This is a genomic window from Acinetobacter sp. YH12070, from assembly GCF_013419625.1.
In the GTDB taxonomy this organism is placed as follows: domain Bacteria; phylum Pseudomonadota; class Gammaproteobacteria; order Pseudomonadales; family Moraxellaceae; genus Acinetobacter; species Acinetobacter amyesii.
The window spans coordinates 1-55,918 of sequence record NZ_VOZT01000016.1; the positions used below are offsets into that span (position 1 = coordinate 1).

General features: G+C 42.3%; 63 protein-coding genes (1 of these 63 cut by a window edge). 28 read left to right on the top strand and 35 right to left on the bottom strand.

Annotated features, from left to right (window positions below; translation table 11 throughout):
• Positions 1-512: 512 nt before the first annotated feature.
• From leuC to leuB, 4 genes are all read left to right on the top strand, one after another.
• Complete coding sequence (gene leuC, locus FTU17_RS06460) at positions 513-1,961, top strand: 3-isopropylmalate dehydratase large subunit (RefSeq protein WP_180010169.1); 1,449 nt, start codon at positions 513-515, stop codon at positions 1,959-1,961.
• A gap of 24 nt (positions 1,962-1,985) precedes the next feature.
• Positions 1,986-2,636 (top strand): 3-isopropylmalate dehydratase small subunit, encoded by a 651-nt coding sequence (gene leuD / locus FTU17_RS06465; protein WP_078189721.1) that lies wholly within the window; start codon positions 1,986-1,988, stop codon positions 2,634-2,636.
• Positions 2,637-2,745: 109 nt separating this feature from the next.
• The gene (locus tag FTU17_RS06470; RefSeq protein WP_168377913.1) at positions 2,746-3,309 is read left to right on the top strand and encodes a hypothetical protein; all 564 of its coding nucleotides are present in this window, start codon (positions 2,746-2,748) and stop codon (positions 3,307-3,309) included.
• 41 nt (positions 3,310-3,350) lie between these two features.
• Complete coding sequence (gene leuB / locus FTU17_RS06475) at positions 3,351-4,430, top strand: 3-isopropylmalate dehydrogenase (RefSeq protein WP_078192754.1); 1,080 nt, start codon at positions 3,351-3,353, stop codon at positions 4,428-4,430.
• A gap of 74 nt (positions 4,431-4,504) precedes the next feature.
• Here the strand turns inward: leuB and FTU17_RS06480 are convergent, their stop codons facing one another.
• The 3 genes from FTU17_RS06480 to infA form a co-directional block, all read right to left on the bottom strand.
• On the bottom strand, positions 4,505-4,951 hold the full coding sequence (locus FTU17_RS06480; protein ID WP_257222549.1) for a hypothetical protein: 447 nt from the start codon (positions 4,949-4,951) through the stop codon (positions 4,505-4,507).
• 114 nt (positions 4,952-5,065) lie between these two features.
• Positions 5,066-5,287 (bottom strand): hypothetical protein, encoded by a 222-nt coding sequence (locus FTU17_RS17475; RefSeq protein ID WP_257227368.1) that lies wholly within the window; start codon positions 5,285-5,287, stop codon positions 5,066-5,068.
• A 307-nt stretch (positions 5,288-5,594) separates the two neighbouring features.
• The gene (gene infA, locus FTU17_RS06490; protein ID WP_001284370.1) at positions 5,595-5,816 is read right to left on the bottom strand and encodes a translation initiation factor IF-1; all 222 of its coding nucleotides are present in this window, start codon (positions 5,814-5,816) and stop codon (positions 5,595-5,597) included.
• 231 nt (positions 5,817-6,047) lie between these two features.
• Here infA and FTU17_RS06495 point away from each other — a divergent pair, with 231 nt between their 5' ends.
• The gene (locus FTU17_RS06495; RefSeq protein WP_078189717.1) at positions 6,048-7,055 is read left to right on the top strand and encodes an AraC family transcriptional regulator; all 1,008 of its coding nucleotides are present in this window, start codon (positions 6,048-6,050) and stop codon (positions 7,053-7,055) included.
• A gap of 129 nt (positions 7,056-7,184) precedes the next feature.
• Here the strand turns inward: FTU17_RS06495 and truA are convergent, their stop codons facing one another.
• From truA to asd, 5 genes are all read right to left on the bottom strand, one after another.
• A complete protein-coding gene (truA, locus tag FTU17_RS06500) occupies positions 7,185-7,982 on the bottom strand; it encodes a tRNA pseudouridine(38-40) synthase TruA (protein ID WP_078189716.1) in 798 nt (265 codons plus the stop codon).
• Positions 7,983-7,998: 16 nt separating this feature from the next.
• Positions 7,999-8,961, bottom strand: coding sequence for an asparaginase domain-containing protein (locus FTU17_RS06505; RefSeq protein WP_180134972.1), 963 nt, complete (start codon positions 8,959-8,961; stop codon positions 7,999-8,001).
• Positions 8,962-9,010: 49 nt separating this feature from the next.
• Positions 9,011-10,306 (bottom strand): fimbrial protein FimV, encoded by a 1,296-nt coding sequence (locus tag FTU17_RS06510; RefSeq protein ID WP_180134950.1) that lies wholly within the window; start codon positions 10,304-10,306, stop codon positions 9,011-9,013.
• A gap of 75 nt (positions 10,307-10,381) precedes the next feature.
• Positions 10,382-11,806 (bottom strand): hypothetical protein, encoded by a 1,425-nt coding sequence (locus FTU17_RS06515; RefSeq protein WP_180134951.1) that lies wholly within the window; start codon positions 11,804-11,806, stop codon positions 10,382-10,384.
• A gap of 143 nt (positions 11,807-11,949) precedes the next feature.
• Positions 11,950-13,068, bottom strand: a complete 1,119-nt coding sequence (gene asd / locus FTU17_RS06520) for an aspartate-semialdehyde dehydrogenase (protein ID WP_180005293.1) — start codon at positions 13,066-13,068, stop codon at positions 11,950-11,952.
• Positions 13,069-13,253: 185 nt separating this feature from the next.
• On the opposite strand from asd, the gene FTU17_RS06525 reads away from it, so the two are divergent.
• Together FTU17_RS06525 and FTU17_RS06530 are read left to right on the top strand one after the other, a co-directional pair.
• Positions 13,254-14,381, top strand: coding sequence for an endonuclease/exonuclease/phosphatase family protein (locus FTU17_RS06525; RefSeq protein WP_180134952.1), 1,128 nt, complete (start codon positions 13,254-13,256; stop codon positions 14,379-14,381).
• Positions 14,382-14,752: 371 nt separating this feature from the next.
• Positions 14,753-15,058 carry a hypothetical protein gene (locus tag FTU17_RS06530; RefSeq protein WP_252725792.1) on the top strand — a complete coding sequence of 102 codons (306 nt, stop codon included), beginning with the start codon at positions 14,753-14,755 and terminating at the stop codon, positions 15,056-15,058.
• 177 nt (positions 15,059-15,235) lie between these two features.
• Here FTU17_RS06530 and FTU17_RS06535 read toward each other — a convergent pair whose 3' ends face one another.
• From FTU17_RS06535 to FTU17_RS06550, 4 genes are all read right to left on the bottom strand, one after another.
• Complete coding sequence (locus tag FTU17_RS06535) at positions 15,236-16,348, bottom strand: glycosyltransferase family 4 protein (protein WP_180134953.1); 1,113 nt, start codon at positions 16,346-16,348, stop codon at positions 15,236-15,238.
• 33 nt (positions 16,349-16,381) lie between these two features.
• On the bottom strand, positions 16,382-17,317 hold the full coding sequence (gene lpxL / locus FTU17_RS06540) for an LpxL/LpxP family Kdo(2)-lipid IV(A) lauroyl/palmitoleoyl acyltransferase (RefSeq protein ID WP_180065333.1): 936 nt from the start codon (positions 17,315-17,317) through the stop codon (positions 16,382-16,384).
• An 87-nt stretch (positions 17,318-17,404) separates the two neighbouring features.
• On the bottom strand, positions 17,405-18,166 hold the full coding sequence (locus FTU17_RS06545; RefSeq protein WP_111884077.1) for a 3-oxoacyl-ACP reductase: 762 nt from the start codon (positions 18,164-18,166) through the stop codon (positions 17,405-17,407).
• A gap of 185 nt (positions 18,167-18,351) precedes the next feature.
• Positions 18,352-20,256, bottom strand: coding sequence for an ATP-binding cassette domain-containing protein (locus tag FTU17_RS06550; RefSeq protein WP_180134954.1), 1,905 nt, complete (start codon positions 20,254-20,256; stop codon positions 18,352-18,354).
• Positions 20,257-20,290: 34 nt separating this feature from the next.
• On the opposite strand from FTU17_RS06550, the gene FTU17_RS06555 reads away from it, so the two are divergent.
• The 7 genes from FTU17_RS06555 to FTU17_RS06585 all read left to right on the top strand — a co-directional run bounded on the left by FTU17_RS06555 (position 20,291) and on the right by FTU17_RS06585 (position 27,225).
• Positions 20,291-20,536, top strand: coding sequence for a SlyX family protein (locus FTU17_RS06555; protein ID WP_078189840.1), 246 nt, complete (start codon positions 20,291-20,293; stop codon positions 20,534-20,536).
• Between the two features lie 132 nt (positions 20,537-20,668).
• On the top strand, positions 20,669-21,670 hold the full coding sequence (locus tag FTU17_RS06560; protein ID WP_180062920.1) for a hypothetical protein: 1,002 nt from the start codon (positions 20,669-20,671) through the stop codon (positions 21,668-21,670).
• 70 nt (positions 21,671-21,740) lie between these two features.
• Positions 21,741-22,190 carry an ammonium transporter gene (locus FTU17_RS06565; RefSeq protein ID WP_180005286.1) on the top strand — a complete coding sequence of 150 codons (450 nt, stop codon included), beginning with the start codon at positions 21,741-21,743 and terminating at the stop codon, positions 22,188-22,190.
• A gap of 38 nt (positions 22,191-22,228) precedes the next feature.
• Positions 22,229-24,871, top strand: a complete 2,643-nt coding sequence (gene topA / locus FTU17_RS06570) for a type I DNA topoisomerase (protein WP_180005285.1) — start codon at positions 22,229-22,231, stop codon at positions 24,869-24,871.
• 91 nt (positions 24,872-24,962) lie between these two features.
• Positions 24,963-25,766: an NYN domain-containing protein gene (locus tag FTU17_RS06575; RefSeq protein ID WP_180021114.1), complete on the top strand. Its 804-nt coding sequence runs from the start codon at positions 24,963-24,965 to the stop codon at positions 25,764-25,766.
• 1 nt (position 25,767) lies between these two features.
• On the top strand, positions 25,768-26,526 hold the full coding sequence (locus FTU17_RS06580; protein WP_180007163.1) for a hypothetical protein: 759 nt from the start codon (positions 25,768-25,770) through the stop codon (positions 26,524-26,526).
• Positions 26,527-26,652: 126 nt separating this feature from the next.
• Positions 26,653-27,225, top strand: coding sequence for an HdeD family acid-resistance protein (locus FTU17_RS06585; RefSeq protein WP_180005283.1), 573 nt, complete (start codon positions 26,653-26,655; stop codon positions 27,223-27,225).
• Positions 27,226-27,302: 77 nt separating this feature from the next.
• Here FTU17_RS06585 and FTU17_RS06590 read toward each other — a convergent pair whose 3' ends face one another.
• Positions 27,303-27,752: a carboxymuconolactone decarboxylase family protein gene (locus FTU17_RS06590; RefSeq protein ID WP_180134955.1), complete on the bottom strand. Its 450-nt coding sequence runs from the start codon at positions 27,750-27,752 to the stop codon at positions 27,303-27,305.
• An 83-nt stretch (positions 27,753-27,835) separates the two neighbouring features.
• Between FTU17_RS06590 and FTU17_RS06595 the strand changes: the two genes are divergently transcribed.
• Positions 27,836-28,966: a glycerate kinase gene (locus FTU17_RS06595; protein WP_180134956.1), complete on the top strand. Its 1,131-nt coding sequence runs from the start codon at positions 27,836-27,838 to the stop codon at positions 28,964-28,966.
• Positions 28,967-29,031: 65 nt separating this feature from the next.
• On the opposite strand, the gene FTU17_RS06600 is transcribed toward FTU17_RS06595, so the two are convergent.
• Positions 29,032-29,415 carry a hypothetical protein gene (locus FTU17_RS06600; protein ID WP_180134957.1) on the bottom strand — a complete coding sequence of 128 codons (384 nt, stop codon included), beginning with the start codon at positions 29,413-29,415 and terminating at the stop codon, positions 29,032-29,034.
• 97 nt (positions 29,416-29,512) lie between these two features.
• On the opposite strand from FTU17_RS06600, the gene FTU17_RS06605 reads away from it, so the two are divergent.
• From FTU17_RS06605 to FTU17_RS06625, 5 genes are all read left to right on the top strand, one after another.
• Positions 29,513-31,501 (top strand): ATP-dependent helicase, encoded by a 1,989-nt coding sequence (locus FTU17_RS06605; protein WP_168377891.1) that lies wholly within the window; start codon positions 29,513-29,515, stop codon positions 31,499-31,501.
• A gap of 86 nt (positions 31,502-31,587) precedes the next feature.
• Entirely contained in the window at positions 31,588-31,839 is a 252-nt protein-coding gene (locus FTU17_RS06610) for an RNA-binding protein (RefSeq protein ID WP_078189697.1), read from the top strand.
• Between the two features lie 42 nt (positions 31,840-31,881).
• Complete coding sequence (locus FTU17_RS06615; RefSeq protein WP_180048843.1) at positions 31,882-32,244, top strand: ASCH domain-containing protein; 363 nt, start codon at positions 31,882-31,884, stop codon at positions 32,242-32,244.
• A gap of 75 nt (positions 32,245-32,319) precedes the next feature.
• Entirely contained in the window at positions 32,320-32,823 is a 504-nt protein-coding gene (locus FTU17_RS06620; RefSeq protein WP_180134958.1) for a DUF6586 family protein, read from the top strand.
• A gap of 105 nt (positions 32,824-32,928) precedes the next feature.
• A complete protein-coding gene (locus FTU17_RS06625; protein ID WP_078192732.1) occupies positions 32,929-33,207 on the top strand; it encodes a hypothetical protein in 279 nt (92 codons plus the stop codon).
• 119 nt (positions 33,208-33,326) lie between these two features.
• Here FTU17_RS06625 and FTU17_RS06630 read toward each other — a convergent pair whose 3' ends face one another.
• The 5 genes from FTU17_RS06630 to FTU17_RS06650 all read right to left on the bottom strand — a co-directional run bounded on the left by FTU17_RS06630 (position 33,327) and on the right by FTU17_RS06650 (position 37,591).
• Positions 33,327-33,527, bottom strand: coding sequence for a hypothetical protein (locus tag FTU17_RS06630; RefSeq protein WP_257227369.1), 201 nt, complete (start codon positions 33,525-33,527; stop codon positions 33,327-33,329).
• Between the two features lie 187 nt (positions 33,528-33,714).
• A complete protein-coding gene (locus FTU17_RS06635; RefSeq protein ID WP_180134959.1) occupies positions 33,715-35,433 on the bottom strand; it encodes a cation:proton antiporter in 1,719 nt (572 codons plus the stop codon).
• Positions 35,434-35,574: 141 nt separating this feature from the next.
• Positions 35,575-35,730, bottom strand: a complete 156-nt coding sequence (rpmG, locus tag FTU17_RS06640; RefSeq protein ID WP_001205031.1) for a 50S ribosomal protein L33 — start codon at positions 35,728-35,730, stop codon at positions 35,575-35,577.
• A gap of 12 nt (positions 35,731-35,742) precedes the next feature.
• Positions 35,743-35,979 carry a 50S ribosomal protein L28 gene (rpmB, locus tag FTU17_RS06645; RefSeq protein WP_000048256.1) on the bottom strand — a complete coding sequence of 79 codons (237 nt, stop codon included), beginning with the start codon at positions 35,977-35,979 and terminating at the stop codon, positions 35,743-35,745.
• A gap of 163 nt (positions 35,980-36,142) precedes the next feature.
• Positions 36,143-37,591: a coniferyl aldehyde dehydrogenase gene (locus FTU17_RS06650; RefSeq protein WP_180134960.1), complete on the bottom strand. Its 1,449-nt coding sequence runs from the start codon at positions 37,589-37,591 to the stop codon at positions 36,143-36,145.
• A 116-nt stretch (positions 37,592-37,707) separates the two neighbouring features.
• Between FTU17_RS06650 and FTU17_RS06655 the strand changes: the two genes are divergently transcribed.
• The 5 genes from FTU17_RS06655 to FTU17_RS06675 all read left to right on the top strand — a co-directional run bounded on the left by FTU17_RS06655 (position 37,708) and on the right by FTU17_RS06675 (position 41,388).
• Positions 37,708-38,409 carry a TetR/AcrR family transcriptional regulator gene (locus FTU17_RS06655; RefSeq protein WP_180055631.1) on the top strand — a complete coding sequence of 234 codons (702 nt, stop codon included), beginning with the start codon at positions 37,708-37,710 and terminating at the stop codon, positions 38,407-38,409.
• Positions 38,410-38,488: 79 nt separating this feature from the next.
• On the top strand, positions 38,489-39,355 hold the full coding sequence (gene purU, locus FTU17_RS06660) for a formyltetrahydrofolate deformylase (protein WP_078192727.1): 867 nt from the start codon (positions 38,489-38,491) through the stop codon (positions 39,353-39,355).
• 210 nt (positions 39,356-39,565) lie between these two features.
• Complete coding sequence (locus FTU17_RS06665) at positions 39,566-40,330, top strand: TonB family protein (protein ID WP_111884065.1); 765 nt, start codon at positions 39,566-39,568, stop codon at positions 40,328-40,330.
• Positions 40,331-40,360: 30 nt separating this feature from the next.
• On the top strand, positions 40,361-40,984 hold the full coding sequence (locus FTU17_RS06670) for a MotA/TolQ/ExbB proton channel family protein (protein ID WP_180134961.1): 624 nt from the start codon (positions 40,361-40,363) through the stop codon (positions 40,982-40,984).
• Positions 40,984-41,388 (top strand): biopolymer transporter ExbD, encoded by a 405-nt coding sequence (locus tag FTU17_RS06675; protein ID WP_078189686.1) that lies wholly within the window; start codon positions 40,984-40,986, stop codon positions 41,386-41,388. Before FTU17_RS06670 ends, FTU17_RS06675 begins: the two co-directional genes overlap by 1 nt.
• 86 nt (positions 41,389-41,474) lie before the next feature.
• Here the strand turns inward: FTU17_RS06675 and msrA are convergent, their stop codons facing one another.
• The 5 genes from msrA to thyA form a co-directional block, all read right to left on the bottom strand.
• Positions 41,475-41,999, bottom strand: a complete 525-nt coding sequence (gene msrA, locus FTU17_RS06680; protein WP_180055634.1) for a peptide-methionine (S)-S-oxide reductase MsrA — start codon at positions 41,997-41,999, stop codon at positions 41,475-41,477.
• Between the two features lie 159 nt (positions 42,000-42,158).
• Positions 42,159-42,617 carry an META domain-containing protein gene (locus tag FTU17_RS06685; protein WP_168377884.1) on the bottom strand — a complete coding sequence of 153 codons (459 nt, stop codon included), beginning with the start codon at positions 42,615-42,617 and terminating at the stop codon, positions 42,159-42,161.
• A gap of 84 nt (positions 42,618-42,701) precedes the next feature.
• Positions 42,702-43,772, bottom strand: a complete 1,071-nt coding sequence (locus FTU17_RS06690) for a DUF4105 domain-containing protein (RefSeq protein WP_180134962.1) — start codon at positions 43,770-43,772, stop codon at positions 42,702-42,704.
• Positions 43,773-43,799: 27 nt separating this feature from the next.
• Complete coding sequence (locus tag FTU17_RS06695) at positions 43,800-44,312, bottom strand: dihydrofolate reductase (RefSeq protein WP_168377882.1); 513 nt, start codon at positions 44,310-44,312, stop codon at positions 43,800-43,802.
• Positions 44,313-44,412: 100 nt separating this feature from the next.
• Complete coding sequence (gene thyA / locus FTU17_RS06700) at positions 44,413-45,255, bottom strand: thymidylate synthase (protein WP_180134963.1); 843 nt, start codon at positions 45,253-45,255, stop codon at positions 44,413-44,415.
• 559 nt (positions 45,256-45,814) lie between these two features.
• Here thyA and FTU17_RS06705 point away from each other — a divergent pair.
• Positions 45,815-46,327 (top strand): peptidoglycan amidohydrolase family protein, encoded by a 513-nt coding sequence (locus tag FTU17_RS06705; RefSeq protein WP_168377881.1) that lies wholly within the window; start codon positions 45,815-45,817, stop codon positions 46,325-46,327.
• A gap of 21 nt (positions 46,328-46,348) precedes the next feature.
• Here FTU17_RS06705 and FTU17_RS06710 read toward each other — a convergent pair whose 3' ends face one another.
• The 3 genes from FTU17_RS06710 to lgt all read right to left on the bottom strand — a co-directional run bounded on the left by FTU17_RS06710 (position 46,349) and on the right by lgt (position 48,079).
• Complete coding sequence (locus FTU17_RS06710) at positions 46,349-46,717, bottom strand: hypothetical protein (protein WP_180134964.1); 369 nt, start codon at positions 46,715-46,717, stop codon at positions 46,349-46,351.
• Complete coding sequence (locus tag FTU17_RS06715; RefSeq protein WP_180134965.1) at positions 46,718-47,110, bottom strand: hypothetical protein; 393 nt, start codon at positions 47,108-47,110, stop codon at positions 46,718-46,720.
• A 156-nt stretch (positions 47,111-47,266) separates the two neighbouring features.
• Positions 47,267-48,079 carry a prolipoprotein diacylglyceryl transferase gene (lgt, locus tag FTU17_RS06720; protein WP_180010199.1) on the bottom strand — a complete coding sequence of 271 codons (813 nt, stop codon included), beginning with the start codon at positions 48,077-48,079 and terminating at the stop codon, positions 47,267-47,269.
• A gap of 93 nt (positions 48,080-48,172) precedes the next feature.
• Between lgt and FTU17_RS06725 the strand changes: the two genes are divergently transcribed.
• Positions 48,173-48,952, top strand: coding sequence for an NRDE family protein (locus FTU17_RS06725; protein WP_180134966.1), 780 nt, complete (start codon positions 48,173-48,175; stop codon positions 48,950-48,952).
• A gap of 40 nt (positions 48,953-48,992) precedes the next feature.
• Here the strand turns inward: FTU17_RS06725 and FTU17_RS06730 are convergent, their stop codons facing one another.
• The 4 genes from FTU17_RS06730 to tatA form a co-directional block, all read right to left on the bottom strand.
• Positions 48,993-51,209 (bottom strand): PhoX family phosphatase, encoded by a 2,217-nt coding sequence (locus tag FTU17_RS06730; protein ID WP_180134967.1) that lies wholly within the window; start codon positions 51,207-51,209, stop codon positions 48,993-48,995.
• Between the two features lie 220 nt (positions 51,210-51,429).
• Positions 51,430-52,200 carry a twin-arginine translocase subunit TatC gene (gene tatC, locus FTU17_RS06735; protein ID WP_180113544.1) on the bottom strand — a complete coding sequence of 257 codons (771 nt, stop codon included), beginning with the start codon at positions 52,198-52,200 and terminating at the stop codon, positions 51,430-51,432.
• Positions 52,197-52,673 (bottom strand): Sec-independent protein translocase protein TatB, encoded by a 477-nt coding sequence (tatB, locus tag FTU17_RS06740; protein WP_180021083.1) that lies wholly within the window; start codon positions 52,671-52,673, stop codon positions 52,197-52,199. The genes tatC and tatB overlap by 4 nt, the downstream gene beginning before the upstream one ends.
• Positions 52,674-52,685: 12 nt before the next feature.
• Complete coding sequence (gene tatA / locus FTU17_RS06745) at positions 52,686-52,907, bottom strand: Sec-independent protein translocase subunit TatA (RefSeq protein WP_078189673.1); 222 nt, start codon at positions 52,905-52,907, stop codon at positions 52,686-52,688.
• A 141-nt stretch (positions 52,908-53,048) separates the two neighbouring features.
• Here tatA and FTU17_RS06750 point away from each other — a divergent pair, with 141 nt between their 5' ends.
• A complete protein-coding gene (locus tag FTU17_RS06750) occupies positions 53,049-53,930 on the top strand; it encodes a permease (protein WP_168377993.1) in 882 nt (293 codons plus the stop codon).
• A 36-nt stretch (positions 53,931-53,966) separates the two neighbouring features.
• On the opposite strand, the gene FTU17_RS06755 is transcribed toward FTU17_RS06750, so the two are convergent.
• The 4 genes from FTU17_RS06755 to metW all read right to left on the bottom strand — a co-directional run.
• Entirely contained in the window at positions 53,967-54,260 is a 294-nt protein-coding gene (locus FTU17_RS06755) for a hypothetical protein (protein ID WP_180010204.1), read from the bottom strand.
• Between the two features lie 65 nt (positions 54,261-54,325).
• On the bottom strand, positions 54,326-54,949 hold the full coding sequence (gene rdgB / locus FTU17_RS06760) for an RdgB/HAM1 family non-canonical purine NTP pyrophosphatase (protein WP_078192870.1): 624 nt from the start codon (positions 54,947-54,949) through the stop codon (positions 54,326-54,328).
• 103 nt (positions 54,950-55,052) lie between these two features.
• A complete protein-coding gene (locus tag FTU17_RS06765; RefSeq protein ID WP_078189669.1) occupies positions 55,053-55,643 on the bottom strand; it encodes a tetratricopeptide repeat protein in 591 nt (196 codons plus the stop codon).
• Positions 55,640-55,918, bottom strand: the end of a protein-coding gene (gene metW / locus FTU17_RS06770) for a methionine biosynthesis protein MetW (protein ID WP_180134968.1). It continues 315 nt past the right edge of the window; only the last 279 of its 594 coding nucleotides appear in the window; its start codon lies off the right edge, out of view; the stop codon is at positions 55,640-55,642. The genes FTU17_RS06765 and metW overlap by 4 nt, the downstream gene beginning before the upstream one ends.

The window sequence follows — 55,918 nt, forward strand, 5'->3', positions numbered from 1 at the left end:
TACCCCGCACCTTGCGGTGCCTCGTTACATTGTCGAAGGCGCTCTTTATTCAGCCTTCTAGATTCACCCGGTGACACGGGTGGTTCCCGCAGGGGGAACAACTTCATTAAGCGACTTCGTGTCGCACTTCGACGAACTTGTTAATGTGTGCCATGAAAAAGCTCCTTGTTAAATTGATAAATCTTGGCAATGATTTAATAATAATGATTCTTATTTGCAATGTAAAAGAGAAAATTCGATTTATGATCATTGAATTTTTAAATTACTGTTTAAATAATGGCAGACAGTGAACAAAAAAGTCGGAGAAAATTCTAAAGTTTCATCTGCTGAAAGTATTGAAGTGAGCGTGTTTTAAACGCATTAATGGTCTTTAAAATGTAGCGGAAATCAGCAGTTAAATATCATTCCTATAAGTTTTTAAACTAATAAAAATGATAAATTAGATTTATGTGAATACGTGGTTATAATCGATTTAACGAAAGAATTTACCCAGTCCAGTGGAGCAAATCGACATGGCAGGCGAAACCCAAAAAGCGGAAACCCAAATAAAAAAAACCTTGTATGACAAATTGTGGGATGACCATCTAGTAAAACAGCGAGATGATGGCTCTTCATTATTGTATATCGACCGTCATTTATTGCATGAAGTGACTTCTCCACAAGCCTTTGAAGGGCTACAACTTGCAGGTCGTAAACCGTGGCGTTTAAGCGCTAATGTTGCAACGCCAGACCATAACGTACCTACGTCTACTAAGGAGCGTGCTGAAGGTATTGCAGGTATTGAAGATGATACCTCACGTATCCAAGTGCAAACTTTAGATGACAACTGTAAAACTTTTGATGTTGCCCAGTTTGACATCAACGATGTACGTCAAGGTATTGCGCACGTGGTGGGGCCTGAACAAGGTTTAACCTTGCCCGGTATGACCGTGGTATGTGGTGACTCACATACTGCAACGCATGGTGCATTTGGTTGCTTGGCTCATGGTATCGGCACATCGGAAGTTGAACACGTATTGGCGACTCAATGCTTAGTTCAAAAGAAAATGAAGAATATGTTGGTGCGTGTTGATGGTCAATTGGGTCAAGGCGTAACTCCTAAAGACGTGGTTTTAGCGATTATCGGAAAAATCGGTACGGCGGGTGGTACAGGTCACGCGATTGAATTTGGTGGTCAAGTGTTCCGTGATATGTCGATCGAAGGTCGTATGACGGTATGTAACATGGCGATCGAAGGTGGCGCGCGCGTGGGTATGGTGGCTGTCGATGACAAAACCATTGCCTATGTGAAAGACCGTCCGTATGCACCGAAGGGCGAACAGTGGGACGCTGCAGTAGAGTATTGGAATACTTTAGTGTCTGATGAAGGTGCGCATTTTGATACTGTTGTGGTATTGCAAGGTGAAGATATTGAGCCACAAGTGTCTTGGGGGACTTCTCCTGAGATGGTGATTCCTGTATCTCAAGCAGTGCCAACTTTAGAACAAGCCAAAGATGACGTACAGCGTAATGACTGGACACGTGCATACAACTATATGGGCTTAGAAGCGGGTCAAGCTTTGGCAGATATCCAATTAGACCGTGTATTCATTGGTTCATGTACCAACTCACGCATCGAAGATATTCGTGCAGCGGCTGAAGTGGCCAAAGGCAAAAAAGTGGCGGCATCGATTAAACAAGCCATGGTGGTTCCGGGTTCAGGTTTAGTTAAAGCACAAGCAGAAGCAGAAGGCTTAGATAAAATCTTAATTGAAGCAGGCTTTGAATGGCGTGAGCCGGGTTGCTCAATGTGTTTGGCAATGAATGCTGACAAGTTGCAACCGGGTGAGCACTGTGCATCAACGTCTAACCGTAACTTCGAAGGTCGTCAAGGTAATGGTGGTCGTACGCATTTGGTGAGTCCAGCAATGGCAGCAGCTGCGGCAATTGCAGGTCACTTCGTTGACGTTCGTACCTTCTAATCAGGGCTAATAGGAGCAAATCGCATGAAAAAATATACCGTTGAACAAGGTATCGTTGCACCATTAGACCGTGCCAATGTTGATACAGATTTAATTATTCCAAAACAGTTTTTGAAATCTATTAAGCGTACAGGCTTCGGAGCCAACTTATTTGATGAGTTGCGCTATTTGGATGAAGGCTATTTAGGTCAGGACATTTCAAAACGTCCGATTAACCCCGATTTCGAATTGAACAAACCGCGTTATCAAGGTGCGTCGATTTTGATCTCTCGTGCAAACTTTGGTTGTGGTTCGAGCCGTGAGCATGCGCCTTGGGCATTAGAAGAATATGGTTTCCGTACTGTCATTGCACCAAGCTATGCGGATATTTTCTTTAATAACAGCTTTAAAAATGGCATGTTGCCAGTGATCTTGTCTGAAGAGATCGTAGATCAGTTATTTAAAGAATGTGCTGCATCTGAAGGCTATCAATTAACCATTGATTTGGCTGCGCAAGAAGTACGTACACCGAGTGGTGAAGCATTTACATTTGAAGTCGATCCATTCCGTAAACACTGCCTATTGAATGGCTTGGATGATATCGGTTTAACCTTACAAGCAGCCGATGATATTCGCGCTTATGAAGAAAAAACCAAAGCATCTCGCCCTTGGGTATTTGCAGAAATTAAAGCTTAAGTCAGTGTCACTGTAGAACTTCTTAGTAGTCAGTCGGCTTAAGTCTTGCTAATATCAGGCGAAACAAAATTTATACGTTAGCCAGAATTTATCAGGTTGGGTTCGAAAAATGAAAAAGTTCTTCGGTCAGCTGGTTGTAACGGGAGCGCTGTTCGCAACGCTCTCTGCCTGTCAAAGCTTTGACACGGCACGCATTAAAAATGTGAAAGAAACTGAAAGTACAAAAAATAATGCTCTGATTTACTGTGCAGGTACAGCGCATTGTGAATTTGAGCGTTTTGATCAAATACAGGTGGTTGATCCAAATAATCAACATGTACAACGTGCTGCGATTAAAGCAGGCATTGTACGGTTGAATGGTCGTTCATTGTCTGAGCCTAATCCTTTGTATTTGTCTGTACCTTCAGGTCAGCATGAAGTCGTGATTCGCTATTATCCAATTTCTCAGGAAAAAGCAGAGCGCTTGCATGTCATTCACAACTTTAGGTCCAAACACGAGTACACCTTTAAAATGTACCGTGAGCGTTCAAAAAACACAGGCAGTTTACTAGATAAATCTGCGCCTGATCCGCTCTGTGTAGACTTAAAGCAAGGTGCAAAAACGATTCGACGTTTCTGCCGACCCTACAATGTCCTCACAGGACTTGGTGAGTTTGTAGAAAAGAAACTTTAAATCCGACTGGTAATCAAGCCAGCGTATAAATGGAAAGACTCATGTCAAAACATATTTTGATTTTACCAGGTGATGGTATTGGTCCTGAAATCGTGAAAGCGGCTGAACAAGTGCTGACACGTGTAAACGAAAAATTCAACTTAGGTTTGACTTGGGAACAAGGTCTTTTAGGTGGTGCAGCGATCGACGCGCACGGTTCACCTTATCCAGAAGTAACAGCAGCACAAGCGAAGACTGCTGATGCGATTTTATTGGGTGCAGTGGGTGGTCCTAAGTGGGATACCATTGAGCGTTCAATTCGTCCAGAACGTGGCCTATTAAAAATTCGTTCAGAATTAAATTTATTTGCCAATTTACGTCCAGCAATTCTTTATCCGCAGCTTGCAGATGCGTCGAGCTTAAAACCTGAAATCGTAGCAGGTTTGGATATCTTGATCGTACGTGAGTTAACTGGCGGGATCTATTTCGGTCAACCACGTGGTATTCGTGAACTCGAAAACGGTGAAAAACAAGGTTTCAATACTGACGTATATGCAGAATCTGAAATCAAGCGTATTGCCAAAGTTGCTTTTGAAATGGCGAACTTACGTGGTGGTAAAGTGTGTTCAGTGGATAAAGCCAACGTGCTAGAAGTGACTGAGCTTTGGAAACAAACCGTAACTGCGTTAAAAGAAGAGCAGTATCCTGAAATTAACTTGTCTCATATGTACGTTGACAATGCTGCCATGCAATTGGTCCGTGCGCCAAAACAGTTTGATGTAATCGTGACAGGTAACTTGTTCGGCGATATCTTGTCTGATGAAGCGGCGATGTTAACCGGTTCTATCGGCATGCTGCCATCGGCTTCTTTAGATGAAAATGGTAAAGGTATGTATGAACCTTGCCACGGTTCAGCACCAGACATCGCAGGTCAAAACATTGCGAACCCATTAGCAACAATTCTGTCTGTTGCTATGATGCTACGTTATACCTTCCGTGAAGAAGCGGCGGCAAAAGCAATTGAAGATGCTGTAGGTAATGTCTTAGATCAAGGCTTACGTACAGGTGACATCATGTCAGAAGGCAGTACTCAAGTCGGTACTGTTGAAATGGGTCAAGCTGTAGTTTCTGCATTGAACTAATGGCGAATCAAAAAACGCAGCGTTTATGCTGCGTTTTTTTGTGCCTACAAATTATCAATCCTAGAATTGATGCACTAACAGGTGCGACCAGTTAATCGGACATCAGTTGCAATATTATGCTTTATGCGAAATTGAATAAGGCAGTTTAACTCAACCTCATAGCGTGTATTTCCACTGGGAATCGGCACAGCAGCGCCGCTGCCCATGCCCATCGCAGGATTTTCCGCCATCGGTAAAGGAATACTAATCGGGCGTGCGACACGATAAAGGAGGTAGTCCGAACTGACCTCCACGGGAGAAGTCCTTTGATAGCCCAGTTTGCTGAGGTCGAGTTCTGCTTGAATCGTTTGGCTCGATTGACCAATAAATGAGGCTAAATAGCGTTCACGTTCAACGGATGAGAGAGTTGAAGTCGTGGTACAGCCAGCCAATAACACAATGCTTAGAACGCAACCCATGCTCAATGTGGAGTGAATAAAATGGTGATCTTCGTAAACCTGATGTTCCAAAATAAATTTCATGGATCAGCTCCTCACGAAATAAATTCAGTTTAGTCAGATTGGTCTGTATAACACTGTAGTCATTTGATACACGGTCATCCGAGCAGGATTAGCCTCTAGTATTCAAATACAGGATCAACAAGCTTTACTGACATAGTCAATGGATTCAACGATTTGGTTGCGTAATTTGAACTCGATTTTACATTCCATATCGACAGTGATTCCACCTTTAGAAGGCGTTGGGATCGGTGCGCCCATGGCTATACTGGTGCCGATATTTGGTGTACCTATTGGGATTGGCATCGAGCGTACAATCGTATAGCTAAGTTTTTCATTGCTTTGTACTAGTGCTCCCATCACTTTGTAGCCCAATTGACTTAAGTTGAGCTCTTTACGAACTTGATCAGCTGGCTGTCCAATATCGTGTTGTAGGGATTGATTGAGTTGCTTTTGGCCTGTCGTGGCACAAGCAACTCAAAAGACAGCACCGACTAATCCTAGATGTTTCATATGATTTTATATCCTTATATTTTAAATTTTTTAATCGAATTTTTATGTTTTTAGACTGTAAAGGAAAGCAAATTTGCAGTCAATTTTTATCATTGCATTGAAATAGATACAAAAAAAAGCCACTTATAAAGTGGCTTTTTCGCTTCGCTAAAACTTAGCGCGCACGGTAAGTGATACGACCCTTAGTCAAATCATAAGGTGTCATTTCTACTTTAACACTGTCGCCAGTCAAAATACGGATATAGTGTTTACGCATTTTGCCAGAGATGTGAGCAATCACTTCATGACCGTTTTCTAAACGTACACGGAACATAGTATTAGGAAGCGTCTCGGTGACAACGCCTTCGAACTCGATGAGTTCCTCTTTATTGGCCATAGCCTACCTGAATGAATAAATTAGCAAGGCGCAAATTATAGTCAATTTTTTTTCAGAATACAAGCCGTAAAAGGCTTTGAACTGATCGACTGTCAGTAAAATAAGCGAACAATTCAGTTAAATATTTTCAACAAAAAATGTGCAGTAACTGTTGTCAGTTTGGTCAATCGCAGTTAATCTAAAATCAATCTTTTTAGGTATAAATGAAGTACATACAAGGAAGGTTCTGGAGTGGGTCAGCTAACTGATGCATCTGTTGTGTTGCGTTTAGGGTATCAAGCGATTCGTCGTGCCGGATTGCCAACAGAAGAAATTTTAACAAAAGCGGGTGTGGCATTAAATCAGGTTGAAACCAATGACCGTACCCCATTGAATGCGCAATTTGCATTCTGGGTGGCTGCAGAAGAAGTCAGTAAGGATCCTGACATTGGTTTGCATCTGGGAGAGCATTTGCCTTTATATCGAGGGCAGGTGATTGAACACTTATTTATATCATCTGAGAATTTTGGTGAAGGTTTAAAGCGGGCTTTGGCGTATCAACGCTTAATCAGCGATGCCTTTCATGCGCAATTGGTGATAGAAGATGACCGCTGCTATTTGACCAATGGTCATCAGCCTTGGGCAGAAAATATCGTGAATCGTCATTTTTCTGAATGCGCGATGTCCGGTGTTTTGCGTTTCTTTAAGTTTATTACTGAAGGGCGTTTTCAGCCGATTTATATCGACTTTAACTTTAGTCAGGGCGCGCCAGATGATGAGTATTTCCGTGTTTATGAATGCCCTGTGAGCTTAGGGCAAAAAGAAACCCGATTGTATTTTGATCCGGCTATTTTAGAGTATCAATTGTGGCAGGCAGAACCTGAGTTATTACAATTGCATGAGCAGTTAGCGATTGAAAAACTTCAGGAGTTGGCGCGTTATGATTTGGTTGGTGAAGTTCGCCGTGCTATTGGTTCAACGCTTGAAAGTGGTGAAACCACACTCGAAACGGTCGCTGCACAGCTCAACATTACCCCACGTCGTTTACGGACTCAGTTGTCAGAAGCCAATACCAGTTTTCAGCAAATTTTGTCAGACTATCGCTGTCGTTTGGCTAAAAAATTATTGGCCAATACCAATGAAAGTGTGGAGCGCATTGTTTACTTAACGGGTTTTTCTGAGCCAAGTACGTTCTATCGCGCATTTAAACGCTGGACCAATGAAACGCCTGTGGAATACCGTAAGCGGAAGCAGCGTTAAGGTTGATCTTCGATAAAATCCTTCCCTAAACAGAATCCCTCCTTTGAAAGGGGTACTTTCATTTTTAGAACCTAGCAATGGCGAAAATGACACTCATCCCTCTGTGAAAGGGAGGTTGGGAGGAATTTTTTATTCAGGCATATTTAACCAATGAGGTCCCAGCGGAACTTGAGGAAGTTCAAACTGTGCTGGATAGTCTGCATGGATAAAATACAGCCCATCGGGCGGTGCGGTGACACCAGCTGCTTTTCGGTCTTCAGCCGCAAAAATGTCGTCAATATGGTCAACGTCATACATACCTTGCCCAATTTCCAATAAACAGCCCATGATGTTACGCACCATGTGATGTAAAAAACCATCGGCCTGAATATCTAGGACCAAGTAACATCCGTGTTGGATCAAGCGACAATGACTGACATGACGAACGGGCTGATTGGACTGACACGCTGCGGCACGGAAGCTTTCGAAATTATGAGTGCCTTCAAATTTGGCCGCGGCACGTTGCATTTTCAGCACATCTAGCTTGGCATAAACATGAGTCACTTGTTTGTGCAGTAAAGCTGGGCGCTGTGGATTGTTATAGACCACATAGCGATATCGACGCGCTTGCGCCTTAAAGCGGGCATGGAAGTCCTGATCCATTTCCTTAATCCATTGGATGGAAATATCACGGGGTAATTGGCTATTGCTGCCCATTAACCATCCACGAATGGGACGAATCGCCTGAGTATCGAAATGTGCCACCATATTGGTTGCATGGACGCCGGCATCTGTTCGGCCAGCGCCGTGCAACATGATTGGCTCATTGGCCACTTTGCTGAGGACGGTTTCAATGGTTTCTTGCACGCTTGGTACGCCCGGTTGCTGAGTTTGCCAGCCCTTGTATTGCATGCCACAAAACTCAATCCCAATCGCAAAACGTTGCATAGTTACCTCAAATGACTTAATCGTTCCAATGCGCAGTCCAGTCTGCGGCACTGCCGTATTGTAAATACATTTTCAAACATTTGGCATAAAGATCTGCATGACCCAAACAATTGCTCAGTAATATTCCACTATCTTTGACCCAGTCACTGACAGCATAGCGCTGATCTATACCGCCATGAACAACCTGTGTACTTAAAATAATTTTGCAATTTTTTTGTTGTATAGCCTTTAATACATTGAGTAACTCAGCATCAACGGCAATATTGCCTGTGCCAAAACCTTGCAGAATTAAAACATCTGGCGTGTGTGTAAGCAGGGCGGCTAAATTTTGACTGTGTAGATCAGTTGTTATCGGTTGCCACATCCAATTCAGGCAATTGAAATGAGCCGCTTTGTCTAAATCATTGACTTGAACAATATAAGGCGATGTCAGCATTGAAAGTGGCTGTGTGGCTGGCAGCCCATCAAAGGCTTTCAGATCGGTTGTATGTACTTTTAGTGCGGATTGAGCATGCATCAGTTGATGATGAAAGGCCAAATAAACCCCAACACTCGATTGATGTACCGATTCCAATGCAAAATTTAAATTGTCGATGGCATCGGTAAATTCACGGGTGTTGTCACCAGCCACATTAAACAGCGGATATTGGCTGCCTGTAAGCACGATATGAGCAGACTGTGCCATAAAGTGTGCAAGTACTGCGCTGGCATAGCTAAGCGTGTCTGTGCCATGAATAATTACGAAATGCTGAAATTGTTGTAATTGCAAGCTTTGGATTTGCTGAATCAGCGCCAACCAGTCGGGTGCAGTACAAGCACTACTGTCACGAATGACAGGTGCGACAAAACATTCAATGTTTAGGTGTAGTGGCAGCACATGCTGTAATTTAGGTAAAAACACATTCGCTGGCATGGGGCTTAAAGGTTCACCGATACAACCGAAAGTACCACCCATATAAATAAGAGCAATTTTTTTCATCATAAAAAAAGCAGCCTTGAAAGACTGCTTTAGTTTAAATCGCTTTAGTTTAAGATGCGATTTGATTCAGTAACTGATCTGCTTGTTGACGCTGAGCTGAAGAAAACTCAGCCTCTTTTTCAGTCAAAATTTCACGTGCAGCGTCATAAGCACCTAGTTTGATGTATTGCGCTGCCAATTCAAGATTCAATTCAATTTCATTGACTTCAACCAGTTCAGGGAAAGATTGAACCAATGGATCGTTTTGGTCTGTAGCAGATGGGGTTGACGGTGTGCCTAAACCGCTAATGTCAAAACTCACACCACTTGATGCAGGTACGGCAGGTTTCTCTTCAGGCGTAGACTCTAAGTTAAACTCAGTTGCAGGAGCGACAACCGCTTCTTCTGTTTTTGCTGTTTCAAAAGCACCTAAGTCAAAGTTTAAGGTTGGAGCTTCAACTTTGTTTTCTTCTACAGCTGGTGTTTCTGTTGTAAATGAAAAATCTAAAGGCTCGATTTTTTCTTCTACAGTTTCTGTTTTAGTTTCAGCCGCAGCTTCAGTGCTTGGGGCAAAGTCCATTGCAAAATCAATTGGTTTGATTTCTTCAACGGCAGGAGATGGCTGAGCAATCTCTTCGGTTTTCGGTATCGCTTCAAGTGCAGGTTCTGGTGAAATTGAAAGCGTGTCAAATTCAAGCGGCTGTATTTTTTCAGCAGGCGCACTTTCAACTGGGGTAGAAATGTCTGCTTTTGCAGGCGTTTCAGTGGTGAAATTAAAATCTAGAGGCTTTTGTTCTTCAGAGATTGGTTTAGTTGGCGCTGAATTCATGAGCGCATCAAAATCTGAGGTATTGTTTGCAATTTTAGGAGTTGATGATGTAGAAGAATGATGAATCGCAATATCTTCATCAACATGTGAATTGTCAAACTCTACTTTTTTTGCTTCAGCTTGTTCTAAAATTTCATCGAGTTCAAGTGAACGAATATGGCTCAGCAATTGGCTGATGGCAAATTCGTCTTTTTGTAAAATGTGAATATCTAATAGATATAGATACAACTCATGTTGTGAGTTGTCACGTTTTAATGATTGATTAATTTGCGCTTCAGCAGAAAAGAAATTACGTTCCGCAATTAATTTTTCAATTTTACCACGAGCATCGGTCGTTAACGGCGTCATTGATTTTTTTTCAATGACACTGCTTTCAACCACTTGAGTTTTCTTCGGAGTCGCTTTGGCCGAAACACCCGTTTTCTTGGTTTTAGTGGATGTTGGTTTGGCTTTATCTGATTCTTGACCTTTTTGGCGTTTGTTTAAAAAAACCAATACGATCACTAAGATCACTAATGGAATCACATAAATCAGCATGTTTTAACCCCTTGGAGATAGAGCGATATACAGTTGCACTCATCCCTATAAAATCTTGATTGGTAACGTTTTAGTTTATTGGCTTCTTTTATCTGCTTGTTGAGCTTTCAACTGTTGTTGCAATTGGGCAAGACGAGCATTTAATAATTGAATTCTGTGATCCTTTTGATTTAGCGCCAATTCTAATTGAGTTACGTTTCTCTGTAATTTAACGGTTTTTTCACGAGATGTCATAACTTTTAATGACAACTCTTTCGAAGTTTTATTCTTTTCTGCTGCACTGTTGGCAGAAGATTGTGCTGAATCTTGCGCTTTCTCTGCAACCAGACTCATTTCAGCTTGATTTAAGCGGTATTTGGTTTTGCCTGACTGCTTCGAAGGCACTTTGGTAAGTTCTGTAGCAGAGACTTTGACAGGCTGTTTTGCTTGCTGCATACCATGCAGATTTAAGGCAGCACCACGGCGCAGACGGTTGACATCGCCTTGAATGAATGCATGTTCGTTACTGTTTTTAATCTGTTGCATGACTTCAGAAACAGGGCGGTTTTGTTCTGTCGCAATACGTGAGGCAATCCCCCAAAGGCTTTCATTCGAGCGAACCACATATTTTGCCGCTGGTGTTGCTGTCGATGCAGCTGCAGTACTTGTTGGTTTTGGTGTAGATGTTGTTTGAGCTGTCGTTGTTGGATTTTCACGTTTCTGTGCTGCCTGTTCCGCAGCAAATTTTTGTGCCAATGGGTCTTGAGATCTTGCAGTTGATGCTGTTGCAGCTTGCATTTCTGAACTGACAGAACCGGTCGAATTGGTTTTTGTAACTTGCGAAATTGATGTTTCAGAACCAGATGATGTACTTGCGCTATTTTGCTCCGCAGGTGCAACGCTATAATTTTGCACATGCGTGACAGGTTCAATCGCAACAGGCGTTGACGTTGCTAATTGTGCTAACTTCGGCGGTGTTTTGGTGCTGAGTAATAAGGGTTGTTCTGCAGCTACAGGTGCTTTTGCGGTGTAGAGGGTGCTGACAGGTAAATTTAAGGCAATTTCTTTTTCATTTACGATCACAACAGGTGCTAAAGCACGCTCATTGGCACGGGTTTGAGTCGCATTCGACGGCGCTGGATTGCGTTTTAATGGGGTACGAATTTGTTGCAGGCGTGAAGCATTACCTTCTTTAATATTGACAATAAAATTAAGCTCAGCCTCGGTCACTGGACGCGAAGAGGTAATGGTAATTACCCCATTGCCCGCACCATCACGACGCGTGAAGAAGTTTAAATGCCCCGGTGGTTGATGCCCTGTACCCATACTCAATAAATCCTCTGCCGTGGCTAAACTTGCATTGAGCGGCACAGATGTATTTGAGTGGCGAAAATGAATCTCAGCGTACAGCAATTCCCCGGGTGCTGACTGGACTTGTACAGGATCAATGCTGATCGCTTGAATGTTTTGAGATGCAATAACGGCTAAAATGGCGATCTTTAATTTGTTATATACGGTCATCTTAATCTTTAGCTCGAATATATGTCGCATGGCGAAAATTATAGATTAGCGAGTTGTCGAAGAATTGTAAAATATTTACACGACAGTTACATAAAAAAGCCGATCAATTGTGATCGGCTTCTTATTCAGAGACTTAAAAATGCTTAAGCATTTTTATAATCAATGAGAATTCTTAGCATACGACGTAAAGGTTCAGCAGCACCCCAAAGCAATTGGTCACCCACAGTGAATGCACCTAGGTATTCTTTACCCATATTGAGCTTACGTAGACGACCAACTGGAACAGACAAGGTGCCAGTTACAGCAACAGGAGTCAGATCAGTCATTGAAGCTTCACGCGTATTCGGAACCACTTTAGACCAATCGTTGGCACTAGCGATGATATCTTCGATTTCATCTAGTGGAACATCTTTACGAAGTTTTAAAGTCAATGCTTGTGAGTGACAACGCATCGCACCAATACGTACACAGTGTCCATCGATTGGAACGATTTGCTGGTTGCCTAAGATCTTGTTGGTTTCAACTTGACCTTTCCATTCTTCTTTCGACTGACCGCTTTCAAGCTGTTTGTCGATATAAGGAATGAGCGAACCTGCTAGAGGCACACCGAAGTTTGCAGATGGGAAACCTTCGCCACGTTGTAATTGTGCAATTTTAGAATCGATATCTAAAATTGGTGAACGTGGGTCATCCAGCAAATCTTTAGTATTGTTGTACAAGTAGCCCATACCTGAAATCAGTTCACGCATGTTTTGCGCGCCTGCACCAGAAGCCGCTTGATACGTCATAGACGTTGCCCATTCCACTAAATTATTTTGGAATAGACCGCCTAAACCCATCAGCATAAGTGAAACGGTACAGTTACCGCCCACGAATGTTTTTGTACCTTTCACTAAGCCGTCTTTGATTACGTTCATGTTTACTGGGTCAAGTACGATGATCGCTTCATCATCCATACGTAAAGTCGATGCAGCATCGATCCAGTAGCCATTCCAGTTTTCTGCTTTCAGCTTAGGGAAAACTTCAGTCGTATAATCGCCACCTTGGCAGGTGATAATGACATCCATTTGCTTCAGACTATCAATGTCCGTTGCATCCATAAGTGCTGGGGCAGTCTTACCACCAAACGCAGGGGCTTCACCACCTGCATTACTGGTAGAAAAGTAAAACGGTTCGAAATGAGCGAAATCGTTTTCTTCAACCATACGTTGCATAAGGACGGAACCAACCATCCCGCGCCAACCGACCAGACCTACTTTCATGTCACTTTGCCTCGGTGCGTTAAAAAAATAAAAAGGGGGTTCGAGTGTACCAAAAGGGCGCATAACTGCAAGCGCTACATAATGAAAACACCAATAATATTGTGCAATATATCTTGTTTATGTTACATGCAAAACTGATATAAATTTATGAATCAATAAAAAATAAAGAATATAAGGGAGGCGTAATGATTTGGATTGAAATACTGGCTGGCTTCGTCATTTGGTTGACATTTTGGTCACTCATACCACGAGATGAATGGTGGTTTCGTGGTGCAGATTTTCCGCGTCTGCAAATCTTGGCTTTGGGCATATTTGCCTTCATAGGCTTAATTTTATGGAATGCTGAATGGGACTTGGCGCGTGAAATCATTTTAATTGGGTTGATTGCTGCCTTGGCATATCAATTAAAAATGGTTTTGCCTTATACCTTTATTTGGAAAAAACAAGTCAAAAAAGTTCGATCAGACCAGTTAGATAAACAGAAACAAATTTCAATCATTGTCTCAAATGTACTTACGCCGAATACTCAATATCACTTATTATTGGCACAAATACAAAAGCATCAACCTGACTTAGTACTCACGCTAGAAACCGATCAAACTTGGCAAAATGAATTGGCAGTGATTGAGGCTGATTATCCTTACCGCGTACCCGTACCTTTGGATAATTTGTATGGGATGCATTTGTATAGCAAGTTAGAACTTAGTGAAACTAAAGTCAAATTTATTCTCAGTGATGAAATTCCTTCGATCCATACCCGAGTCACCTTAGCATCAGGAAATCAGGTTCAACTGTATTGTTTACATCCCAAACCGCCAAGTCCAACAGAAGCCAAAGATTCAACTTTACGCGATGCAGAATTGCTGATTGTGGGCGATCAGATTAAAGATTTAGATGAAAGTTGCATCGTTATGGGGGACCTGAATGATGTGGCATGGTCACGTACTACACGACTCTTTCAACGAATCAGTGGGCTTTTAGACCCGCGTGTTGGACGTCATTTCGTAAATACCTTTCATGCCAATTATCCACTGCTGCGTTGGTCGCTCGACCATATTTTTCATAGTACAGATTTTGCATTGGTACATATGGAACGCTTGCCCAATATCGGTTCAGACCATTTTCCAGTCTATGTGGTGCTGCAAACAGGCAGGGTATTTGAGCAAATCCAAGAAGAATTAGAGCAAACAGATGAAGATGAACAAGAAGCGCAAGAGGCAATTCAGGAGGGTATAGAAAAAGCTGAGGAAGAGGAGAAGATTGTGACTGATGAAATCGCCCGTGATTATAAGGATGGTACGAAGGCACCTTGATTTTGTTTGATTTAAGAGAAAAGTGTAAGAAATAGCTTACACAGCTTTCGGCTTCTGACGAATGGTCAGGTCAAGTGTATTGACTTATTCTTTGTTCATCGGCACATGGAACTGGGAACGGAACATCCCACTAAGGAAGACGAAGCCGATGGAAGCATCACGGAACGGATGCAGGAAAGGAAAGCCAATAAAAAATAAAAAGAATACTTGTGAAAGCACAACCTCATAGACCCGAGTTTTGCAGGATGCAGAACTCGGGTTTTGCTTTTGTGATATAGAATTTTTTGCTTTTCTTTTGATCAATTTCTTTATACAGTGTGCCAAGAAAAAAACGATGAATTTCCAATAAAAATATAGGTATGAGACGTTCTATGCTGTCCGAATGGCACCAAAAAATATTGCAGATTACACACTTATCCACCGATGCACTTTCCATTTACCTTGGCTTAATACTGTTCTTTTTTGTGGCCTTTTGCCATCACCGCCAATTGAAATCACCTTATGCGATTTGGACGGTTGTGGTCGTCGCAGTGGGATTGGAATTGTTTAATGCACGCCATGATATTTTAGATAGAGGTTATTGGCGTATAGGGCAAAGTTTGCAACATATTTTGAATGTCTTGTTACTGCCGCTAATCCTCTGGTTAATGGCTCGATACCGTGTGTGGAAGGGCTAAGTGGAAGCGCGAAATTGAAGGGCTAAATAGTAGGGTTGAATCACCATTGAGTCATTCATAATAAAAAAGGATATTGTGCATTTCACAATATCCTTTCTAGATGCAGATCTAGTTGCTGAATTAAAAATATTTCCAGAGCGTTATCCTGCACAGCAAAGATCTATGGAGTGTAGTCAATCAAGCTGAATGCTGAGAGACCACCTGCGTATACAACTCCAAAGTCTGGTCACACATCTCTTTTAAACTAAACATACTGATAGGCTGCACGTGTTGTGGTTGGTCTAAATGCAACTTTAAAGTGTCGAGTAATTGTGTTTCATCATCGACAGTGACTAAACCTTGCGAATAGACATTCGATAAAATTTCAGCTACGCCACCACGGTTCCAACCAATCACAGGTGTACCGACAGACAGTGCTTCGAGTACAGTCCGTCCAAAGGTTTCCGCTTGGCTCGACAAAGATAAAACCAAATCGCTAAAAGCTAACCATTCACGGATATCTGAACGGTGACCGACAAAAGTAATCCGATCACTCAGTCCTTTCGCCGCAATGCTGTCTTGCATTTCTTGTAAATAAGCTGCTTTTTTCGGATCTGCACCACCGACCACCACCGCATGTACGTCGGGATACTGTGTTCGTAGCTGTTCCATTAAATGGATTAGGGTTTCATGACCTTTCAAACGGGTGATACGGCCTGGTAAGCATATCAGACGCTTATTTTCTAGTTCAGGGAAGTCTTTTAGGGTTTGATTGAGCCACTGTGCTGAGGGTTGATAGCCATGTGGAAAAGCAGCAGGGTCGATGCCACGATAAATACGCACAATGTCCTTGGTAGGACAGTTTTTGTAGTTGTCCGTGATGTATTTGACAACACTATCCGAGACCGCAATGACTTTTTCAGCTTGCGTCATGATTTGGCTGTAGCGATTAATCGAATAAAAACCATGTACAGTTGAAATCAGGTGAGGTCGCTTGTTAGCTGGAATCCCTTTGAGGGCAAAATGCGTGAGCCACGCGGGGACACGTGAGCGCACATGCACGATATCTGGTTGATGTTGCTCAATCAGTTTACGTAGAGGACGAATTTGCCATAAGCTCGATAAGGCTTTTTTATGGATTGCGAGTGTGAGATGAGTTGAGCCTTCGGCTTCCAATTGAGTCACCATACGGCCACCATTTGAAACCACTAAGGACTCATGACCGGCGGTCACTAAAGCACGAGCTATTTCTAAGGTTCCTCGCTCGACACCGCCACTGTTCAATTCAGGTAAAAGCTGCATCACTTTCATAGCATTTCTCTTTTTTTATGTGCTGAGTTGAACTCAATAGATTTTGTCATAGCCTTGTGGGCGGGTTTTAAAGCGGCGATGGAACCACATGTATTGCGTCGGTGCGATTCGCAGCTGATTTTCAATAATTTTATTGGTTCGAATAGCATCCGAAACTTCATCGTCACTTGGAAAATTGTCCAAAGCAGGTTCAATCAGCACATGATATTGAGGGTTGCTGATTTCGCCATCTCGATAAAAATACAACGGGATCGCTACCGCTTTAGCAATTTTTAATAAGCGACGATGTGCAGTAACGGTGGCTGCGGGAGTACCAAAAAACGGTGCCATGACCCCTTGTTTTAAACCAAAGTCCTGATCAGGACTGTACCAAATGGCATGGCCATTTTTCAGATTACGAATCAAGCCACGCATATCATCATGGTCGATTTGGTTGGCATAGATGGTGGCACGGCAACGCACAATCAACATATCCAACAGCGGATTATTTTGCGGACGATAAACCACATCCGGCTCAAAGAACTGTGCGCATAAATAGCCACCAGCATCGAGCAGGGTAGAATGTGTGCCGAGGAGTAAAATACCTTTGCCTTCAGTTTGTGCATTTTGAATATGTTCTAAGCCTTCGATTTGCACCCGATTTTTGAACCATTGCGGGCTGTACCATGCATTTAAGGTTTCAAAAATACCAATCATTTGGTCGATAAAAACCTGTCTTGCATTGGCTTCAACTTGTTCTGCCGTCCATTCAGGAAAGCAAACTTCCATGTTGCGAATCGTGGTTTTACGACGTGACTTAAGATTGTTAAATGCAACAGAACCGAGGAATTGCCCAAGTCGATACTGAACTGCCCATGGAAGAATCGCCAAAATCATAAGAAATACAATCCCTATCCAAATTCCCCAATACTGAGGAAGTAAGAAAGACCATTGGAATTTTCCGGGTTGATATGTTGGCTTTTGACTCATAGGGCTAAATCAAAGATTAAAAAATAGGGTTCAGTTTAGCATGAAGCTGAATTGAAAGAGAAAGTTCAACCTCATGCTGCGCTAGACTTAACCTTTGACTAAACCGCCATCGACAATCAAATTCTGCCCTGTGACCGCACGTGAGTAAGGGGACAAGAACATCATGATGGCTGCAGCAAATTCTTCAGGCGTGGTCACTGTGCGTAAAGGTGTCGATGCTGCGATTAAATCAAACACGGCATCGGGCGTCGCTTTACTGGCATCGGTTCTTTGTAATAAGCCACCTGAAAGCATATTCACATTAATCCCAAACTCACCCAGCTCATGCGCCGCTGTGCGGGTGAAGGCCAACAGAGCTGCCTTTGCTGCAGTGTAGTCGTGGTAAGGCACGACAGGGTTTTGTACCAGGTTGGTACCAATATTGACAATGCGACCAAAACCCTGTGCTTTCATCTTGGGAAGCGCCGCTTGCGTGGTGTTGAGTGCAGCGACGACTGCGCCATCAAACTGTTGCTGTAAGTGCTGTGCAGTCAGTTCTTCAATTTTAGGACGGGCATCGCCATTAAATTGAAAATGGATGAGGGCATTATTTACGACAGAGGTGATCGCGGTACCAAAATGTGCTTCTGCTGCGGCAAAAAGCTGTTCTACTTGAGCTTTATCTGTGACATCTGCTTGATAGGCAAACACTTGCTGAGGAAATGCGGTCGCCAACTGTTCTGCCGCAGTTTGACTGGATAGATAGTTCACGACCACGCGTGCGCCTTCAGCAATTAAAGTTTGGCTAATCGCCAAACCGAGGCCACGTGCGCCTCCTGTAACCAAGACAATTTGATCTGAAATTTGCATGCTCGTGACTCAATCTAATGTTGAGCGTCACCATAGCAAGCTTTTCACATTAGCGGAATCGTCTTTACAGACGCTGTATGCTCCAATTTGAAACTGAGTCATCCGATCTAATAATTCAGTCGAGTCATATGACATAAAAAAAGCCGTATCGAAATACGGCTTGATTTATCAGTAAATGCTTAGCTTTAAGCTTTGGCCATATTCTCTAATTCTTCCAGACGTTCCATTTTTTCCAACATTTCATCATCAATCGCAGCGAGGCGTTGTGATGCTTGGGTTGCAGCATCTGCATCAGTCAGGAACCAAGAACCATCCGCCAGTTTTTCTGAAAGAGTGGCTTGTTCTTTTTCCAAAGCTTCAATTTCAGTCGGCAGTTGTTCTAGGGCACGTTGGTCTTTATAGCTGAGCTTGACTTTTTTAGGCACGGCAGCGGCAGCCGCTGCTTCGGCTTTAGCCATGGCTTTTTTCACATCGCTTTTTTGATCCACGACAGTTTGGTCAGGACGCTGTTCCAAATAGTCTTGGTAACCGCCGATGTATTCATCGATTTGACCTTTACCATCAAAGACCCAAGTCGACGTCACCACGTTGTCCATAAAGGCACGGTCATGCGAAATCAGTAACAGTGTGCCTTTGTACGCGCTGAGCATTTCTTCCAACAGTTCAAGCGTCACCATATCCAAGTCGTTGGTCGGTTCGTCCATCACGATAAGGTTCGATGGTTTCAGTAGAAGCTTAGCCAACAGAATACGGTTACGCTCACCCCCAGACAGTGCTTTGACTGGTGTACGTGCGCGTTCTGGAGAGAATAAGAAGTCTTGTAAATAACTGTAGATGTGACGACGGCTACCATTGACATCGACATGATCTGAGCCTTCGGAGACGTTATCTTTCACTGATTTTTCAAGATCAAGTGCATTTCGAAGCTGATCAAAGTAAGCAACTTCAAGCTGTGTACCTGTTTTCACTGTACCAGTATGTTCTTGCTCACCCAAAATAGCTTTGATGAGGGTTGTTTTACCCACGCCGTTGTCACCGACCAAACCGATCCGGTCACCACGTAACACCAGTGCCGAAAAATCTTTAATGATTGGCGCGCTGTTGCCAAATTGCACAGCTAAGTTTTCAATTTCAAAGACCACTTTACCTGAGCGCTGCGCATCTTGCGTTGCCATGCTCACTTTACCTTGTTGGGAACGGCGCGCTTTAGACTCTTCACGCAAGGCTTTTAAGGCACGAACACGACCTTCGTTACGGGTACGACGCGCTTTAATGCCCTGACGAATCCACACTTCTTCTTCAGCAAGTTTTTTATCGAATAGCGCATTTTGCTTTTCTTCCGCTTCCATTTGCTGAGCTTTGAGTTCGAGGTAACGTGAATAGTTACCTTCATAGCTACGCAAAATGCCGCGGTCAAGTTCCACAATACGAGTCGCAATATTGTCGACAAATGAACGGTCATGCGAAATAAACAACAGGGTTAAATTGTTTTGATCGAGTAAGAATTTTTCGAGCCATTCAATACTTTCAACGTCCAAATGGTTGGTTGGTTCGTCGAGTAGCAATACATCGGGCTGCGTTAAGAGAGCACGTGCCAATAGAACACGACGCTTACGACCACCAGACAAATCTGCAAGGTCAGCTTCTGGGTCTAGGCCCATTTTGCTGAGGATGGCATTCACTTTGGTTTCAAGTGACCAACCATCCATTTGATCCATCTGATGTTGTAAGTTACCCATGCGCTCACAGGCATCCATATCACCGAGTACGCAGGCTTCGCTGGCTTCATGATAAGCACGTAATACAGTTGCAGCTTCACCTGCACCATCGGCAACAATATCAGCAACTTTGCCCGAATCCATGGGTACATCTTGAGCAAGCATTGAAATCGTAATGCCATTTTGTAATGAAACTTCACCGCCGTCTGGCAATAAAGTTCCCTCAATCAGTTTAAGTAAAGTAGACTTACCTTCACCATTACGACCGATTAGACACACTCGCTCGCCACGTTCTAAACTGAAGTTCGCGCCGTCGAGTAGGGAAGGTCCGCCAAATGCAAGCTGGACGTCCCTTAAAGTAATATAGGCCATAATGTTTCCTGAAATCTTATATGAGGAGTGTAAATTGACTACACAACAAAATCTTGATGAACAGGCGTCATTTTCCGCACCCATTGAAGATTTGCAAGTCCGAATTGCATTTTTAGATGATTTAGTTGACCAACTGAATGATCAAGTTGCGCGTCAAAACGCCGAAATCGCTGATTTAAAGAAACAAATGCAGATGTTGTATCGTCGTATTGAATCGGCAGATTTATCTGAAGGTATTGCGGCATTTGACCCAATGACCAACCGCCCACCGCATTATTAATGTCACTATTGAATGACAGGTAGATGACGAATCAGCGCCAAAGCTGTGGATTGGTGTAAATTTATTTGACCTTTTGCAGCGTGACAGGTCTAATGCACCGCATCTGCTGATCGAAACCCATTATTTCATCTCATGAGTCAAAAAGTTGTCCTGCTAGATTTGGAAAATAACCAGCCCACAGCAAATCTATTGCGCAATATCATTGAGCATTACAGTACTTTGTATGTGTTTAGCTGCAGCGGAAAATTTGAATATGCACTTGAAGATTTGACTGAAATTGCAGGGTGGATTGCGAGTGGTCAATTGGTGGTTTTGGATATTCCAGAAACGCCGCAAAAAGAATTTGAATATGCGGTGATTGTGGGGCAACTGATGGCCTTGATGGATCTAGATTCGCATATTGAAGTCATTTCAGCAATGTCTGATATTGAATTACTGATGGAACAATTGGATGGCTCTGGACTCAGTGCACATCTCATTCAAATTCAGTCAGAACAAGAAGTTTCACATAAAGTGAAGTATAAGATTCCTGACCTAGAAACCATTCGGAATAAACCTGATTTATTACTGATTAAACACTATTGTGATGGTCTGGAAAAACTCAGTGGCAAGCCAAACAGTTTGGATAAACTGAAAAACTCGCTGATGAATATTTTGCAAGTCTCTAGCGAAAAAGCTCAGCATTTGGTCGGTATGTTGATCAATCTAAAAATCGTCAAACGCTTTGATGAGCAGATTTCGATTCGAAAAAAAGTACTCAAACAATGGGTGCAGCTAGATTTAAATGCGACTGCTGAAACAGCATTGCCCATCAAAACAGACCTGAATGCATTTTCTGCTTCACTCGAAGATCAAACCTCAAATACTGATGATACGGCATCGATGATTCAGGCTGCACAGCAAGGCTTATTTAAAAATTTCAATAAGATTGATCCTGTGCAAATGGAAGTGATCCGAAAATTGCATGAATTAAAGTCAGATAAACCAAAAGATATCTACGCCTTACGTGATTTATTGGAGCAAATGTTCCCACAATCTGATGTTCGACTATTACTTAAAGAGTTGATCGAAAAAGGATATATCTATTGGAATGGTCACGAAGTGCTGTATAGCCACGAGATGTTCCTGAATTAATTTTATCGAGTGAACTTGCGTTTTATATTGCGCTTATGCAACTCTAATAAAGGAATATAAAGGTTGTGCTATGGAAAATACTGGAATCTGGGTTACTGTTTTTATTGTGGTCTTTGTACTTGGGTCGATTTTTGGACTTCGAGTAAATCCTAGAGAAAAAGCCTTAGGCATTATGCGCGAGAAGGCGCGTAAGATGGGGCTGCACCCACGTTTAGTGGCTGCACCTGCTTGGACCAAGATTCCAATGGCTTCTGAAAAACGTGCCAGTATGGTGGCGTATTACAGTGTGCTGATTCCAGATGCGCGTTTGCCTTTAATGCGTGCTTTAGTGGTCGATGACAAACTTGAACTGGTACATGGTGATGACAAGTTCAAGGATTTAGCCATTACATTAAAGGGCATTTATGCTATTGATATGCAGGCAAACTGTGTAGGACTCTATTGGAACGAAGAATCTGACTTAAGAGCCACACAGCTTGAAGATATGAAAGCATTTTTACATTCATTGGCTGAACTTTAAATTTTAAAAAACCTATTAAACAGGAATGATGGTTAACTATGGCGAACGCTCCTCGGTCCACATCTAAAAGTACCACAGCAAAATCTGCCGATGCTGGGAAAAAGCGTGCGTTAGTGATTGTGGAATCGCCTGCAAAAGCGAAAACAATCAATAAATATTTGGGCTCTGATTACATCGTAAAATCATCGGTGGGTCATGTCCGTGATTTACCTACAGGCGGCTCGAGTAAAACAGCAGAGAAAAAGCCAGTAACTCGTGCGAAATTAACTGAAGCTGAAAAAGCCAAAAAAGCACAAAAAGCTTTGGTTAATCGTATGGGTGTAGACCCTGAAAATGACTGGAAGGCACAGTACGAAGTCCTACCGGGTAAAGAACATGTTGTTGCGGAACTGAAAAAGCTTGCATCGCAAGTTGACGAGGTCTATCTCGCAACGGATATGGATAGGGAAGGAGAAGCAATTGCTTGGCATTTAAAAGAAGTAATTGGCGGTGACGACTCACGTTATCAACGTGTGGTGTTCAACGAAATTACCAAAAATGCCATCCAAGAAGCGTTTAAACATCCTTCTCGCCTGGATACAGATAAAGTCAATGCTCAGCAAGCCCGTCGTTTCCTCGACCGTATTGTGGGCTTTATGATCTCGCCACTCTTATGGGAAAAAATCGCCCGTGGTTTATCGGCAGGTCGTGTGCAATCTGTGGCTGTTAAACTTGTGGTTGAGCGTGAACGTGAAATTCGTGCCTTCGTTCCAGAAGAATTTTGGCAAGTTTTTGCAGATACCAAGTCGAAGAAAGACGATATCCGCTTAGAAGCGGTGAAGCAAAATGGCAAGACTTTAAAACTGCACAATAAAGCTGAAACGGATGCTTTACTGAACCTGATTAAAGATGCCGACTACACAGTTTCAGCACGTGAAGACAAACCAACCAAGGTTAATCCAAGCGCGCCTTACATCACGTCTACATTGCAACAAGCAGCAAGTACACGTTTAGGTTTTTCTGTGAAGAAAACCATGATGCTGGCACAACGCTTATATGAAGCCGGCTTTATTACTTATATGCGTACAGACTCAACATTCTTGAGTGATGACGCTGTAAATATGGTTCGTGGTCATATTGAAACTGAGTTTGGTCAAAAATATTTACCGGCTAAACCAAATCGCTACGGCAATAAAGCTGGTGCGCAAGAAGCCCATGAAGCGATTCGTCCATCAAATGTCGCGCTAAAAGGCGATAGTTTGGTGGGTGTAGAGCGTGATGCACAGCGTCTTTATGACTTGATCTGGCGTCAGTTCGTTGCATGTCAAATGACCCCTGCAGAATATTTATCATCAACGATTTTAGTCAATGCCAATGGCGTCGAACTCAAAGCCAAAGGTCGTACATTGGTCTTTGATGGTTTCACTAAAGTGCGTGGTCAAAATAAATCGGATGATGATGTACTGCTTCCTGCTGTAAAAGTCGGTGAATTACTGAAACTTGAAAAATTAGACCCATCGCAACACTTTACTAAACCACCTGCGCGCTTCACTGAAGCATCATTGGTCAAAGAGCTTGAGAAAAAAGGTATTGGTCGTCCATCGACGTATGCTGCGATTATCTCAACCATTCAAGACCGTGGTTATGTGAAGCTCGATAACCGTCGTTTGTTCGCCGAGAAAATGGGTGAAATCGTGACAGACCGTCTCGATGAAAACTTCAATAACTTGATGAACTATGCATTTACGGCAGATCTTGAAGGTCAGCTAGATAAAGTCGCCGATGGTGATCGTAACTGGAAAGAGTTACTCAATAGCTTCTACGGTGATTTTAAAACACGTTTAACCACAGCTCAGGGTGAAAATGGCATGCGCCGTAATTTACCTGTAGAAGTGGATGCTGTGCACTGTAAAGAATGTGATCGTCCGATGCAGATTCGTACAGGGACTACAGGCGTGTTCTTGGGTTGTTCCGGTTATAACTTACCTCCAAAAGAGCGTTGTAAGGGGACTTTGAACCTAACACCTGTAGAATCATTGGCTGCACTGTCTGACGATGACTCGGCAGAAACAGCAGATTTAATGTCGAAAAAACGTTGTCCAATCTGTGAAACAGCCATGGATAGCTATGTGATTGATGGCGGCCGTAAGTTACATATCTGTGGTAATAACCCAGACTGCGCTGGTTTTGAGCTTGAAGAAGGTGAGTTCAAAATCAAAGGGTATGATGGTCCAACCATTCCTTGCGACAAATGTGATGGTGAAATGCAATTGAAGACAGGCCGTTTCGGTCCTTACTTTGCATGTAATAGCTGTGACAATACACGTAAAGTGTTGAAGAGCGGTCAGCCTGCACCTCCACGTGTAGATCCAATTAAAATGGAACACTTACGCTCAACCAAACATGATGACTTCTTTGTCCTTCGTGATGGCGCAGCAGGTTTATTCTTAGCTGCAAGTAAGTTCCCGAAAGTACGTGAAACTCGTGCGCCTAAAGTCGCGGAACTACGTTCTGTCGCAGATCAGTTGGATGCGAAATATCAGTTCATCTTACAAGCACCAGATGTCGATCCTGAAGGAAACCCAACATTAGTAAAATTCAGCCGTAAAAACCAAGCGCAATATATTGGTTCTGAAAATGCTGAAGGCAAACAAACCAAATGGTCTTTGGTGTACCAAGACGGTAAGTGGGTTGAGGCTTAAGCTTTAAAACCAATAAAGTGCTGACTTCGGTCGGCATTTTTTATGTCAGAATTAATCAAAATTTAAATGATAAAAATGATTGGGGGGAATAGTGGAAATTCAAACGAAAAAGTTTGCTGTACTCATAGATGCGGATAACTCATCGATCAATGCTATTCCATCTGTGTTGGAAGAAGTTGCAAAATATGGAATCGCAAGTGTTAAACGAGTTTATGGAGATTGGAGCAGCGAAACCTTAAAAAATTGGCGTGAAGTCTTACTTCCACATGCCATCACACCTGTTCAGCAGTTTGCTTACACAAAGGGCAAAGATGCAACGGATATGATTTTGATCATTGATGCGATGGATTTGCTGTATGCAGGTGCATTGGATGGCTTTTGTATTGTTTCAAGCGACAGTGATTTTACCCCTTTAGCATCTAGAATTCGTGAAAATGGGCTAAGTGTTTACGGTTTTGGAAAAAAGTCGACGCCAGAGGCATTTAAAAAAGCATGTGATAAATTTATTTATGTTGAAAACTTACTGCAAGATAATGAGCTAAAAAATACTGAAGAAGATCTTATTAATTCACCAATTAAAGAAGTCATTGAAAATACAAAAGTAAGTGAACCAAAGCCATCTGTGCAGATTAAAGAGAATACAATCACTGAAATCATTGATAAACCCACTTTAAATTTGATTTATAAAGCTGTGAAAGATAATGCGGATGAAAATGGATGGGCCAATTTAAGTATGGTTGGGCAATATATCAGCGCAGTCAAACCTGACTTTGATTCTAGAAACTACGGTCGAGCAAAATTATCTGGACTAATTAAAACGCTAAATTTATTTGAAACAAAAATAGAAATGAGTCAAATGTATTTAAGAAAGATAAAAAAGCAGAGTACGATTTAAAATGTGGAAAAAAATTCGGGTACTGTGTTTATTGCTGATTTTACTAGTGGTCGCAGTCAATGCCTATAAAGACAAAAACCAAGACTGGAGTAAACCGATCTTTGTATTGTTACATCCAATTAATGCAGATGGTCGAGAGAGCACTCAAGCTTATATACAGCAGCTCTCTGTCAATGATTTAAATGATGTTCAACAATATTTACAAGCGACAGCACAGAAATACCGAGGGCAACCGACTTATGTGTATTTTAAGTTAGGTCGTGAGCTGAAAGTTTTACCTCCCAAAGTACCCAATGACGCCGGTATGTTGGACGTTATCTTATGGAGTTTGAAATTCCGCTACTATGCTTGGCAGCAGCATGAAAATGTAGATGGTGTTTCGAGTGTGACGCTATTTTTAAATTATTACGATCCGACTCAAACCAAAGAACTTAAACATTCCACAGCTTTGGAAAATGGTCGAATTGGATCGGTGAATTTATTTGCATCGAATAAACAGACTGCGCAGAATAAAATCGTTTTAGCCCATGAGTTATTACACGCTTTTGGTGCAACGGATAAGTATGATTTGGCCACAGGTCAGCCAATCTTCCCTGTCGGTTATGCAGAGCCCCAGCGGCAGCCTTTGTTTCCACAAAGCAAAGCTGAATTAATGGCAGGGCATATTCCTACCTCACAGACGCAAAGTAAAATGCCTGAAGATTTAGCTGATACTGTGGTGAATGACGTCACAGCGATTGAAGTGGGATGGAAAAAATAATGTGGATAAAGCGTATTTTATCCACAGTTTCAATTGGCAGTGTGGATAAGATTTGGACTTTTCTTTCATTTTTCTTCATCATAAAGTTGCATAATCCATTGAATAACGAATAACTTGAGAAAAAGCATGAGAACAGTAGGCAACGATTTAATTCGCAGTCAGCTCCATGAAAACCGTAAGTGGTATCTCGGTTTAGGTGCTTTATTGGTGGTCTTCGGATTGGTCCTTTTGGTAGCCTTGCCATTTGCGACACTTACGGTGATTTATATTTTTGGTGTGCTGATGATGTTAGGTGGCGTAATCCATTTCATTGCAGCATTTAAAATTTTTGAAGGCGGTTACCGCTGGTTCTGGGCATTATTTGGTGTGCTGTATTTGGTCGCAGGCTATTATGCATTTACAACGCCTGTCAAAACGGCCATTGTCCTAACCAATTTATTGGCGATTATTTTGATCATTGCAGGGGTCATTCGTATCTTTAATGCTGTGCTATTTCGAGCATTTCAAGGTTGGGGATGGACACTATTTTCAGGTCTATTGACCTTGATTACGGGTGTGATCATTTTGATGTCACCTGATGCACCATTTTGGGTATTAGGATTATTCTTGGCGGTTGATATTTTATTCCAAGGGGTCAACTACCTTACTTTGGCTTCTTATATTCGACGTGAAGTACCGAAAAGCTCGGCAGAGCAGTAAACTGCTTGCGGATCTGATAAATAAAAAAAGAGTGCTGAGGCACTCTTTTTTTATTCAGTTTTAATGTGTACAACCCGTTAAGGTTTCACGCTATAGCGGCTACTAATGGCGATACGATTCCATGTGTTAATGACAATTGCGAGCCATTCAATTGCACTGATTTGATCATCAGTTAAAAATGGTAGAGCATCTTCATAAACTGCATCGGGAACTTGGCCTTCGGCAATCAATGTAATTGCTTCGATCAAGCTTAAAGCCGCACGTTCTTTTTCATCGTAGTACGCAGTTTCACACCATGCATTGAGTAGGCTAATGCGTTCAATACTTTCACCTGTTTTAAGTGCATCTTGCGCATGCATGCGAATACAGAATGCACATTCGTTGATTTGGGATGCACGTAATTTCAGTAAATGGGCTAAACCTTCACTTAGGCCAGACTCATTTATTTTTTGCATAGCCAGTGCATCAAGTTCTGCAACTTTTTTATACAGTTCAGGTGCAGACTGACCTAGGTTGATTCGTGACATTTCGAACCTTTCTGATGTTTTTAGATATACCTGCTATTTTAAAACCGTTATGGTTGAGGACAAGTTTTATTTTGAGCATTTAGATGACCACTTTTGTTCTTGCGCCCGATTCATTTAAAGAAAGTATGAGTGCTCAACAAGCCTGTGACGCGATGCAGCGTGCAATTTTAAAGCTCATACCAGATGCAAATGTCATCGCTGTGCCAATGGCAGATGGTGGTGAGGGAACTGTAGATGCGTTACTCAGTGCTTGCGACGGCCAAAAAGTGACGATAGCGCTTACAGGTCCTTTGCCCAATCAAGGTGTGACGACATATTTCGGTTTGATCGACGGTGGGAAAACCGCAGTGATTGAAATGGCAAAAGCTAATGGTATTCATCTTGTCGATATGGCTCAGCGAAATCCATTACTGACGTCAACTTATGGTACGGGCGAAATGATCAAGGCTGCTCTAGACTTTGGAGTAAGTAAAATTATCATTGGCTTGGGCGGGAGTGTGACCAATGATGGCGGTGCAGCTATGGCGCAGGCCTTGGGGGCACAATTTTTAGATGAAAATGGCTTGGAAATAGCAGTTTGTGGTGGTTGTCTTGATCAAATTAACAGTATTGATTTGACGCAGCTCGACTCACGTTTAGCGCATACAGAAATTATCATTGCCAGCGACGTCATTAATCCACTATGTGGTGAAAATGGTGCATCCCATATCTTTGGCCCGCAAAAAGGCGCAACGCAGGAGATGGTGCGTCAGTTAGATCAGAACATCAGTCATTATGCCGATGTCGTTGAAGCGACTCTGGGTTGTGCTTTACGTGATGTAGCAGGTGCAGGTGCTGCAGGTGGATTAGGTTTTGGGTTGATGGCTTTTGCAGGTGCATCGATGCAATCAGGTGTGGAATTGGTCATTGAACAATGTCAGTTGAATGAAAAAATAGCACAGGCAGATTATGTGCTGACAGGTGAAGGGAAAATTGATCATCAAACTAAGTTCGGTAAAACGCCATTTGGTGTGGCGCAAGTTGCAAAAAAGTTTAATAAACCTGTGATCGCCTTTACTGGTCTAGTAGGTGAGGGGATAGCAGAACTCTATGATTTAGGTTTCACACAGATTGTTGGGATTAACCCACCAGATTGTAAGTTGGAAGATGCATTAAAATATGCGGAACTAAATTTGGAACATTGCTGTAGAAATGTGATGAGATGTTTGAAATAAAAATCAAGGTAAAATTTATACATGCATCTAGTGAGTTTTAAGATAATCATAGTTAGAAAATATGATTAATTTTGTTGAAAATCTTTGCAATATTTTTCCATTGGTTTTTGATTTTTTGGAATTATATTTTCAATGTTTTTTATATTTTCTATTGCATTTTCTTTTGCCCGTTTCGCTTTTAATAATTCAGAATTCTCTGAAGCAATTTCATATTGTGCTTTACTCATTTTATAAGTTGCACATAAATTATCGGATATAAGCTTATGATTGCCAGAAATTAGAGCTACAGCTAGATCATCATGGAGTTGAATTCCTTTCTGATTATTTTTACTTATCAAGTGATCAAATTCAGTTTGAGTCAATTTTTTTGCGTAAGATGGATGATTTGTAAATATTAAAAGTAATAAAACTGGCTGAAGGAAATGGTTAATTAGCTTAAAATTTTTCATAAACTTATCGTTTTCTAGTTTTAATTTTGATCCTACATTAGCATGTATTTTTTTTCAATCTGCTAAACTATACCTATCCATGAAATGATGAGTACATATGAGTTTAGCCAACCTGATTGATGAATTAAATCCTCAACAAAAACAAGCCGCAACAACAGAAGCACAGCATAGCTTGGTTTTGGCAGGAGCAGGTTGTGGTAAAACCAAAACCATCGTGGCGCGTGCAGCTTATTTAATTGATCAAGGCGTGCCTGCTAATCAAATTCAAATTTTGACTTTTACTCGCCGTGCGGCCAGTGAAATTGTCGCTCGTGTGGAGTTGGCTCTGGGTGAGCAAGCTAAAGGGCTACGTGCATCAACCTTTCATACCTTTTGTATGTACCTATTGCGCCGCATTCCAAAAGCTTTTGGTCTAGAACAGTTTTCGATTATTGATCGTGATGATCAGCTCATGATGTTCCGCCTGATTCGTGGCCGTGATGATAAGAAAAACCCCAATCACTTGCCCAAGCCAAAAGAACTCTGTGACCTATATTCTTTTGCGCGGAATACGCGTCAAAAACTTAGCATTGCCATGGAAAAGCAAATGCCTGAGTACTTTGCTTTAAAAGATCAAATCGCGGATATCATGAAAGAATACGAAGCTCGTAAACGTGCGCGTAGTTTTCTCGATTATGACGATATCTTGGCGATTGTGGCGAAAGCTTTGGCGGAATCAGATGGACTGGTCGATTATGTCGCTTCAATTTGTCGCCACATGTTGGTTGATGAAATGCAGGATACCAATCCGCTGCAATGGGCGTTACTTGAGCCACTAAAAGAACGTGTCAGCTTGTTCTGTGTCGGCGATGATGCACAGTCCATTTACGGCTTCCGTGGTGCAGACTTTGAAAATATTCATCATTTCAAAGAGCGGGTACCCGACGCACAGATTTTCAAACTCGAAAAAAATTATCGTTCAACCCAAGAAATTTTAGATCTGTCGAATTGGTTGTTGGATGAAAGTGAAATTAAATATGACAAACGCCTAGATGCCTATCGTGGTGAAGGGATTAAGCCGAAAATGCATATTTTCCCGAATGAGTTTGATGAAGCCAAATGGATTGCCATCGACATTAAAGAACGACATTACCTCGAAGGCAGCAAATGGTCGGATCATATGGTGCTTGTGCGTTCAAGCTTTGCTGCTCGTCATATTGAAGCGGCCTGTATTGCCGCAAATGTGCCGTATCGCTTTATCGGCGGCATGAAATTACTTGAAACAGCCCATGTAAAAGACTTGCTCAGTGTGCTGCGTGTAGTGGCCAATCCTTTAGATGATATCGCGTGGATGCGCTTTTTAACCTTGTGGAATGGTGTGGGTGATGTCGGTGCGAGTAAGTTATCGCAGCAGATTTTACTTGAGCCAGAAATGCAAGCCATTGCAACCAAGTTGGAAAAGTTTGGCAAAGTACCTGACCAAGCGATTCTGATGATGAAGCAAATGTCGGTGTTGAAAGATCAGGTCAAAGAATGTGTAAGCTTGGCTGTTCAAGCGATTTCTGAGCAGCTGGAAGAAAACTATAAAAAAGATTGGAACCGCCGTGTCGGTGATTTTGATCTGGTGAAACAATTGGCATCCAAACATACGCAGTTGAGTGAATTCTTAGAAGAATATGTCCTTGATCCAGTTTCCATTTCTGAAATTGAACGCCAATCTGACAGTGATGTCGTGACTTTAATTACCATTCATTCGGCAAAAGGAACGGAGCAAAAAGTCTGTTATGTGGCGAATGTCACACCAGGGCAATATCCACATGCACGTGCCCAAGGTAATTTCGATGAAGTGGAAGAAGAACGTCGCGTGTTATATGTGGCGCTGACACGTGCGCAAAATGAATTGATTTTGACCAAGCAAAACTTGAACCACTGGGCACGTGAAACTGTCGATGAGCAAGGCCGTAAAGTAGAAAGTTACTTTATGAATGATTTAACTCGAAATTTATGTAGTTTGGAAACACACTATAAAACCCGTCAGCAAACCGTAAAAAGTGCCTTAATCGAAAGAAAATCGATTAATTTAGATTTTGGTATCGATCTCGATTAAAATAGATTTTTGACGTGATTTACATGCAAGTTAAAAAGCAAAATAGACAAATGCTTTTTGATGATGCTGTCTATTTGGAAGATTGAATGAAAATTTTAGTACGTAACTTAGAGCGTTCAGTTACTGAAGCAGAATTGGTTGAACTGTTTAAACCATTTGGCGCAGTAGAGTCTGCTGTTGTTGTTATGGATGCAAGCACAGGTAAATCGAAAGGGTTTGGTTTTGTCGAAATGCCAAATGGTCGTGAAGCTGTAAAAGCGATTAAAGGCCTGAATACTTTGAAAGTCAAAGGTGCGGGTATTCGCGTAAAAGCGGCTGAAGATAAGCCTAAAGCATAAATTTAAAAAGGAGCGTAACGCTCCTTTTTTTATCGGTGATCTATGAAAAAATGCTACTCAGCTTTGTCTATTGTTGCGCCATCTGGTTCGAACATTGCGTGTGGGCTTAAAACGCTTGAAGTCCGCTCATGGCAGCCCGAACATTTGCCTTTAAAAGATTTAGTGATCGTGGAAAATCAACGCTACTTACATGAAAGCGGAGATGAAGATATTGGACGTGCAGTGGCGAAGGTCGATGTATATGACGTTCATGCATGGACTGAAACAGAGGTAGAGCAAGCGCAGGCGACATATTGGGCAGCAGGGTACTGGGCTTGGCGTCTGGAAAATATCAGGATGATTGATTGGGATATGCCTGTTCCTGCCAAGCGTGACATTTATTTAATTGAAATAGATCATCCATAATATTTATTGTGAATTTCCTAAAAATCCGTTTAAGCTTATTCATGTAGAAAAACGCCAAAATTTAGGGAATTGTTCATGTCTCGTGTTGCTCGCTTTCATGCTGATCGTACCAATCAAAAGTTATATTTTAGCCGTCTTGCATGTCAGCAAGCTGAGCAGACCGATCATATTCAACAAGCTCAGGCTTATCGCGAAGCAGCGGTTTTTCATTTGCATGGTGCAGTACTTGCGTTTTTACAAGAGTTGGTGCGTTACTATCGTTTAAATGAGCCTGCGCCCACGTTAAAGTCGATTGAAACGCTGATGGCTGAAAAAGGTCAGGTATCACCTGAAGTGACTGTTATGCAGCAATTGGCAAAGCAGGGTTTTATTGCAGAGCTGAAACGCGCACATCGTATGTGTCAATATGCACCTGAACCGTCTGCACCAGAGCCAGAAGATGAAACGTCTTCAAATTTAATTATTAAAGTTACCCAAACACCGCAAGCATGGTTGCCAGATACCGCTATTTTGCGTGAATGGCATCGTGATCTAACTCAATTAATTGATGGATTTCGTAACGAGATGGTGGAGTTCTAATCGGACTATTGCTACTTGAAATAAATTTATTTAACCCGATATAAGATTATCTAAGTAATACAAAGTGCAGATGCCTTTATCACCATGTTGCGCATGGAGGGATATATGTCTATAGAACAGTTGAAAGAACTCTTTGGGAACCAGGAAGCAATTTTAGAGCTGGTTCAATTGGAAGGTGGTGAGTTGGCATTGCGTAATGCAGGCTCAGAAAAAGAGCCTTTAGTGACTATCCAATTCAATGAAGAATTACGCAATATTTTGGGCGATCAAATGAGTGTGATCGCTCAGCAAATGATTCAGGCTGCATTGTTTGGTTTGTTAGAAAAACAAGTGGATGAATGGCATGCCGAAGTGGTTGATGAAAAGCCAAAATATATGAGCTAATCATATAGCTGCTGACTTTGCGGATCATGATAATGAAAACGCACCTTTTGGTGCGTTTTTTTATATCCAAAATGGCACTTAGACTGTGCCCAGTTCAGTAGGTGAGATCAGTATCGAACCTAAAAATACAATAAAGACCCGATGAGCTGTAAGAAAAAAGGATTTCTGGCATCTTGCCAATACAGAATCAGAAAGACGATGGAAATGGGATAAAACAATAGACAGCCTAGTCCCCATAAAATACTGGTTTTAAATGCAGCGATGAGAAAGCCCAGACCGCCAATCAAAATAATGGCAAGGCCTAAATAGAGTATGTACATGTTTTTCTCGTTTCTTGTTTGAAGTTTTTAAAATGATGCTTCGTTTGATGCTCATTTTATCAATATGTTTTTTAAATTCAATTAGTTGTAATTTTAAAATTAATGAATTATATACATTAAAAAAAGGCGATGCTTTAACACATCGCCTTTTGGGTTTTGCTCATAAGAACTTAATTAGGTATTTAGTTTAGTGTGTCGGAGTTTGGTGATGGGCAATTTGGATTTGATTTAAAATATGATTGCTCATATTTTTCGCCATTTCCTCTTTGGCATAATAAACTTCACCGACATTGTCACGACGAATGACTTCAGCTTCTTCTTTGCTTTCCGCACAAACCAATACTTGGATAGACGGATTCAGCATTTTGGCAATGTCGACAATTTTATGAATATCTAAAATATCCATAGGTGAAATGACCAAAAGGCGTGCGTGTTGAATATGGGCCTGAATTAAAACACCCGGTTCTGTTGCTACACCGGATACCGCAGCGATGCCTTTTTCCCGCAAGTTTTCCACGATTTCACGGTTTTCTTCAGCAATAACCACTTTAATGTTTTCATTCATTAATTCGCGGGTAATACGACGACCGACTTCACCATGACCAATCAGCACCACCTGATCACGCAGATAATCCTGTGAGACCTCATCCGGCAACATGGCCAATGGGTCACTACTACGTTCCAGTAAACGGGCCAAATTCGAGCGCTCACGGATGAGTCGCTGCATAGGCTCGATGGCTGAAAATATAAATGAATTCAGCGTAATCGAGATTAAAGCGCCTGCCAGTATCAGATTTTGACCTTCCATTGAAAGGAGATTTAGAGATACACCTAAGGTCGCCAAAATAAATGAGAACTCACCAATCTGCGCCAAACTCGCCCCAACGGTTAATGCGGTATTGATGGGGTAACGGAAGAACAACACCAACGCCATTGCAGCGATGGTCTTACCAATCATGATAATACCGACCACAGCTAAGACGTGAAGCGGTTGTTCAATCAAGATCCGTGGATCAAACAGCATGCCGACGGAGACGAAAAACAGAATCGAAAAAATTTCACGAAGCGGAAGGGTTTCTTCTTCTGCACGGTGACTAAAGTCAGACTCTTTGACCACCATACCGGCAAAAAATGCGCCCAGTGCCATGGATACACCAAATACCTTGTAGGCACCAAAGGCAATAGACACGGCTGCTGCAACCACAGTGAGCGTGAATAATTCACGTGAGCCTAAGCGTGCAACCACTTGCATAATCATTGGCACTAAACGTTTACCAATGATCAGCATGAAGGCAATAAAGCCAGCAACTTTGAGTAAAGTTAGACCTAAGGTCAGCCAAATATTTTCATCAGCACTGCTTTCTGTGAGCGGTTGGCCGCCAAGCAGTACGGCAGTAGCAGGCAGAAGGACCAGGACCAAAACCATCACCAAGTCTTCAACCAAGAGCCAACCCACGGCAATTTTACCATTGACGGAGTTGAGTAAACCGCGATCACCTAAGGCTTTGAGTAGAACGACAGTACTTGCACACGACAAACTTAAGCCAAACACTAAGGCTGAGCCCATGCTCCAGCCCCAAAGCATGGAAATTCCCATACCGAGTAAGGTCGCCACTGCAATTTGTAAAATGGCACCGGGCAGGGCAATACGACGGACTTGCATCAAATCATTGAGTGAAAAGTGCATACCCACGCCAAACATCAGGAACATGACACCGAGTTCGGCCAGCTGGTTAGCGAGATGGATATCGCCAACTACTCCAGGCGTATTTGGGCTAATAATAATACCGGCAATCAGATAGCCGATGAGGGGAGGAAGTCTCAGGCGCGCAGCTATATAGCCAAAAATTAAGGCAAAACCAAAGCCAACAGCAAGTAATATTATGAGTTCTACATCATGAGGCACTAAAAACTCCTTAAGCCTAAGTTAAGGGTAAAAAAGACAAGCACAAAAAGTGCCAAAAGCATTTTGAAAGTTTAGCAATTCGAATAAAAAAAATGCAAAAAAAAACGACCTAAGCAGGTCGTTTTTTTCAAAAAACTAAAATTATTTGATTTTAGCTTCTTTGAAAATTACGTGTTGACGGATTTTTGGATCAAATTTTTTGATTTCCATTTTTTCCGGCATAGTACGTTTGTTCTTAGTGGTAGTGTAGAAATAACCTGTACCAGCAGAAGAAACTAGGCGAATTTTATCACGCATGTTCGTAGCTCCTTAGATCTTTTGACCTTGAGCACGTAGGTCAGCAACAACCTTTTCGATGCCCAATTTGTCGATAATACGCATACCTTTAGTAGTTAGACGAAGACGTACGAAACGTTTTTCGCTTTCTAACCAAAAACGGTGGTGATGCAGGTTCGGCTCGAACCGGCGTTTAGTTTTGTTGTTGGCGTGTGAGACGTTGTTACCAACGACTGGACGCTTGCCGGTAACTTGGCAAACCTTAGACATGGTGTAACTCCATTGATTTAGCCAACAGCAAATCTGTATGGCCAGTCAAAAAAAAACATTGAATTCATTCAAGGGGCGTTTTATATCAAAAATGCGCTTAAAAGACAAGCGATTTTGCATAAAACGAACGATCACCTAGTGTGATCGTTCATGCCTTGATCGTTTATCGAAGAAGTGTCTTCGAAATCAGTTTGTGGATCGGCTTATTGAACGGTGGAAGAATGAATTTCAAACTATAGAGTTTTGGATTCGACATCACCGAGCGTTCATGCGACAAACTGAAGAAACCTTCTGGACCATGATATTTACCCATACCCGAAGCCCCCACACCGCCAAACGGCAGGTCATCTTGAGCAACATGGGTTAATACCGTGTTTTGTCCGAAATGTCCTGAATGGGTACGTGTTGCGACATAGTCGGCACGTGCCTGATCAAAGTCGAAATAGTATAAAGCAAGTGGACGAGGACGGCTATTAATAAAAGCAATAACCTCGTCAATTTGATCATATTCCATGATCGGAAGGATCGGACCGAAGATTTCATGCTGCATAATTTGCATGTCTGGAGTGACACCCGTTAAAACAGTCGGTGCAATTTTACGTACAGCGTCCACATCTTCATTTTGTGGGTTAAAACTGATGATTTGTGCGCCTTGATCACGCGCATCTTCTAAATAACCTTGTAGGCGGTTGTACTGCTTGTCATTAATAATCGAGGTGTAGTCCTGATTTTGGGCAATACTTGGGTACATGGCTTCAACGCACACTTTATAGTGATCTAAAAATTCAGCTGTTTTACCACGAGGTAAGAACACATAGTCAGGTGCAACACAAGTTTGACCTGCATTCCAAAGTTTACCAACCGCAAGACGCTGTGCGACATCTGCAAGGTCAATAGACGGATGAACCAATACAGGTGACTTTCCGCCTAATTCTAAAATCACCGGAACTAAGTTTTCAGACGCTGCCGCCATGACGGTTTTACCGACATTGGTCGAGCCAGTAAAAATCATTTTGTCGAAGGCAAGGTGACTAAACGCATCTGAAATTGGGCCACCACCGTTGACGACTGCGACCAATTCTTGAGGAAATGCTTCTGCGAGAGCTTTTTCTAGCACATCACCGAATGCCGCAGAGGCACTCGAAATTTTGATCATGGCATGGTTGCCCGCAGCCAAAGCACAAATCAGTGGGCCTAGAGAAAGAAGCAGTGGGTAGTTCCATGGCGTAATAATGCCGACGACACCAAGCGGTTGATATTGCACCCATGCTTTGGCAGGTTGGTGAATAATTCCGACATGGCGTTTGGATGGTTTCATCCAGTCTGTCAAATGCTTGCTATAATATTTGATGTGCTCAAGACATGTGAGTAACTCACCAATCTTGGTTTCACCGATAGAACGGTTACCATAGTCTTGATTAATTGCATCAGCAAATTGATCTTGATACTTAACTAAGATACGCTTAAGCCGAGCCAAACGGTCAATACGTTCCTTCGCTGTAGGCAATGGGTAACGTAAATACGCTTGTTTCTGCTGTTCCAACATATTGTTGAGATGCTGGTGATCAAAAGAATGTGGTGTCATTGAAGTTGTTTTTGTCTGACTATTCATGTCGCACGACCATATCCAAATTAGCGATTAATTAATTTTTAGAGCAAATACTCTAAATAGTCAAGTTACTTTATGTGTTAGTGTTCTAATGCTTTGAAATAAATGGTTGTTTTAGGATGTCTCACACCAAAACCTTAAAAACGAAAGAACGTATTTTGCAGCTGAGTTTGCAGTTGTTTAATGAGCGTAGCGAGCGTTCAGTGACAACCAATCATATTGCTGCTGAACTGGGAATGAGCCCAGGTAACTTGTATTACCATTTCCGAAATAAAAGTGAAATTATTAAGGAATTAATGGAGCAATATCAGCATGAAACGCTAGAAATGTTAGCGCTTCCTGATGATCGTCAGCTTGATGCCAATGATAAAATTCGCTATTTCCAAGTGTTAAGTAGCCAATTATGGGCTTATCGCTTTTTACATCGTGATGTTTATCACTTGGTCGAAAATAATGAAGATTTCCGCAAAATGTATCCACGTTTTGCCGGTCAAGTCATGCAACAAGGGCAGAAAATTTATCGTGCCTTTGTTGACGCAGGCTTAATGCAGATGACCGATTCTGAAATTGAGGCCTTAACCATTAACTTGTGGATCGTGCTGACCAACTGGACCAACTTCCTTTATATGTCGGGCCATATTACTGACTCAAACACTTTGGAAGAAAAGTGGGTGTGGCAAGCACTACGACAAATGGTGTTCTTAGAAGGCGCATATCTACGTGGTGAAAGCCGTGAAACCTATGAGCGACTGCTCGATACTTTAGGGCCGTCGGACTTATTTGCAAGTCTTTCAAACGCAAAGCATCAGGTTACTGAATAAGACTATTTAGTCTGGCTTTAAAAAGCGTTAGAATACTCGGCTCTTTTTTCAATTTAACTGATTAGTGATATAAACCAACATGAATATGTCGACCGCTAACACAGCACGCTTACTCATTACCTGTGAAGATAAACCAGGGATTGTGCAAGCTGTATCGAGCTTTTTGTATCATCAGGGAGCAAATATTACCGCACTTGATCAATACGCGACTGAAGCTCAAGGGGGGCGATACTTCATGCGTGTTGAGTTTGAATTGGACAATTTACAAAGCCGTAAAGAAAGTCTAACTCAAACATTTGCGAGCAATGTTGCTGAGCGTTACAACATGCACTGGCGTTTAGCTTTAGTCAGTGATGTGAAGAAAGTCGGTATCTTGGTGTCTAAAGTTGACCATGCATTGCTTGAACTGTTATGGCGTCATGCACGTGGTGGTTTGCCATGTGAAATCACCAAAGTCGTGTCTAACCACGATGCTTTACGTGAATCTGTAGAAAATTTCGGTATTCCGTTTGAAGTTGTTCCTGTGAATAAAGAAAACAAACGTGAAGCTTATGAGCAAATTGATCAGTTGATGCAAGGCAATGATTTACTCGTTCTTGCTCGTTATATGCAAATTTTAGACGAAGAATTTGTTCAAAAATGGGAAATGAAAGTGATCAACATTCACCATTCATTCCTCCCAGCCTTTGTTGGTGCGAACCCATATAAACAAGCGCATGAAAAAGGTGTGAAGTTGATTGGTGCGACAGCACACTATGTGACTGCGGATCTTGACCAAGGGCCGATTATTGAGCAAGACGTAGAGCGTGTAAGTCACGACTTTACCGTTGAACAATTGCGCGAGTTAGGTCAGGACGTAGAGCGTAATGTACTCGCACGTGCAGTCAAATGGCATCTTGAAGATCGTATTATTGTCGATGGTAATAAAACTGTTGTATTTCAATAAAACGAGATAAATTTTTGAATAAAAGGGCATACTTTAGGTATGCCTTTTTTATATTATGATTAAAAAAAGTCATTAAAACTGACGAATTAATAGTTGCAAATGAAAACACTTCTCATTTATTATTGCCGTACTTTAATTGTGCTAACCGATGAGCATGATTGTATTTTTGACAAAATAAATGCAATCGCTTCTTCAAGGTAACTGAGTTTAATGAGTCAATCTCCCGCTCCAATGATGCAATCACCTAACCCGATGAAAAAGAAAATCATTACTGCGCTTCTCGCTGTTGTGGTAGGGCATATGGGAGTATTGTGGGCGGTCAGCAATATGAAAGCACCAGAACTTAAACCGATTGAAAAAGATCCGATTAAAGTTCGTTTTGTGAAGATTGTTGAAGAGAAAAAACCTGAACCTCCAAAGCCAAAACCAGAACCGAAGAAAGAGCCACCAAAGCCAAAAGAAGTTAAAATTGTAGATAAGCCTTTACCACCTCCACCGAAGAAAGTGGAAAAAGTGGAACAGGTGAAAAAGAAAGATGCGCCGAAACCAACTGTTGAAGCGGTCAAAAACGTACCACCAACACCTGTTGTTTCAACTGTGGTTTCTGAAACGAAAGTCGTTCGTGTTGAACCAACACCTCCGGCACCTGTTGCACCACCACCTGCGCCTCCAGCACCACCTGCGCCACCGACACCTAAAACAGTCAGCATCGGTAATGGTGTCAGTTGGATTAAGAAACCTAATGTTCAATTTGAAGATGGTGAATTAAAAGCGTCGTGTACAGTTGAAGTTGCGATTGCAGCAAGTGCTGAAGGTAAAGTCGAATCAGCAACGATTAAAAACTCGACTTGTGGCGCTGCTGTGAACCGTAAAGTGACTGCAGCAGTGAAGCGTGCGCGTTTATCCAAATATATTGATAATGGTGTCGCAACTCCGACGCGAGTTGATCAACCATTTAACTTTAAACTTAATTAAGATTCCGGCTAACCCATTAGGAGTTCGAATATGAACTTTTCAGTTTATTGGCAACATGCAGATGCAGTCAGCAAAACACTGTATTTCGTGTTACTTGCAATGTCGATTGCGACTTGGACGATCTTCGTTCTTCGTATTATGGGCACACGTCAGCTCAAACAAGTGGCGTATAACCACCTTGCAGATGCACTAAGCAAACTGAAAGCGAAATTTGCTCCTTTGGCTTTTGAACAACGTAAGGCTGTGGCTGAACAAGCATTACTACGTCAAATTTCGGTAGAAAAAGCTAATGCTGAAAAAGGCGTATCTGTATTGGGTACGATTGCTTCAATTGCACCGTTCGTAGGTTTGTTCGGTACAGTGTGGGGTATTTTCCATGCCCTTGTAGCAGTGGGTAAAAGCGGTCAAGCGGGTTTAGCGCAAGTGGTAACTCCAGTCGGTGAAGCTTTGATCATGACCGGTCTTGGTTTGGCTGTGGCGATTCCTGCGGTATTGGCTTATAACATCTGTGTTCGTTTTAACCGTACACTGTCGAATGAATTGCAAGATCAAGCGCATGGTTTATTGATTGATACTATGTTGCAACAAGAATCTGCAGCGAAGAAAGAAGACGTGAAAACTGCACAGCAAAGTTTAGCTGGAGGTCAAGCTTAATGGCTTTTCAATTGGGTGAAGACAACGATGCTGGCATGAATGAGATGAACCTCATTCCGCTCATCGATATTATGTTGGTATTGATGATCATCTTCTTGGTGACTGCGACTGTTGCCAACCCATCAATTCCATTAACCTTGCCACAAACGACTGCAGAAGTGATTGATCTGCCGCCTGAAAGCGTAACCATCAGTATTAACTCAGCGGGTGATATCGCTTGGAATGGTGATATTGTGACGCTCGAAGATTTAGAAAGTCGTCTAAATACAGCTGGTCAGCAAGAGCGTAAACCTGCATTGGTCTTAAAAGCCGATAAAGAATCACGTTATGACACAGTTGCGCAAGTGATGTCGCGTGCGAGTGGAGCCGGACTCAGCGATATCGCCTTTGCCAGTGATAACTAAGCACTGAGTAAAGATAGCTAAAAAAAAGCGACTGAAATGTCGCTTTTTTTTATGTCTCTATTTTGAAAAAATGTCGTACAAATAGATCACTCAGATTTGAGTAGGTCTTGAAATTTGCTACGTAATTTCATGAGTTTAGGTGGTATTGAAAAATTACAGTAGCCTTGGTTTGGGTTACGCGCAAAGAAGTTCTGATGATATTCTTCGGCAGGGTAGAAGGTCGGCATTGGACTGAGTTCAGTCACGATATTGATGCCTTCTGCTTTTAACTCTTCAATACGTTGTTCAGCGAGCTGCTTTTGTGATTCGTCCTGATAGAAAATCACAGAGCGATACTGTGTGCCGACATCATTGCCTTGACGGTTCAGCGTGGTTGGATCGTGGGTTGCGAAAAATACATCCAGCAATTGGCTAAAACTGATTTGGCTGTCATCAAAATTGATTTGGATGACTTCTGCATGTTGGGTATTTCCCTCACAGATTTGCTCATAGCTTGGATGCTGAGTAATTCCCCCTGCATAACCACTGACAACTGTTTGCACGCCCTGAAGTTGTAGAAAAACTGCTTCTACACACCAAAAGCATCCACCACCAAATACCGCTTGTTGCATAGTGAAATCCTATCTTGTTCCCTGATGTTTAATATGGGGTTATAGCTAAAAACTGCAATGTACGTCTGTATACTAATCACAAGTTTATGTGCATTAAATGTCTCTGGCATGACTGAACAGTGAATAAAAAAGTCTGCCGAAGCAGACTTTTAAAATGATTTAACGCGGTTGAACGGCGCTTTCATATTGAATTAATAAATTGCCATGACGGTCTAGCAATTTCAAGGTTTTTCCAAAAACTTGATAATGCGTTACCTTTTCGAGTGCTGCATGGTACTGTCGGTCTAGCCCATTGTTATTGAGACAAGCCATTTGTGTCGCTGCAATCGGGCCAAACGTTATAGTGTCTTTGCCGGCGTTATAGCCGCCCATTATACGATTACAGCCGTCTGCACCTGAGACACGTTTTGAAGCCGCATCGAATTGAATGCTTGGAATATTATGCGCATTGGGTGCTGTTTTAATTGGGGTATTGCCAATCTGAGTGGCAATCCAAGTACGATTTTGTAATAGGTTTAAATTTTCAGTTATGGTGTTGTCTTGTGCAGGCATGCTTTCACAGCCTGTCACCACTAAAGTTGAAACCAAAGTTGCAGCAACAAATATTTGTTTTAGCATCGGAATTTCCCCGTGGAAGCATTTCAATTATCTAAGCAAATATCGCACAGATAAGCTAGCCATATTTGTATCAATATTTAAGAATTACAATTGATTGGCGCTTGGATTAGACTGTGAATGCGGCAAACCTTGTCGGATTAACTTCGAATATTGTTCACTGCTCAGTTGCTTAATTTGAGAGACGCGGGGGTTAACATGGGCTTTTTGATACCATGTTTTCATATCCCAATTTTGGTCTATGGCATGGAGGTCATACAAATAATTCGGCAAATAACCGGATGCAAATAAGCGGTAATCGGTTGGAAGTTGATGTTTGGAAACCGCTTGAATCATGTCAAACACCAGTGTTGTACAATTACTGGTGAGCGTGTTGTACCATTTAGGTTGAGTCTGCAGTTCATCAGCTTTATGGAGATATTCTACAAACAGCGCCTGCATTTCAGATTTTGGCATGTTTACGGGGAAGAAATAAACCTGTTCTCCGCGTGTATTACTGCGGGTATAGATGATATCTTTTTCATCAGATGCAATAAGGCTCAGTTCATATTTACGGAAAAAACCACCAATCGCAGAGAATTCTTCATTTTTCTCTTTGCGAATTTCAATCGAAAACGTCAGCGGTGGTCGGTCAGCAAAATCAAAACTGACCAGTGTATGGGCAATTTGCGACCCCATCCAATACGAGGTAATGATGTTGACGCCATTGATTTGACTTAGGTCATATTGGCGGGTTTCCCAACGCGGGGTATAGCTGCCATCGGCATGCCAGTCGAAATTACGCACATTGTGTAAGGTGACGAGATTACCTTGCTTTTCATAATGTAGAATTTCAGCTACTTCAGGATTCCATTCACGATCTTGACGCGCTTCCATGCCAAAATACCAAAATAGACCGCAAATAAAGCCCATAATATAAATTAAGACATCTTTACGACGGCTAAAAAAGTGTTGGGTAATATAGATGCCTAAAATGCTCAGGGCAAAAGCAATCCAGATTCCAATGATAATGCGGCTGCCTAACCAGCCTGCCGGTTGCTGTATCCACAAGGCGGCACAGAGCCAAATCGAAGAACAGAGGACAAACACACTAAATAGAGCATGAAGAATACTTCGCCCTATTTTTTTGAACATTGCTTGTTGGTCACTCTGTTGCATATTTTTCTTTTAGCTTAAGATTTTTCTTTATTTTCGGTAAGTTGCGAACTCAAAAGCAATCCCAGTTTTGTCGTCGATATGTTGTTCTGACGCCACTTTTTGAAAGTCCGCAGGAATTTCAGGATAATGCGCATCACCTTGAACATCGAGTTCAACATGCGTGAGTTCTAAACGGTCTGCGATGCCGATGGTTTGCTTAAAAATTTCACCACCACCAATAATAAAAAGACTCGTTGGTTTTTCTGAACTCGCGACATCAGCAACAGCTTGCGTTAACGCCTCGTCGATACTATATGCGACTTTGGTGCCTTCAAATGACCAATTGCTATCTCGTGTAATGACCCAATTGACACGCTTCGGTAGGGTACGTCCCATAGACTCTAAGGTTTTGCGTCCCATAACCACCACACCACCTTGGGTGATGGCTTTAAAGTGTTGTAAATCTGCAGAAATATGCCACGGCAAATCATTCCCTTTACCAATGCAGCGCTGCTGATCCATAGCGACAACGTGCACGATTTCTAAATTTTGAAATGCCATAGTTTGAACTCAAATAGCCGAAATATTTGCCGTCTATTAGAATGCAAAATCCCGCTTGAGGTAAAGCGGGATTTTGCTTTTCAGTTGGGATTTCTAAAAATTAAACAGCAACAGGGGCTTTAATCGCAGGATGTGATTCATAACCTACAATTTCAATATCTTCAAATTTAAAATCGAAAAGATCGGTAATTTCAGGATTGAGTTTTAATTGGCACAGACCCATTGGTTCACGTGTCAGTTGCAACTGCGCTTGTTCGAAATGGTTGGCATATAAATGTGTATCCCCACTGGTCCAAACGAAGTCACCTACACCTAGACCACAAACTTGCGCAATCATGTGTGTTAACAGGGCATAGCTGGCAATGTTAAACGGCACACCCAAAAAAACGTCAGCACTACGTTGATATAATTGGCAGGATAATTTTCCATTTTGGACAAAAAATTGGAACAAGGTGTGGCATGGTGGCAGTGCAACATTACCTGCCTCATTTGGGTTCCAACCCGACACGATTAGACGACGTGAGTTAGGATTGGTTTTGATTTCATTGACCAACCATTTAATTTGGTCAAAACCATCTTGTTCATATAGGCCATCGGCTTTTTTGGTTGCACCGAAATTACGCCATTGATGACCATAAACAGGACCTAATTCACCGGCAGGACGACCAAAACGAGCAGTTTGTTCTGCTGTAGACCATTCATCCCAAATCGAGACTTTATTGTCTTGCAAATATTGAACATTGGTATCGCCTTTAAGGAACCACAACAGTTCAATCACGATAGAGCGGAAATGAACTTTCTTGGTGGTGAGTAAAGGGAAACCTTGAGAAAGATCGAAGCGCATTTGATGACCAAATACAGAACGTGTTCCCGTACCCGTACGGTCGCCCTTGTCGCCGCCGTTGTCGAGAATGTGTTGTAAAAGGTCTAAATACTGGCGCATGTCTCTCTCATAATTTGCTAAATTTCTTGTGGCACATATTAGCTTGTTTTGCGTGTGGAAGGAACTGTGATGGGCGCTTGAATATAGTCAGGTTTAAAAAATCCAAAACATACGGTGTTTATTGGGTGATGACCAAATTTTGCAGGCAACAAGAGCTGAGTTGCCTGAGCTGAAGACGTCTATTTATAACAACTACATCAAGTGTTAACGAGACAATATGTCTGTTAAATCAAGCATGAGCTTAGAAAACGAAGCTCTATTTTTTACATATTGAGAGATGCTTCTTTCGCAGTGTTGAAAAAAATACAGATAAGTTTGATTAAAAAATAAACGTGATTTTTCTCATTATGAAGAGGTGATATTGAACAACTATTTTTGATTAAGAGTTTGATATAAAAAATAAATCTATTTGAATTAAAAATAGACGGTCGTATTTAAATGTGAAGATTTGTTTAAGAAATCTTACATTTTTTACATGAAAAAACATGATTTACGCGGTACTATCACCCTCGTTAAAATTTTTGAATGCCTAAATATAGGCGGGAGTGTGGGTTAAAGAATGGCTTATGATCACAATGTAAACTTGAGTGAAGTGCATGCTCCAGTTCAGGCAAATATCATAATTCGTTCTCAGGCGAGTAAAAATACGGGCAAGTCCAATACCACTCAAAAAGCAGCGACTAAAAATGTGGTATCCCGCAATGGTCAGCGTATCGATATCGATCGTTTGACTGGATTTTTACAAGGCATTACCCGCCAAAGAAGTACTCAGAAATGTGCCCGCAGTGTTCGTTTAGCACTTGAGTCCGCAGGGGCACGTTTTAACGGTCACCCCGTTGCCGCAGCAGATTGGGGCAGCACATTACAAAAAATTGGTTATCAAAAAATTAATTTAGCGTTTGATCGACCAAAGAAAGGCGATATTTATATTATCGACCGCAATCAAAGTAGCCGTTATGGTCATATCGCAGCATATTCAGGTAAGGATTGGGTGTCTGATTATCGTCAAGCGGGTTATGCGGTCTATCGAACTCCAAATGTGAAATATAGCTATTATCGCTTAGCGGATTGATAATCCTTCAGTGAAAAAAGGTTAGTCTTCAAACCTTTTTGCACGCTGACTGTAGATCGAGACGATAAATAATCCAATTGCAGCAAAGCCCACACATTGCAGCGCTAAAATCCAGCGTTGCTCATCGGGTAGAAAATAAATTAAGCACACTAAACATAAAATTGGCAAAGTAGCCAAACCGCATTTTAATGACGGAGTCAGTGTTTTTAGTTTCTGTTGTCTTAACTTATAAAGCAGATCAATCATCATACCAATGGCTAAACTGAAGCCCGCAAAGCGGAGATCTAGTTGTTTTTGTTCAGCGCATAGAAAAATAAGCACGCAGGTACTGATACAAATGATGAGCTTGATTTGTCGGTTACAGCGCTCAGAGTACCAAAACGTCAGCATTTAAACTTTACCTTTGGGCGAAGAGTTCTCGTTTTTATTCAGCAGTGAAATCGGGGAGAGCAGGCAGATCGCCAAAGCCATAAAGCCAATGCCTTGAGCACCCGGAATCAAAATTTCACCCTTATTCATGTTGATAAAAACCAATGCTAACAGCAGTGCAATCGGTATCCAGGTCAATAAACGATAGAGCAAACCTGTTGGATTTTTTGCTGCAAAATGAATCTTGCAATAACGACAAATCAGGAAAATGACGCCTGTACCCATGAACATTAGAATGGCTTGAAGTGTTAGGGGTTCCATCCAATACAGAACACCGGTCAGTACGGCCATCGCAATAAAAAACAAGATTTTTTTAAGTACAGAAACGCTGGGGTTAAACCAAAATTCAAGCATGGATCGATAGTTTAAAAATAAGCTGAATAAACTTTAGCACAGATCAGTTGTCTAATTCAGTCACTTCATGTGCAGTAAATGCGTATGAAGGAGTAAATTTCAGCGCATAAAAAAGCGAGGCTTAAACCTCGCTTGCTTAAAGACATTTAGAAAATATTAGTGATTCTTTTGTGGACCCCAGTCATAGATTTTTTTCTGGTAGGCATACCACATCATCCATAGGCCAATCAGAATCATCGGAACCGTCAGGAACTGACCTTTACTCATCCATCCAATGAACAGTTGACCATTGTCCGGCTCACGGAAGAATTCAACGGTGAAGCGTGCGATACCATATCCGATGAGGAACAAAGCTGAAACGGCATAACGTGGACGAGGTTTTGAACTAAACCACCACAGCACGATAAACAGAATTAAACCTTCACAGAGGGCTTGATAAAGCTGCGACGGATGGCGCACCAACTGGAGTGGATCGGTCGGGAAGATCATGCCGAAAGCAAAATTTGGGTCAGTCACTGCACGACCATATAGCTCGCCACCAATAAAGTTCCCAATACGACCAAACATTAAGCCTGTTGGAACGCAGGGTGCGATAAAGTCGAGGGTCTGGAACCAAGTCATTTTATATTTCTTGCACCACACTAACATGGCAATCATGACCCCAAGGAAACCGCCATGGAAGCTCATGCCGCCTGTCCAAACTTGGAATAGCCACAATGGGTTGGCAAGGAACTGATCGAAACCATAAAAGAAGACATAGCCAAAGCGTCCACCAATCACGACACCTAATGCACCGTAGAAAATCAGGTCAGAGACCATTTCTGCGTTCCAGCCGTCACGTTGTTTTGCACGGTAGGTTGCCAAGCCCCATGCAAATAAAAAGGCCAATAAATACATCAGACCATACCAGTGAACTTGTAGTGGCCCCAGTGATATCGCCACAGGGTCGATATTTGGATATGTCAGCATTGCTGTTCCTTGTCATTATGTTTTACACAGATTTTAGCTGAATGTGCTGAAAAATGTTGTACATTCAATGTGTAAAGATATTGAGAGTTGAATATGTGCATTGTGGCTTTTGCTTGGCAGGTCTTGGATGACATGCCACTCTGCCTGATTTCGAATCGTGATGAGTTTTATCATCGACCGACGACAGGCCTAAAGCAATGGGTAGATAGTCCGATTATTGCAGGGCAGGACTTACAGTCTGGTGGAACATGGATGGGGATAACCGCCCAAGGGCGTTGGGCGATTGTGACCAATTTTCGTGATGGCCGTGATCAGACTGCATATCCCACTTCACGTGGTGCTTTGATTCAGCAATTTTTAGAATCTGAGCAAACGCCCATTCGTTTTGCTCAAGCACTTGAACAAATCCAATGTAATTATGCTGGCTTTAATTTATTCGTTGGCGACGCCACTCAAGCCGTGTATATGAGTAATCGCGGTGAAGCGCCACAAGTCTTAGCCAAAGGGGTTTATGTCACATCCAATGGTTTAATGACTGAACATTGGGAAAAGACCCGACATTTACGCAAACGTTTCACGCAAGAATTTTTACCGATGCTACAAAGCCAGCAACCACAGGCGGATATAGACGCCGCAGCGTGGGATATTTTGGAAGATGAACGTAAAATCATTCCAGCATTGTTACCCAATACTGGGATTCAGACAGAGATGGAACATTTGTTGTCTTCGACCTTTATTCAAAGTCCGGTATATGGCACCCGCTGTTCAAATTTATTGTGTATGCGGGATTCACAGTGGCATTGGCAAGAAAAACAGCAGCAGGGTGAGCAACAAGGACAGATCACCCAGATAGAATTGCTTTTAAAGCCATAAAAAAAGCCGACGATTCGTCGGCTTTTTTTTTAGAGGTGTCTTATGCGGTTTTTTGCGTTGGTTGAGCTTGTTCTACCGCTTCGCCAGCAATCACTCCACCATCTTTACGGGTGATGACAACGGTCGCTGAGCGAGGACGTGAGGTCGCTGCAGCATTGGTTTGTGATGCCGGCCAGTGGCTGGTCGGTTCAGCATAGGATGCTGAATCTTCACCGGGATGTTGCACATTGATAAAAATCGCTTTGTAGTCAGGTGTCATCGTCACACCTGTGATTTCACACTCTTTTGGTCCGGTCAGGAAGCGACGTAAGTTTTCATCATTCAGTTTTGCCCCCACAATGGTTTCTTGACCCGATGAGGTCGTGGCTTTTGTGCCATCACCGACTTGACCTGGAAGTGCAGCAAGCATCATACAGTTGGTGGTATCGGTATAAGCACCGTCATCGGTTTGAATCCATAACACACCACGTGGGTCGAACCACATCCCATCGGGTGAAGACAAGTCGTTATTGTCATTTAAACCGGATAAGTTAATGTTGCTCGCCATTTTTGCTTCAGCACCAAACAGGTAAATATCCCAAGTAAAGCTGAGCGCTGTGGTTGTGTCACCATCTTCACGGAAACGGATAATATGACCGTTGACGTTGCCTTTACCACCTTCAGGGTCGGTGTAGTTACGTGGGTTGGCAGCATCTAGTGCATGCGTCGTACCACGGTTCGAGTTATTGGTGAGGGTCACATAGACTTCACCATTGTCTGGATGTACAGCGACCCATTCAGGACGGTCCATTTTGGTAGCACCGACAGCATCTGCGGCAAGACGTGCGAAGGTCAGAACATCTGCTTGTGAGCTAAAAGGATAAACGCTGTTGCTTTGGTTTAAACCATTGACGTTATAGCTCAATTCAATCCATTGACCTTTGCCGTCGTTGTTAAATTTGGCAACGTATAACTTACCGTTGTTCATGTATTTGTCGCCCGCGGCATAGCCACCGTTGACATCTTTTTTATTCCATTTTTGGTCTGATACAAATTTATAGATGTATTCACCGCGCGAGTCATCGCCCATGTAAAACGCAAGGTTGTCATCTTCACGTAAGCGACTTGCACGGCAGTCTTCATGTGCAAAGCGACCCAGTGCTGTACGTTTTACGGGGTTTTCACGACGGTCAAATGGGTCGATTTCGACAATCCAACCAAAGGTGTTTGGACCATTACGATAATCTTCTGCTGCCTGAGTACCGGTAACATTCGCTGACCAACGGTCATATAAATCTTGTGACTCATTACTTCCAATCGCCGTTTCCCAACCATAGCGTGAGTTTGCACCCGCTTTTAGGCCATAACGGTTGAGTGCCACAATTTCAGCAGGACTACGTTTGGCATCATCTGCTTTCGCACGAGCGAAGTAACCAATGAAGTTTTCTTCTGTCGTCAGGTAAGTGCCCCAAGGGGTATAACCATTACCACAGTTGTTGTGTGTACCACGGGTTTGTTGACCATTGGCTGAAAACTTCGTACTGACTAAGCTTGAGCCTGCAACAGGGCCTTTAAAGTCCATTACGGTCGATGCGGTAATACGACGGTTAAATGGAGAGTTTTGTACCAGTTTAACGGCTTGAGTCTTGCTGTCTTTTTCAATTTGAATCACAGAAACACCGTGTGCATTGACTTCACGGATAACTTCATCTTCAGGGCGACGGTCATCTACTTTGGTTGGGCCTTGTGGGTGTAAGAAGGTTGGATTGATGTATTCATGGTTCATCACCAACAAACCTTGGTCAGACTGTTTGGCATCATAACGTCCAGAGGTGATATTTAAACCAAAGAAGCTCATACCGTCATGGCAGTCACCAGAGCGGAATTGGAAGCTCGGGCCAGAAGGAACATTGTTATCATCCCATGCTGGGTATGCAGGGTTAATCGAGTCACCCATCGCATATAGCACATGCGCTTGATAGCCTTCAGGAACAGTCACAATATCGTCTAAATTTTTTTTCACTGGTGTGAAATTGAACTTGGTTGGTTTTTGATTTGGATCAGTGACAGGTGGTTTGGTATTGCTATTTGAACCTGAGTCATTGTCATCATTACACCCCGTTAATGAAGATGCCAATGCAAGTGCGACTGCACCACTCGCAGTCTTGGTAATCAAGCTACGACGGCTGATGCGTTGTTCTAAAATGTCACGAAAATGAAGGTTATCCGAAGTGTTGTTATCAAGTTCTTGATCTTCGTTATATGGCATGTTTGTCATGAATTTAAATCCTGGCAAAGGTGTGCTGGGTAAAAGTTGATCACATAAAACTATCGATAAAATATGACAATGCTTTGAAGCTAATGTTGCAAACTGATGAAATAGGCGTTTAGATTTCGCTGCATGAAAATTGCAAAACATTAAATGGACGCATAAAAAAAGAGGCTATCTCAGCCTCTTAGGTGTAAAACTCACCAAAATTGTCGAAAAATAAGTTTGTTTAAGGTGCAGATGCACGTCGTTTTTCAATCAGCTTGCCAAAGAACAAACCCAGCTCAAACAGCATCCACATAGGAATGGCCAGCATGATCATCGAAAGCGCATCGGGTGGCGTGGCAAACATGGCGACAAAAAAACAGCCGACGATAATAAAACGACGCTTCTCCACCAAGGTTTGAGTAGACACCACCCCGATCAAAATCAAAATTAGCGTGATGATGGGAATTTCAAAGGTCAGCCCAAACACCAAAAAAAGCTTTAAGCAGAAACTTAAATAACTATTGATGTCCGTCATTGGGGCGACTGTTTCAGGGGAAACACTCATAAAAAAATGTAGGATGGAGGGCAGGGCAACCCAATAGGCAAATGCAATTCCGGCATAGAAGAGGACGATACTGCCGAATAATAAGGGCATCGCCAAATGCCGCTCTTTTTCATACAGTGCAGGTTTGATGAAGGCCCAAAGTTGATAAATCACGAAGGGCATCGCGAGCATTAGCGCGACAAAGAAATTCAGCTTAAACGGCGCCATAAAGGTGGCGGTTACATCCGTTGCAATCATGGATGAGGTCATTGGCAGTTGAGCACGCAGTGGCTCTGACATCAATTGATAGCTTTGATTGGCAAAGGGCAATAAACAAAAGAACAGAATCAAAATGAGTCCTGTAATTTTGATCAAATGCCGACGCAAAATCACCAAATGTTTGGTGATCGGCATTTCTTCCAAATCAGGCACAGTGTTCTGTGAATTATTCAATGAAAGATCTGTCATACGGCCACCTGATATTCTGCTAATGCATCGGTCGAACTTAATGTGGGAGCTTGGTCTGTTTTAATCTCGTGCTTTTTTTTCATTTGGGGTGTAGCCACGGCAAAGATCGTGCTCTGACCACGTTCGATGTACTGATAACGTGGGGATAAATTTTTATTGTCAGGTAGGACGGCTTCTTGTTGTTTTAGCGCAGTCTGTTCTATGGGGTGTTGCGTTTGTTGCAATTCATTCATCTGAGCCTGCATACGCGCTTCGAGCTGTTGAATACGTTGCATTTCTTTTTGCATTTCTTCACGAAGTTCGGACATGCGAAGTTCACGGTCAATATCTGTTTGCACGTTACTGATCAGTCGTTTAACTTTCCCGTACCATTTACCTGCAAAGCGGATACCTTCAGGCAGTTTTTCTGGGCCAAGTACGATCAGCGCAATAATGCTGAACACCAGTAATTCGCTAATACCAATATTAAGCATTATGACAACTCCTTAGCTTTGAACTGAGGAATTGGTTTTATTTTGAGCTTCATGCTCTAGCGTGCGAGGCTCATTAAGCTGTGTGTTTGCTGCGTCTTCATCACGCATCGATTTTTTGAAATCTTTGACCGCGCCGCCGACATCTTTGCCCAAGTTTTTTAGCTTAGAGGTACCAAAGAGTAAAATCACCACAATTGCAAAAATCAGTACATGCCAAATCGATAGTCCAGCCATCTTGTTATCCTCTTGTTGGTCTGCACAACATTTCAGCAGTTGTAGATGACAGTGAAGTGACCAAGATGTTGCAGTTTAAAGACAGCCGCGAAGCTTATGTTCAGTGTTACTATGCATGGATTGAGCAGTGAGGGTGATGTAGTGGCGTTTCTTCTTCCGATATTGGGTTTTTTAAGTGGTCTCGGATTGGCATCATTATCAGGAACCGCATCGCTCAAATCGATTTTCTCTAGCTTACTTGCACGCTGTTTTATTCCAGCCGTAATCATCTACAACATGGTGTTCTATCAAGCAGGCAGTTTAGCGCTCATGCTCTTTAGCTTTAGTGTTGCCGTGCTGATGTTTTATTTATTTCGCTGGCTGTTAAAAGATAGTTTACGTGCCTTGTGTGTCAGTTATTTGAACTTGGCTTGGCTGGGTTTTCCTTTTGCCTTAGCACTGTTTGGCCCTGAAATTAGTGCAGCGATGGTGGCTCTGTATGTCGGTGGCTCTATCTTTGGCAATATGTGGGCCGTGACAGCCGTCAGTTCAGCCCAATTACCATGGTCGAGCGTGATGCAAAAAGTGGCGATGTCTCCCCCTGTATTTGCCTTGATGATTGCAGGCGTCTGTCGAATAGTTGGACTGCAGCATTTAGAAGAACATCAGATCTTAGATTGGCTCTATCAAGCTGCAAAAATTGGAATGAGTTTCACGGGGATGTGTGTCTTAGGCATGTGGCTGCGTCAAACCAAGGTACAATGGCGTGATCTGATTAACAGTAGTCGTATTTATGCGATGAAACTCACCGTTGGCGCGGTGATCTGTAGTTTGAGTTATGCCTTTCTTCCAATTCCCCAGATCGAGAAATATATTGGGGTGATGTTTATGCTCTTTTGCTTACCCCCTGCAGCGAATATTGTGGCTTTAGAAACGCATTATCAAGGAACAGGCACTTCGGCGCGTTATATTGCTTCAGGCACGATTATGAGCTGCATCGTCGTCAGTTTTTATGGGTTAATTTTGCATCTTTTTTCGCTTTAAGATGAAAAGTGAATTATAAATGCCCGTAAAGGGCGACTACTTGAGCTGTTTGCGAATCTGCCAATCACGCACGAGGGCATATATCATCGCGATACCTATCAGGCCTGGAAATCCAACCTGACCTTGCGACAGATTAAGCATGATCGACAGTACAATCAACACTGCAAAAATAGCGTAAGTGGTACGAAAGCCTGAGGTGAGCGGGTAGGTCAGTTGCGCATGGCAATGAGGGCAGCTTAGTTTTTGAAAACCAAGAAAAGAGCGTGTCGGGATTTCAGTTGAAGTGTGATGGCAAGTGTTGCATATGATCTGTATCGGTTGAAGTGCCATAATTATTCTATTTTTATTCAGGGATTGGAGTTAATCTTTGGCATTAAGATTAACTCCAATTTAACTTATTTCAAACTTGCTTTAAATAATTTCATCGCTTGACCACGATGGCTGATTTTATTTTTTTCTTCTTTTGATAATTCAGCACTAGAAACATTCAGTTCAGGCAGCCAAAACAGTGGGTCATAGCCAAAGCCATTTTCACCACGTGCTGCTTCCATCACTTCACCGCGCCAAATCCCTTGGAAAATTTGTGGGAGTGGGTCTTCTGCATGTTGGACCAAAGCCAAGACACATACAAACATCCCTTCGATTGCTTCACCCTCTTTACGGAGCGGTTTGAGGTCAGCAAGCAACTTGGCATTGTTAGCGGCATCATTGCCATGTTCACCTGCATAGCGCGCAGAGTAAATCCCTGGTGCGCCACCGAGTACAGGAACGCAAATGCCAGAATCATCTGCAATGGCTGGCTTGCCTGAAATTTTCGATGCGTGACGCGCTTTGATAATGGCATTTTCAACAAAGCTTAGGCCGTCTTCGATGGCATCTTCAATGTTCAACTGACCTTGTGGAATCACTTCAACAGGAAGATTAAGCTCGGCAAACATTTTTTCAAATTCTGCAATTTTGCCTTTGTTATTACTTGCAAGCACCAAAGTGCCTTGAGATAACCAATCAGTTGAAGCCATGTGAATATTCACCATAAAACAAGATTTGAGGCTATTTTAACAAGATGCTGTGGTTGACAGGCAATAAAAAAGCACCCGAAGGTGCTTTTTAAGATTCAAAAACTTATTGTGCTTGAATCCATTTGTCTGCACGGTCACGTGCTTGACGAATTTGGTCTTGGCTTAAGTTGGCTGCCAATGCCGTTTTCTTACCTTCAGACAAGCTAATCACTTTGTTGTCGAGCATACCATCACGGGTAGAAAGCTCATACCATTGGTATGCACCCATGTAGTTTTTCTTTTGCTCTTCCATCATGGCTAAGTTAAAGCTTGCGCGGTTATCACCACGGCTGGCTGCTTTTTCGAAATATTGACGAGCAAGCGCTTCATCTTTTTTAGTCCCAATGCCATCTGCAAGCATACGACCTACATTAAGCTGTGCTGCAGATAAACCTTGATCAGCAGCAGCCTTATACCATGCAAAAGCTTGACGTTCATCTTTGGCAACGTCTTTACCTTGTTGATATTTAGTGCCTAAGTAAAACTGAGCACCGGGCTGACCTGCTTTAGCAGCTTTACTTAAGCTGTGAATATCCATAATTGAATATTGAGCAGCTTGGCTAGAAACTGAAGATGATGGAGCAACATAATCCGCATGGGCTTGTATGCTAAAAAGTCCAATCAGTAGCGTCGTGCTTAATAATAATTTTTTCATAGAGCGCTCACTCGATAAATTGCGACTTCACCAAATAGATTTGGGAGACGTTTACTGAGTAAACTGTCTTGTTGATCCCCATTCACGGCAAGTCGGTTAATAATCCGGATGTTATTTTCAGCACACAGCGCTTCAAAATCACGGAAAGTACATAAATGAATATTGGGCGTGTTATACCACATATAGGGTAACGCGTCTGAAACGGGCATCATTCCTTTTAATGCAAGGAAAGAACGAGTCTTCCAATGTGCAAAGTTTGGAAAGGTAATAATAGC

What these genes read in the sequence shown, in the direction of transcription:
- FTU17_RS06765 (WP_078189669.1), bottom strand. Translation starts at nt 55,643, where the DNA reads ATGAAAAAATTATTATTAAGCACGACGCTACTGATTGGACTTTTTAGC.
- FTU17_RS06525 (WP_180134952.1), top strand. Translation starts at nt 13,254, where the DNA reads ATGATTTGGATTGAAATACTGGCTGGCTTCGTCATTTGGTTGACATTT.
- FTU17_RS06630 (WP_257227369.1), bottom strand. Translation starts at nt 33,527, where the DNA reads ATGTACATACTCTATTTAGGCCTTGCCATTATTTTGATTGGCGGTCTG.
- FTU17_RS06620 (WP_180134958.1), top strand. Translation starts at nt 32,320, where the DNA reads ATGTCTCGTGTTGCTCGCTTTCATGCTGATCGTACCAATCAAAAGTTA.
- FTU17_RS06560 (WP_180062920.1), top strand. Translation starts at nt 20,669, where the DNA reads ATGAGTCAAAAAGTTGTCCTGCTAGATTTGGAAAATAACCAGCCCACA.
- FTU17_RS06715 (WP_180134965.1), bottom strand. Translation starts at nt 47,110, where the DNA reads ATGCTTGAATTTTGGTTTAACCCCAGCGTTTCTGTACTTAAAAAAATC.
- FTU17_RS06505 (WP_180134972.1), bottom strand. Translation starts at nt 8,961, where the DNA reads ATGAAAAAAATTGCTCTTATTTATATGGGTGGTACTTTCGGTTGTATC.
- FTU17_RS06545 (WP_111884077.1), bottom strand. Translation starts at nt 18,166, where the DNA reads ATGCAAATTTCAGATCAAATTGTCTTGGTTACAGGAGGCGCACGTGGC.
- FTU17_RS06710 (WP_180134964.1), bottom strand. Translation starts at nt 46,717, where the DNA reads ATGCTGACGTTTTGGTACTCTGAGCGCTGTAACCGACAAATCAAGCTC.
- FTU17_RS06595 (WP_180134956.1), top strand. Translation starts at nt 27,836, where the DNA reads ATGACCACTTTTGTTCTTGCGCCCGATTCATTTAAAGAAAGTATGAGT.
- topA (WP_180005285.1), top strand. Translation starts at nt 22,229, where the DNA reads ATGGCGAACGCTCCTCGGTCCACATCTAAAAGTACCACAGCAAAATCT.
- lgt (WP_180010199.1), bottom strand. Translation starts at nt 48,079, where the DNA reads ATGCTGACATATCCAAATATCGACCCTGTGGCGATATCACTGGGGCCA.
- FTU17_RS06755 (WP_180010204.1), bottom strand. Translation starts at nt 54,260, where the DNA reads ATGGCACTTCAACCGATACAGATCATATGCAACACTTGCCATCACACT.
- FTU17_RS06675 (WP_078189686.1), top strand. Translation starts at nt 40,984, where the DNA reads ATGGCTTTTCAATTGGGTGAAGACAACGATGCTGGCATGAATGAGATG.
- leuB (WP_078192754.1), top strand. Translation starts at nt 3,351, where the DNA reads ATGTCAAAACATATTTTGATTTTACCAGGTGATGGTATTGGTCCTGAA.
- FTU17_RS17475 (WP_257227368.1), bottom strand. Translation starts at nt 5,287, where the DNA reads ATGGGAGCACTAGTACAAAGCAATGAAAAACTTAGCTATACGATTGTA.
- FTU17_RS06550 (WP_180134954.1), bottom strand. Translation starts at nt 20,256, where the DNA reads ATGGCCTATATTACTTTAAGGGACGTCCAGCTTGCATTTGGCGGACCT.
- msrA (WP_180055634.1), bottom strand. Translation starts at nt 41,999, where the DNA reads ATGCAACAAGCGGTATTTGGTGGTGGATGCTTTTGGTGTGTAGAAGCA.
- FTU17_RS06580 (WP_180007163.1), top strand. Translation starts at nt 25,768, where the DNA reads ATGTGGAAAAAAATTCGGGTACTGTGTTTATTGCTGATTTTACTAGTG.
- FTU17_RS06480 (WP_257222549.1), bottom strand. Translation starts at nt 4,951, where the DNA reads ATGAAATTTATTTTGGAACATCAGGTTTACGAAGATCACCATTTTATT.
- FTU17_RS06515 (WP_180134951.1), bottom strand. Translation starts at nt 11,806, where the DNA reads ATGACCGTATATAACAAATTAAAGATCGCCATTTTAGCCGTTATTGCA.
- rpmB (WP_000048256.1), bottom strand. Translation starts at nt 35,979, where the DNA reads ATGTCTAAGGTTTGCCAAGTTACCGGCAAGCGTCCAGTCGTTGGTAAC.
- FTU17_RS06605 (WP_168377891.1), top strand. Translation starts at nt 29,513, where the DNA reads ATGAGTTTAGCCAACCTGATTGATGAATTAAATCCTCAACAAAAACAA.
- FTU17_RS06530 (WP_252725792.1), top strand. Translation starts at nt 14,753, where the DNA reads ATGCTGTCCGAATGGCACCAAAAAATATTGCAGATTACACACTTATCC.
- FTU17_RS06695 (WP_168377882.1), bottom strand. Translation starts at nt 44,312, where the DNA reads ATGGCATTTCAAAATTTAGAAATCGTGCACGTTGTCGCTATGGATCAG.
- FTU17_RS06600 (WP_180134957.1), bottom strand. Translation starts at nt 29,415, where the DNA reads ATGAAAAATTTTAAGCTAATTAACCATTTCCTTCAGCCAGTTTTATTA.
- FTU17_RS06625 (WP_078192732.1), top strand. Translation starts at nt 32,929, where the DNA reads ATGTCTATAGAACAGTTGAAAGAACTCTTTGGGAACCAGGAAGCAATT.
- tatA (WP_078189673.1), bottom strand. Translation starts at nt 52,907, where the DNA reads ATGGCTGGACTATCGATTTGGCATGTACTGATTTTTGCAATTGTGGTG.
- rdgB (WP_078192870.1), bottom strand. Translation starts at nt 54,949, where the DNA reads ATGGCTTCAACTGATTGGTTATCTCAAGGCACTTTGGTGCTTGCAAGT.
- FTU17_RS06615 (WP_180048843.1), top strand. Translation starts at nt 31,882, where the DNA reads ATGAAAAAATGCTACTCAGCTTTGTCTATTGTTGCGCCATCTGGTTCG.
- FTU17_RS06590 (WP_180134955.1), bottom strand. Translation starts at nt 27,752, where the DNA reads ATGTCACGAATCAACCTAGGTCAGTCTGCACCTGAACTGTATAAAAAA.
- tatB (WP_180021083.1), bottom strand. Translation starts at nt 52,673, where the DNA reads ATGCTTAATATTGGTATTAGCGAATTACTGGTGTTCAGCATTATTGCG.
- FTU17_RS06730 (WP_180134967.1), bottom strand. Translation starts at nt 51,209, where the DNA reads ATGACAAACATGCCATATAACGAAGATCAAGAACTTGATAACAACACT.
- FTU17_RS06685 (WP_168377884.1), bottom strand. Translation starts at nt 42,617, where the DNA reads ATGCTAAAACAAATATTTGTTGCTGCAACTTTGGTTTCAACTTTAGTG.
- FTU17_RS06510 (WP_180134950.1), bottom strand. Translation starts at nt 10,306, where the DNA reads ATGCTGATTTATGTGATTCCATTAGTGATCTTAGTGATCGTATTGGTT.
- lpxL (WP_180065333.1), bottom strand. Translation starts at nt 17,317, where the DNA reads ATGAGTCAAAAGCCAACATATCAACCCGGAAAATTCCAATGGTCTTTC.
- rpmG (WP_001205031.1), bottom strand. Translation starts at nt 35,730, where the DNA reads ATGCGTGATAAAATTCGCCTAGTTTCTTCTGCTGGTACAGGTTATTTC.
- purU (WP_078192727.1), top strand. Translation starts at nt 38,489, where the DNA reads ATGAATATGTCGACCGCTAACACAGCACGCTTACTCATTACCTGTGAA.
- FTU17_RS06585 (WP_180005283.1), top strand. Translation starts at nt 26,653, where the DNA reads ATGAGAACAGTAGGCAACGATTTAATTCGCAGTCAGCTCCATGAAAAC.
- FTU17_RS06725 (WP_180134966.1), top strand. Translation starts at nt 48,173, where the DNA reads ATGTGCATTGTGGCTTTTGCTTGGCAGGTCTTGGATGACATGCCACTC.
- FTU17_RS06470 (WP_168377913.1), top strand. Translation starts at nt 2,746, where the DNA reads ATGAAAAAGTTCTTCGGTCAGCTGGTTGTAACGGGAGCGCTGTTCGCA.
- thyA (WP_180134963.1), bottom strand. Translation starts at nt 45,255, where the DNA reads ATGCGCCAGTATTTAGACCTTTTACAACACATTCTCGACAACGGCGGC.
- truA (WP_078189716.1), bottom strand. Translation starts at nt 7,982, where the DNA reads ATGCAACGTTTTGCGATTGGGATTGAGTTTTGTGGCATGCAATACAAG.
- FTU17_RS06655 (WP_180055631.1), top strand. Translation starts at nt 37,708, where the DNA reads ATGTCTCACACCAAAACCTTAAAAACGAAAGAACGTATTTTGCAGCTG.
- FTU17_RS06670 (WP_180134961.1), top strand. Translation starts at nt 40,361, where the DNA reads ATGAACTTTTCAGTTTATTGGCAACATGCAGATGCAGTCAGCAAAACA.
- FTU17_RS06690 (WP_180134962.1), bottom strand. Translation starts at nt 43,772, where the DNA reads ATGCAACAGAGTGACCAACAAGCAATGTTCAAAAAAATAGGGCGAAGT.
- leuD (WP_078189721.1), top strand. Translation starts at nt 1,986, where the DNA reads ATGAAAAAATATACCGTTGAACAAGGTATCGTTGCACCATTAGACCGT.
- tatC (WP_180113544.1), bottom strand. Translation starts at nt 52,200, where the DNA reads ATGACAGATCTTTCATTGAATAATTCACAGAACACTGTGCCTGATTTG.
- FTU17_RS06610 (WP_078189697.1), top strand. Translation starts at nt 31,588, where the DNA reads ATGAAAATTTTAGTACGTAACTTAGAGCGTTCAGTTACTGAAGCAGAA.
- FTU17_RS06705 (WP_168377881.1), top strand. Translation starts at nt 45,815, where the DNA reads ATGGCTTATGATCACAATGTAAACTTGAGTGAAGTGCATGCTCCAGTT.
- FTU17_RS06565 (WP_180005286.1), top strand. Translation starts at nt 21,741, where the DNA reads ATGGAAAATACTGGAATCTGGGTTACTGTTTTTATTGTGGTCTTTGTA.
- leuC (WP_180010169.1), top strand. Translation starts at nt 513, where the DNA reads ATGGCAGGCGAAACCCAAAAAGCGGAAACCCAAATAAAAAAAACCTTG.
- FTU17_RS06535 (WP_180134953.1), bottom strand. Translation starts at nt 16,348, where the DNA reads ATGAAAGTGATGCAGCTTTTACCTGAATTGAACAGTGGCGGTGTCGAG.
- FTU17_RS06665 (WP_111884065.1), top strand. Translation starts at nt 39,566, where the DNA reads ATGAGTCAATCTCCCGCTCCAATGATGCAATCACCTAACCCGATGAAA.
- infA (WP_001284370.1), bottom strand. Translation starts at nt 5,816, where the DNA reads ATGGCCAATAAAGAGGAACTCATCGAGTTCGAAGGCGTTGTCACCGAG.
- asd (WP_180005293.1), bottom strand. Translation starts at nt 13,068, where the DNA reads ATGAAAGTAGGTCTGGTCGGTTGGCGCGGGATGGTTGGTTCCGTCCTT.
- FTU17_RS06650 (WP_180134960.1), bottom strand. Translation starts at nt 37,591, where the DNA reads ATGAATAGTCAGACAAAAACAACTTCAATGACACCACATTCTTTTGAT.